Annotated in this window: 51 protein-coding genes (2 of these 51 running past the window's edge); 17 read left to right on the forward strand and 34 right to left on the reverse strand. The window is 43.5% G+C overall.

Translation table 11 applies throughout. From position 1 onward, the window contains the following. From Q3A68_RS02260 to Q3A68_RS02270, 3 genes are all read left to right on the forward strand, one after another. Positions 1 to 1,021, forward strand: partial view of a 2-isopropylmalate synthase gene (locus Q3A68_RS02260; protein WP_302899386.1) — the 3' portion only. Its footprint begins 146 nt before the window's first position; the window shows 1,021 of its 1,167 coding nt (coding positions 147–1,167); its start codon lies beyond the left edge, outside the window; its stop codon occupies positions 1,019 to 1,021. A gap of 125 nt (positions 1,022 to 1,146) precedes the next feature. Beyond that, positions 1,147 to 2,400, forward strand: coding sequence for a threonine ammonia-lyase IlvA (gene ilvA, locus Q3A68_RS02265; RefSeq protein WP_302899387.1), 1,254 nt, complete (start codon positions 1,147 to 1,149; stop codon positions 2,398 to 2,400). A 136-nt stretch (positions 2,401 to 2,536) separates the two neighbouring features. Further along, entirely contained in the window at positions 2,537 to 2,872 is a 336-nt protein-coding gene (locus Q3A68_RS02270) for an RNA recognition motif domain-containing protein (RefSeq protein ID WP_302899388.1), read from the forward strand. Positions 2,873 to 2,944: 72 nt separating this feature from the next. Here Q3A68_RS02270 and Q3A68_RS02275 read toward each other — a convergent pair whose 3' ends face one another. From Q3A68_RS02275 to Q3A68_RS02295, 5 genes are all read right to left on the reverse strand, one after another. Then, entirely contained in the window at positions 2,945 to 3,910 is a 966-nt protein-coding gene (locus tag Q3A68_RS02275; RefSeq protein WP_302899389.1) for a C1 family peptidase, read from the reverse strand. Between the two features lie 208 nt (positions 3,911 to 4,118). Next, on the reverse strand, positions 4,119 to 5,114 hold the full coding sequence (locus Q3A68_RS02280) for an ABC transporter ATP-binding protein (RefSeq protein WP_302899390.1): 996 nt from the start codon (positions 5,112 to 5,114) through the stop codon (positions 4,119 to 4,121). A gap of 100 nt (positions 5,115 to 5,214) precedes the next feature. Continuing rightward, positions 5,215 to 6,021, reverse strand: a complete 807-nt coding sequence (locus tag Q3A68_RS02285) for a PorT family protein (RefSeq protein ID WP_302899391.1) — start codon at positions 6,019 to 6,021, stop codon at positions 5,215 to 5,217. A gap of 29 nt (positions 6,022 to 6,050) precedes the next feature. Beyond that, positions 6,051 to 6,851, reverse strand: coding sequence for a hypothetical protein (locus Q3A68_RS02290; RefSeq protein WP_302899392.1), 801 nt, complete (start codon positions 6,849 to 6,851; stop codon positions 6,051 to 6,053). Beyond that, positions 6,823 to 7,392, reverse strand: coding sequence for an RNA polymerase sigma factor (locus Q3A68_RS02295; RefSeq protein ID WP_302899465.1), 570 nt, complete (start codon positions 7,390 to 7,392; stop codon positions 6,823 to 6,825). Before Q3A68_RS02295 ends, Q3A68_RS02290 begins: the two co-directional genes overlap by 29 nt. Positions 7,393 to 7,469: 77 nt before the next feature. Here Q3A68_RS02295 and Q3A68_RS02300 point away from each other — a divergent pair, with 77 nt between their 5' ends. Together Q3A68_RS02300 and Q3A68_RS02305 are read left to right on the forward strand one after the other, a co-directional pair. Beyond that, complete coding sequence (locus Q3A68_RS02300; protein WP_302899393.1) at positions 7,470 to 8,741, forward strand: metal-dependent hydrolase family protein; 1,272 nt, start codon at positions 7,470 to 7,472, stop codon at positions 8,739 to 8,741. A gap of 47 nt (positions 8,742 to 8,788) precedes the next feature. Next, positions 8,789 to 10,972 carry an alpha-galactosidase gene (locus tag Q3A68_RS02305; protein WP_302899394.1) on the forward strand — a complete coding sequence of 728 codons (2,184 nt, stop codon included), beginning with the start codon at positions 8,789 to 8,791 and terminating at the stop codon, positions 10,970 to 10,972. Positions 10,973 to 11,141: 169 nt separating this feature from the next. Here the strand turns inward: Q3A68_RS02305 and hemJ are convergent, their stop codons facing one another. The 7 genes from hemJ to hemB all read right to left on the reverse strand — a co-directional run bounded on the left by hemJ (position 11,142) and on the right by hemB (position 17,427). Continuing rightward, positions 11,142 to 11,678: a protoporphyrinogen oxidase HemJ gene (hemJ, locus tag Q3A68_RS02310; RefSeq protein WP_302899395.1), complete on the reverse strand. Its 537-nt coding sequence runs from the start codon at positions 11,676 to 11,678 to the stop codon at positions 11,142 to 11,144. 4 nt (positions 11,679 to 11,682) lie between these two features. Continuing rightward, the gene (gene hemE / locus Q3A68_RS02315; protein ID WP_302899396.1) at positions 11,683 to 12,708 is read right to left on the reverse strand and encodes a uroporphyrinogen decarboxylase; all 1,026 of its coding nucleotides are present in this window, start codon (positions 12,706 to 12,708) and stop codon (positions 11,683 to 11,685) included. Between the two features lie 43 nt (positions 12,709 to 12,751). After that, entirely contained in the window at positions 12,752 to 13,273 is a 522-nt protein-coding gene (locus tag Q3A68_RS02320; RefSeq protein WP_302899397.1) for a tetratricopeptide repeat protein, read from the reverse strand. Further along, entirely contained in the window at positions 13,273 to 13,974 is a 702-nt protein-coding gene (locus tag Q3A68_RS02325) for a response regulator transcription factor (RefSeq protein ID WP_302899398.1), read from the reverse strand. Before Q3A68_RS02325 ends, Q3A68_RS02320 begins: the two co-directional genes overlap by 1 nt. 133 nt (positions 13,975 to 14,107) lie before the next feature. Then, positions 14,108 to 14,977, reverse strand: coding sequence for a sensor histidine kinase (locus Q3A68_RS02330; RefSeq protein ID WP_302899399.1), 870 nt, complete (start codon positions 14,975 to 14,977; stop codon positions 14,108 to 14,110). An 8-nt stretch (positions 14,978 to 14,985) separates the two neighbouring features. Beyond that, the gene (gene hemL / locus Q3A68_RS02335; RefSeq protein ID WP_302899400.1) at positions 14,986 to 16,359 is read right to left on the reverse strand and encodes a glutamate-1-semialdehyde 2,1-aminomutase; all 1,374 of its coding nucleotides are present in this window, start codon (positions 16,357 to 16,359) and stop codon (positions 14,986 to 14,988) included. Positions 16,360 to 16,455: 96 nt separating this feature from the next. Next, a complete protein-coding gene (gene hemB, locus Q3A68_RS02340; protein ID WP_302899401.1) occupies positions 16,456 to 17,427 on the reverse strand; it encodes a porphobilinogen synthase in 972 nt (323 codons plus the stop codon). Between the two features lie 210 nt (positions 17,428 to 17,637). Here hemB and Q3A68_RS02345 point away from each other — a divergent pair, with 210 nt between their 5' ends. After that, positions 17,638 to 18,594, forward strand: coding sequence for a DNRLRE domain-containing protein (locus Q3A68_RS02345; RefSeq protein WP_302899402.1), 957 nt, complete (start codon positions 17,638 to 17,640; stop codon positions 18,592 to 18,594). Positions 18,595 to 18,608: 14 nt separating this feature from the next. On the opposite strand, the gene hemC is transcribed toward Q3A68_RS02345, so the two are convergent. Beyond that, positions 18,609 to 20,186, reverse strand: a complete 1,578-nt coding sequence (gene hemC / locus Q3A68_RS02350; RefSeq protein WP_302899403.1) for a hydroxymethylbilane synthase — start codon at positions 20,184 to 20,186, stop codon at positions 18,609 to 18,611. A gap of 187 nt (positions 20,187 to 20,373) precedes the next feature. After that, positions 20,374 to 21,597: a glutamyl-tRNA reductase gene (hemA, locus tag Q3A68_RS02355; RefSeq protein ID WP_302899404.1), complete on the reverse strand. Its 1,224-nt coding sequence runs from the start codon at positions 21,595 to 21,597 to the stop codon at positions 20,374 to 20,376. Between the two features lie 336 nt (positions 21,598 to 21,933). Here hemA and Q3A68_RS02360 point away from each other — a divergent pair, with 336 nt between their 5' ends. Together Q3A68_RS02360 and Q3A68_RS02365 are read left to right on the forward strand one after the other, a co-directional pair. Next, on the forward strand, positions 21,934 to 22,386 hold the full coding sequence (locus Q3A68_RS02360) for an RDD family protein (protein WP_302899405.1): 453 nt from the start codon (positions 21,934 to 21,936) through the stop codon (positions 22,384 to 22,386). A gap of 73 nt (positions 22,387 to 22,459) precedes the next feature. Then, positions 22,460 to 23,482: an MBL fold metallo-hydrolase gene (locus tag Q3A68_RS02365; protein ID WP_302899406.1), complete on the forward strand. Its 1,023-nt coding sequence runs from the start codon at positions 22,460 to 22,462 to the stop codon at positions 23,480 to 23,482. Between the two features lie 23 nt (positions 23,483 to 23,505). On the opposite strand, the gene ispG is transcribed toward Q3A68_RS02365, so the two are convergent. Beyond that, on the reverse strand, positions 23,506 to 25,503 hold the full coding sequence (ispG, locus tag Q3A68_RS02370; protein WP_302899407.1) for a (E)-4-hydroxy-3-methylbut-2-enyl-diphosphate synthase: 1,998 nt from the start codon (positions 25,501 to 25,503) through the stop codon (positions 23,506 to 23,508). A gap of 118 nt (positions 25,504 to 25,621) precedes the next feature. Here ispG and Q3A68_RS02375 point away from each other — a divergent pair, with 118 nt between their 5' ends. Further along, positions 25,622 to 26,086, forward strand: coding sequence for a hypothetical protein (locus tag Q3A68_RS02375; RefSeq protein WP_302899408.1), 465 nt, complete (start codon positions 25,622 to 25,624; stop codon positions 26,084 to 26,086). Between the two features lie 29 nt (positions 26,087 to 26,115). Here Q3A68_RS02375 and Q3A68_RS02380 read toward each other — a convergent pair whose 3' ends face one another. The 9 genes from Q3A68_RS02380 to Q3A68_RS02420 form a co-directional block, all read right to left on the reverse strand. After that, entirely contained in the window at positions 26,116 to 26,787 is a 672-nt protein-coding gene (locus Q3A68_RS02380; RefSeq protein WP_302899409.1) for an OPA3 family protein, read from the reverse strand. A gap of 34 nt (positions 26,788 to 26,821) precedes the next feature. Beyond that, positions 26,822 to 27,811 (reverse strand): phosphotransferase, encoded by a 990-nt coding sequence (locus Q3A68_RS02385; RefSeq protein WP_302899410.1) that lies wholly within the window; start codon positions 27,809 to 27,811, stop codon positions 26,822 to 26,824. A gap of 79 nt (positions 27,812 to 27,890) precedes the next feature. After that, a complete protein-coding gene (locus Q3A68_RS02390; protein WP_302899411.1) occupies positions 27,891 to 29,222 on the reverse strand; it encodes a TldD/PmbA family protein in 1,332 nt (443 codons plus the stop codon). Positions 29,223 to 29,224: 2 nt separating this feature from the next. After that, a complete protein-coding gene (locus tag Q3A68_RS02395) occupies positions 29,225 to 30,865 on the reverse strand; it encodes a TldD/PmbA family protein (protein ID WP_302899412.1) in 1,641 nt (546 codons plus the stop codon). 23 nt (positions 30,866 to 30,888) lie between these two features. Further along, positions 30,889 to 32,658 (reverse strand): hypothetical protein, encoded by a 1,770-nt coding sequence (locus Q3A68_RS02400; RefSeq protein ID WP_302899413.1) that lies wholly within the window; start codon positions 32,656 to 32,658, stop codon positions 30,889 to 30,891. Next, positions 32,655 to 34,775: a DUF4175 family protein gene (locus Q3A68_RS02405; RefSeq protein ID WP_302899414.1), complete on the reverse strand. Its 2,121-nt coding sequence runs from the start codon at positions 34,773 to 34,775 to the stop codon at positions 32,655 to 32,657. Before Q3A68_RS02405 ends, Q3A68_RS02400 begins: the two co-directional genes overlap by 4 nt. Then, complete coding sequence (locus tag Q3A68_RS02410; protein ID WP_302899415.1) at positions 34,768 to 36,252, reverse strand: BatA domain-containing protein; 1,485 nt, start codon at positions 36,250 to 36,252, stop codon at positions 34,768 to 34,770. The genes Q3A68_RS02405 and Q3A68_RS02410 overlap by 8 nt, the downstream gene beginning before the upstream one ends. Before the next feature lie 38 nt (positions 36,253 to 36,290). Beyond that, a complete protein-coding gene (locus Q3A68_RS02415) occupies positions 36,291 to 37,175 on the reverse strand; it encodes a DUF58 domain-containing protein (protein WP_302899416.1) in 885 nt (294 codons plus the stop codon). A 63-nt stretch (positions 37,176 to 37,238) separates the two neighbouring features. Next, positions 37,239 to 38,234: an AAA family ATPase gene (locus Q3A68_RS02420; RefSeq protein WP_302899417.1), complete on the reverse strand. Its 996-nt coding sequence runs from the start codon at positions 38,232 to 38,234 to the stop codon at positions 37,239 to 37,241. A 194-nt stretch (positions 38,235 to 38,428) separates the two neighbouring features. On the opposite strand from Q3A68_RS02420, the gene Q3A68_RS02425 reads away from it, so the two are divergent. From Q3A68_RS02425 to Q3A68_RS02445, 5 genes are all read left to right on the forward strand, one after another. Then, entirely contained in the window at positions 38,429 to 39,055 is a 627-nt protein-coding gene (locus tag Q3A68_RS02425; RefSeq protein WP_302899418.1) for a DUF4159 domain-containing protein, read from the forward strand. Between the two features lie 50 nt (positions 39,056 to 39,105). Further along, positions 39,106 to 39,321, forward strand: a complete 216-nt coding sequence (locus tag Q3A68_RS02430) for a GYF domain-containing protein (RefSeq protein WP_302899419.1) — start codon at positions 39,106 to 39,108, stop codon at positions 39,319 to 39,321. A gap of 3 nt (positions 39,322 to 39,324) precedes the next feature. Beyond that, positions 39,325 to 39,732 carry an RDD family protein gene (locus Q3A68_RS02435; protein ID WP_302899420.1) on the forward strand — a complete coding sequence of 136 codons (408 nt, stop codon included), beginning with the start codon at positions 39,325 to 39,327 and terminating at the stop codon, positions 39,730 to 39,732. 109 nt (positions 39,733 to 39,841) lie between these two features. After that, the gene (locus tag Q3A68_RS02440; RefSeq protein WP_302899421.1) at positions 39,842 to 41,476 is read left to right on the forward strand and encodes a TldD/PmbA family protein; all 1,635 of its coding nucleotides are present in this window, start codon (positions 39,842 to 39,844) and stop codon (positions 41,474 to 41,476) included. A gap of 5 nt (positions 41,477 to 41,481) precedes the next feature. Further along, positions 41,482 to 42,819 (forward strand): TldD/PmbA family protein, encoded by a 1,338-nt coding sequence (locus Q3A68_RS02445; protein ID WP_302899422.1) that lies wholly within the window; start codon positions 41,482 to 41,484, stop codon positions 42,817 to 42,819. A gap of 77 nt (positions 42,820 to 42,896) precedes the next feature. Here the strand turns inward: Q3A68_RS02445 and Q3A68_RS02450 are convergent, their stop codons facing one another. From Q3A68_RS02450 to Q3A68_RS02460, 3 genes are read right to left on the reverse strand one after another with little or no spacing between them, the layout of a single operon-like run. Continuing rightward, positions 42,897 to 45,560, reverse strand: coding sequence for a TonB-dependent receptor (locus tag Q3A68_RS02450; RefSeq protein ID WP_302899423.1), 2,664 nt, complete (start codon positions 45,558 to 45,560; stop codon positions 42,897 to 42,899). A gap of 11 nt (positions 45,561 to 45,571) precedes the next feature. Further along, positions 45,572 to 46,495, reverse strand: coding sequence for a GLPGLI family protein (locus Q3A68_RS02455; protein ID WP_302899424.1), 924 nt, complete (start codon positions 46,493 to 46,495; stop codon positions 45,572 to 45,574). Positions 46,496 to 46,527: 32 nt separating this feature from the next. Further along, positions 46,528 to 47,439 (reverse strand): GLPGLI family protein, encoded by a 912-nt coding sequence (locus Q3A68_RS02460; RefSeq protein ID WP_302899425.1) that lies wholly within the window; start codon positions 47,437 to 47,439, stop codon positions 46,528 to 46,530. Between the two features lie 193 nt (positions 47,440 to 47,632). Here Q3A68_RS02460 and Q3A68_RS02465 point away from each other — a divergent pair, with 193 nt between their 5' ends. Next, complete coding sequence (locus tag Q3A68_RS02465; RefSeq protein WP_302899426.1) at positions 47,633 to 48,814, forward strand: sensor histidine kinase; 1,182 nt, start codon at positions 47,633 to 47,635, stop codon at positions 48,812 to 48,814. Beyond that, positions 48,814 to 49,509, forward strand: a complete 696-nt coding sequence (locus Q3A68_RS02470; protein WP_302899427.1) for a LytR/AlgR family response regulator transcription factor — start codon at positions 48,814 to 48,816, stop codon at positions 49,507 to 49,509. Before Q3A68_RS02465 ends, Q3A68_RS02470 begins: the two co-directional genes overlap by 1 nt. A gap of 17 nt (positions 49,510 to 49,526) precedes the next feature. On the opposite strand, the gene Q3A68_RS02475 is transcribed toward Q3A68_RS02470, so the two are convergent. The 7 genes from Q3A68_RS02475 to Q3A68_RS02505 all read right to left on the reverse strand — a co-directional run bounded on the left by Q3A68_RS02475 (position 49,527) and on the right by Q3A68_RS02505 (position 56,612). Then, positions 49,527 to 50,867 carry a WD40/YVTN/BNR-like repeat-containing protein gene (locus Q3A68_RS02475; protein WP_302899428.1) on the reverse strand — a complete coding sequence of 447 codons (1,341 nt, stop codon included), beginning with the start codon at positions 50,865 to 50,867 and terminating at the stop codon, positions 49,527 to 49,529. Further along, positions 50,864 to 52,213, reverse strand: coding sequence for a WD40/YVTN/BNR-like repeat-containing protein (locus Q3A68_RS02480; RefSeq protein ID WP_302899429.1), 1,350 nt, complete (start codon positions 52,211 to 52,213; stop codon positions 50,864 to 50,866). Before Q3A68_RS02480 ends, Q3A68_RS02475 begins: the two co-directional genes overlap by 4 nt. Before the next feature lie 214 nt (positions 52,214 to 52,427). After that, entirely contained in the window at positions 52,428 to 53,033 is a 606-nt protein-coding gene (locus Q3A68_RS02485) for an RDD family protein (protein ID WP_302899430.1), read from the reverse strand. Positions 53,034 to 53,143: 110 nt separating this feature from the next. Then, entirely contained in the window at positions 53,144 to 54,133 is a 990-nt protein-coding gene (locus Q3A68_RS02490) for a toast rack family protein (RefSeq protein WP_302899431.1), read from the reverse strand. 17 nt (positions 54,134 to 54,150) lie between these two features. Then, positions 54,151 to 54,774 carry a PspC domain-containing protein gene (locus Q3A68_RS02495; RefSeq protein ID WP_302899432.1) on the reverse strand — a complete coding sequence of 208 codons (624 nt, stop codon included), beginning with the start codon at positions 54,772 to 54,774 and terminating at the stop codon, positions 54,151 to 54,153. 23 nt (positions 54,775 to 54,797) lie between these two features. Continuing rightward, positions 54,798 to 55,502 (reverse strand): SDR family NAD(P)-dependent oxidoreductase, encoded by a 705-nt coding sequence (locus Q3A68_RS02500; protein WP_302899433.1) that lies wholly within the window; start codon positions 55,500 to 55,502, stop codon positions 54,798 to 54,800. A 504-nt stretch (positions 55,503 to 56,006) separates the two neighbouring features. Then, positions 56,007 to 56,612, reverse strand: coding sequence for a hypothetical protein (locus Q3A68_RS02505; protein WP_302899434.1), 606 nt, complete (start codon positions 56,610 to 56,612; stop codon positions 56,007 to 56,009). A gap of 137 nt (positions 56,613 to 56,749) precedes the next feature. Between Q3A68_RS02505 and Q3A68_RS02510 the strand changes: the two genes are divergently transcribed. Then, a protein-coding gene (locus tag Q3A68_RS02510; protein WP_302899435.1) for a hypothetical protein crosses the window boundary here: on the forward strand, positions 56,750 to 57,671 show its 5' portion. It continues 86 nt past the right edge of the window; only the first 922 of its 1,008 coding nucleotides appear in the window; its start codon is at positions 56,750 to 56,752; its stop codon lies beyond the right edge, outside the window.

Here is a 57,671-nt window from a genome sequence, read left to right on the forward strand (position 1 = left end):
CTTCCCGATATCAAGCCCTGGTGATTTTCAGAGCGTGGTGGAGATATCCAAAGCCGTAAAAGAGCCAACCGTTTGCGCGCTTACCCGTGCCAATAAAGGTGATATTGACTCGGCTATTGCAGCATTGCAATATGCTAAACGTCCACGTATTCATACCGGCATAGGTTCATCGGACATGCATATCAAACACAAATTCAACAGCACACGCGAAGAAATTTTGGAGCGTGCTGTAGAGGCCGTAAAATATGCCAAACGCGCCGTGGAAGATATTGAGTTTTATGCCGAAGACGCTGGAAGGGCAGATATTCACTTCCTTGCGAAGATGGTCGAGTCCGTCATTGCGGCAGGTGCTACCGTCGTCAATATTCCTGACACCAACGGTTACTGCCTGCCTGATCAATACGGAAGCAAAATTCGTTTCCTCAAAGAAAATGTAAAGAATATCGACAAGGCCATCATCTCTGTTCATTGTCATAACGACCTGGGTCTTGCAACAGCTAACTCAGTTGCCGGATTACAAAACGGCGCCCGTCAGATAGAAGGCACCATCAACGGCATCGGCGAACGTGCCGGGAATACTTCGATAGAAGAAGTAGTGATGATCCTGAAAACACACCAAGGCCTCGGCCTTCACACCAATATCCAATCGCAAAAAATTTATGAGATCAGCCGCATGGTAAGCACGCAGATGCGCATGCCGGTGCAGCCTAATAAAGCCATTGTAGGCGCCAACGCCTTTGCACATAGCTCTGGGATCCACCAGGACGGCTTCCTGAAAAATCGCGAGAACTATGAGATCATCCGTCCGGAAGATGTCGGCTTCCCTAGCGCGAGTATTGTGCTGACTGCCCGCAGCGGTCGCCATGCACTGAAGTTCCATTTAGAAAGATTGGGCTATAGTCTTAATAAAGAAGAATTAGCAGGTGCTTATCACCGCTTTTTAACTTTAGCTGATAATAAATTAGACATCAGCGATGATGATTTGCACGGTCTTGTGGTAAATCATTTGGTAAAACAGTAATGATATTTTTGCAATTCCCCTCTTGAGAGGGGCAGGGGTGTGTTTCTACGCGCGACGAAGAACACGCCCCTCCTACTTCACAAAACTGCCGCACCCCCTCTTAAAGGGGAATTCGTTTTAATACCATGGATATTACCTCAACCAAATACCCCCTTGATTTCGAAGCTGCTTACGAGCGCCTTAAGGGCATAGTGAAACGAACTCCATTGGAATTTAATCAACGCCTTTCAGATCGTTATGGCTGCGAAATTTATCTCAAGCGCGAGGATCTACAGGTGGTTCGCTCCTACAAACTGCGTGGCGCCTATAATATGATCAGCCAGCTAACTGCTGAGCAACTGAGCCGGGGTGTAGTATGTGCCAGTGCGGGTAACCATGCGCAGGGGGTTGCTTTTTCGTGCCGCAGGTTGGGTACCAAGGGCGTTATCTTCATGCCGCAGATCACCCCGAAGCAAAAGGTATCGCAAACCGAGATGCATGGCGATGGCAGCGTAAAGATCATACTGACAGGCGATACATTCGATGATTGCCTGAAAGAAGCCCTGGCCTATACTGAAGCCAATGGTATGACGTTCGTCCCACCCTTTGATAATTACGAGATCATTGCAGGGCAAGGCAGTGTTGGCGTCGAGATATTAGAAGATTTGCCTGATGTAGAAGCAGTCATCATTCCTATTGGTGGCGGTGGTTTGGCTGCCGGAACAGGCACCTATCTGAAACAAAAAAAACCTGGAATACTTATAGCCGGAGTAGAGCCAGAAGGCGCGCCATCTATGCGGCGTGCGCTAGATGAAGGACAACCGGTAACATTATCTACTATCAACCGCTTTGTAGATGGTGCTGCTGTAAAACGTGTAGGCGAACTCACCTACCCTATCTGCCGTGAGGTACTGGATGACATGCTGCTGGTACCTGAAGGCAAGGTATGCACTACTATCCTCAAACTTTATAACGAGGATGCCATTGTAGTTGAACCTGCAGGTGCACTTTCTGTAGCCGTTTTAGACCTATACAAACATAAGCTGAAAAGCAAAAAAGCAGTATGCATCATCAGCGGCGGCAATAATGACATCGACCGCATGCAGGAGATCAAAGAGAAATCGCTGCTCTATGAGGGCCTGAAACATTATTTCATCGTTCGTTTTCCGCAACGACCAGGCGCTTTAAGACTTTTTGTGAATAATGTACTCGGTCCGCATGATGATATTACCCGTTTTGAGTTCATCAAAAAAACCGAAAAAGAAAGCGGCCCGGCTTTGGTTGGCATCGAATTAAAATCGGCCGATGACTACCCCGCCCTGCTGCAGCGCATGGAAGAAGAACGCTTTGATGTAATAGAATTAAATCGTGATCAAACCTTGTTTGAGTATTTAGTATAAATTTCTTAAGTTCGTTTGTGAAAAACACTTATCACTGATGCTCCCCCGCGCATCGTTGATCTAGAAAAACAACAATTCACTTATTTTAACATGGAATGCAAGCAATTGGGTTAGCTTTGCGTTGTAATAATCAGAGATGGTAAAATTATTTGTCAGCGGCTTCCCGCTGAGTATGGACGAAGTAGAATTAGCGAAAATTTTTTGCTTGCATGGCGATGTCAAAACCATAAAAATGGTACGCGACAAAAAAACACGCGTTTGCAAAGGCTATGGGTTTATAGAAGTTGGCGACCAGGCTTCGGCCGATAATATGGTGGCTATGCTAAACGGCTACCCAATCGGCGATCGTGCCCTCACCGTAAATATCCGCCCCGATGAACCTGAAGCTCCTGCAAAACCGCCGGTATACCGCAAATTGGAAAAACCAGGTGATCCGGGCTTCAGAAAAATGCGCCCGCGCAGACCCAGGTAGGTTTACTATATCTACAAAATGAAAAAGGCGCCTCTAAACTGAAGCGCCTTTCAAATTCTATTTAAATATTTTTTACAGAGTCAAGTAATAAACACCTCCTTGGGGGACAACCTTGGTGCTCATAAAAACAGAATATGGCAGATAGAAGAATCCGTTGTTGCCCCATGATGTTCCCCATGAATTCTGAACAAGAAACGCTTTCCTGTTATCGTCATACCCGATAAGCGGCACTGCATGGCCACCAAGCAGGGTTACTCCACTAGCTAATGCACCGCTACTTGTAAGTGGATTATAGGTATAATTAGTGGTATTCAAGCCTTCAAAATACTGGTAAGTGCTGGTTTTATCATATACGTTAAAACCCATCATTACCGGCACATTGTTTCTCAGCAAGTTCTTTACTGCGGCAGTATCACCTGAATTTACTAATGTATAGCTGGTTACCTTGTAGCCCAATGCATTTGAAATAGCGGCAGAGGAAGGCGGGGTTTTATAAGCTGTTGACCTGTCGCTGCTCGGGTATGCATATAATGACTCAAAACAATCGCCATATTTCTGCAGGGCCTGACCGATATTCACCATATTCGCGCCATTATCTGCGGATATTCTTTGATGCTGGATGTTTACCCTTTCCTCATAATAAATAAATGCCGGACTCAACAAAGTAGGGTACGCTCCATTTTTATAGAAGTAGCCTATCTCATAAGCCTCAGCACCACAGAAGGCAGTACAAGAGCCTATCTGGCCCTGGTCTCTCACAGCAGGATTACTCAATGTAACAACAGCAGGAGCTCCGGTAGCAAATGCACCAAACTGTTTTTTAAAGAGATCAGGCGAATACACAGGTAATGTTGAATACTCTTCCGGGCCGGTTGGGAGCAAACCATACAAGTGCTTACCATCAGCTGTTGATGGCAATGATGACTGTTGCTGATCGTTTGGTACAGGACTTACCTTTTCTGACTTGGAGCAACCGTAAAATATTAACATTACAATTGCTGATGATAACAGGATGGAGGATTTGTAAGTGATCTTCATACGCTTTGGGATTTAGTTTACAATTCAAACCACTGGTATGTGGGTGATTATAAATCAATTATAATAAAAATAAGTTATTAAAATGACAAAGATCGGACCAGAACAATCTCCCGACGGTGTTGGTAAGCAATTTAAAATTCCCCAAATGCAAGTTTAAATGCGATCAGGGCAGGAATGTCTGTTGATAATTTTTTTTAATACGAAGAAATCAATACTCCAAATAGCGGCCAATTTTTATTTTCACTTTGTTGCCTTCTATAAACTTGCCAGGATGTCCATTGAGTATGCGCAGGGTGACACCATTATTTTCCAATAGCAATTCTTCATAAAAACCTTTAAACAATACCTGTCTAACTATCCAGCGCTTGCCTGCCCAGGTATCGCGCGGTTCTACCCATTCCGGGTAAAGCATTACCCATTCTTTTTTTGCTTTGATGCCACAAACCCCGGCTTCATCAGCGTTTAGCACGTTACAGTTATTGAGCAGCCTTGCCGTATATAAGTATTGGGGGTCATTGTATATTTTCTTTGGGTGACCTGATTCGATAATCTCGCCGTCTTTTAAAACGATCAGCGTATCGGCCATAGATAATACCTCTGCGGGATCGTGGGAAACCATAATCACCGTCAGTCCGGTATCTTTTACGATCTGTCGGATATCATCCTGCAAACCATCCCGAAAAGATGTATCTACCTGGTTGAAAGGTTCATCCAGCAATAAAACCTCGGGTTGTGTCACCAATGCCCTGGCTATGGCTACCCGCTGTTTTTCGCCGCCGCTCAGGTCAGCTACACGCTTGTCGCTCAGATGCAGCATATTAAGCTGCTTTAGCACTTGTTCGGTTTTATCCATCTTAGCCCGAACATCTGTATTGGGTAGTAACACAGATACGTTGTCACGCACTTTGGCAAACAAGTTCAGGTCATCTTCTGCCTGAGTTACCATCTTCATGGCATCGTGGCCAGGTATCAATTTTTCTTCGGGCCCCCAAACATGTTCATCTTTAAACCGCACTTCTCCTGTATCCGGCGACTGTAACCCATACAGCAAACTAAGCAGTGTACTTTTACCGCTTCCACTTGCGCCAATAATTGCTGTTATTTCTCCTTGGCTTATTTCCAGACTGGTTAGCTTGAGCCCACTATCGGTAGTACCGGGATATATTTTACTGATCGAAACCGCGTGTAAAAAAGAAGTAGCCATTGAACTACAAAGATAACACGATTTCAGGATTAAAAGGATTGCTGAGACTATATCAGATCTTCCAAATCATATAAATCCCAGCAATCCTTAAATTGTGCCTTTAGAATCCAAAGGTAAATCCGAATGAGAAGTTTCTCAACCCTTTTTGATCCGGACTGTTCTCGAACATATCGTTGACATAATATTTGGCAAATACGCCCCATCCGGCATAACCCATTCGCATAAAGCCGCCATAGCGTACTTTGGCAAAGTGATAGTCGTTATCGATCTTCTGCTTGCCATTCTCTTCACTGATCTGTTTTACACGTCCATTCAGGAATATCCCGGCAATCGGCCCGAAAACAAAGTGCGCCCTGTTGCCGCGCGCGTCTTCATGCGTACGTATATCAAATGATAGAGGAATGCGCAAGTAGCTTGATCCGAAGCGATTTTTGCTGTACTGAATGCTATCGCGTCGGAAGGTTAATACGGGTTGATTAGGCAATATGGTAACGTTTTCGCGCAAACGGAACAATGTCCAGTCGAACCCACCCGACACATATACTTTAAACACATCAGTAAAGCGGTAGCCAAACTGAAATACATCAAAGCCTACATTACTCGATTTCCATGATCGGTAGCGCAGGAAATTATTTTTAGGCGACAGGGTAAAGCTGCCGTTATCTACCAATGTGGTTAACCCCAAGTCGAATCTTGAAAAGGTAAGACCTATAGAAAACCCACTGTTATGATTATAATGATGACGGTAATGGTGAGTAGTACTGGTATCACCATCTTCATGATTACTCCAGCTCCAATTATGACTGGCTGACGTATCTTTTTTAACCGAATCAGTTTTGGTATCCTGAGCATAAGCGCTGCCCGCCGCTACACATACCAGGGCAACAATAAATAGTAAACGTTTCATAATGTTTTTATCTGTTTAGATTGAATTGATTAATTATCTCTTTTTATTTTAAGCGCACCCAGGTGCACTGCTGATACTACAGACTCGTCATCGTCTGAATCCGAAAACTGTATTAGTTTGTCCTTGCGTTTATCCACCTTGGCAACTACCAGGTTCACAATATCGCCAAAGCTGCGTATTCCGTGCTTTTTTACCACTGGTTTTGCTGCTTTAGCAGGCTGATTTGTGGCTAACACCGGTTGATCCTGCAAATTGATGGCGCTGTTATCCATGGTCTTTTCTGCTGCTGCAGATGTAGCCTCGGTTAACTCTATTGGCTCCTGCTTTATAGCCTCATCTCTTCTGGTGTCTGCCGATGCCATCAAAGGCCGAACTTCAGACTTAGCAACTTCTGTTTTTGCGATCGACGGATTTGCCGATTCTTTCTGCTCAACAGCGTTTGTGTTTATTTTAGCTCGATTAGCTTTCGCTGTATTCTTAACCGGTGTCTCAACTACGGCCAATTGTTCTTGCTGTTTCTGAGCTGAATTTACAGGACCGGTATTCCCAGGTTTTATTTTTGACGGGTTCGTCTTTACAACCACATTACTATCCGGCTTATTACCTTTCACAACTCCCTTTTTAGGAATGAACAATATGCCTGCTATAAGCAGTATAAGTACACTGGCAGCAATGCTCAGCATCTGGAAAATGCCTTTTTTCTTTTTCCCGGTAAGTTCAGCGTCGATATTTTGCCATACCTCTGCTGATGGTTGCATCTCAAAATTTCCCAACTTTGAGTGGAACAGATCATCAAATTCTTTATCCTGCATATTCATACCTTTTTCCATCTGATTGTACAATTTGTTCTTTTAATATGGCGCGGGCCCTCGATAGCTGCGATTTGGAGGCGCCTTCCGATATCCCCATGATCTCGCCGATCTCCTTGTGCGAATAACCTTCTATCGCATAAAGGTTAAACACCATCCGGTATCCCGGCGGGAGCTGCTGTATCAGCGCCATCAGGTCTTTGGCATCCAGTCGTGCTACTGCAACCGCATCAACCGATGGTTCCTTACCTGTTTGCTCCAGATCAGCCACCGAAAGCATTTTATGATGTTTTCGATAATATTCAATAGAGCTGTGCACCATGATCCGTCTTACCCAGCCTTCAAAAGACCCTTCTGCGCGGTAGTCGGCAATCTTTTGAAACACCCGGATAAAACCATTTTGCAGCATATCCTCGGCCTCCATCCTGTCGTTCGCGTAACGCAGGCATACCCCCAGCATTTTTGAAGCAAACTGCTTGTAAAGCAACTCCTGCGCTTTGTGTTCGTTTGCCTTACAGCGCTTTACCAGATCTTCAATTGTGTACTTGTGCTCCAAAAACATCATTTAAAGGTAAGATGAAAACTAAAGGCAATTGGTTGCATGGAGGATAAATTATTTTTTGATAATTTGCTTACACCATGAAAAAACTGCAACTCATCTTATTACTGATCCTGGCATCAGCACGTCTTGTTTTCGCACAAACAACGGAAACTTATACATTATTGAAACCCGACCGTGTTTTTGATGGTGAACAAATGCATAATGGCTGGGTGGTGCTGGTAAAAGGCAATCGTATAGAAACAGTAGGTGATCCCGGCAATGTAAAAGCACCTGCCTCAGCAAAAGTGATCGAGCTAAAAGGTGCTACACTGATGCCAGGTTTGATCGAGGGGCATTCGCATCTATTCCTTCATCCCTATAACGAAACGCTTTGGGATGACCAGGTGCTGAAAGAAAGCCGCGCGGAGCGCACGGCACGTGCTGTAGTTCATGCCCGGAAAACGCTGATGGCCGGCTTTACCTCGGAACGCGACCTGGGAACCGAGGGCGCCGGCTATGATGATGTGGGGCTAAAGACAGCTATTGATAAAGGAATCATTCCGGGACCCCGTTTGATGGTTGCCACCCGTGCTATTGTGGCAACAGGCAGCTATGGCCCAAAAAATGTAGTGGATCAGAATACAATTGTAGAAGGCGGTGAGGAAGCAGATGGCGAGGAAGGTATCACCCATGTGGTGCGTTCGCAGATAGGGCATGGTGCTGGTGTGGTAAAAATTTATGCGGATTACGGCTGGGGATTGGATCACAAAGCAGCGCCAACTTTCACCGTGGAGGAATTAAAAAAAGCAGTAGAGGTAGCAAAAAGCAGCGGAAGAACTGTGGCTGTACACTCCACTACTTCAGAAGGCTTGCGCAGGGCCATTGAAGCAGGTGTCACCACTATTGAGCACGGTGACGGTGGCACACCTGAGCTTTTTAAACTCATGAAGGAGAAAAATATAGCCCTTTGCCCTACTCTTGCGGCAACCGAAGCCTACGCTACTTATTTTGATGGCTGGAAGAAAGGCGAACCCGATAATGCTGATATCAAACACAAAAAGTATATTTTCAGCGAAGCTATGAAGGCTGGAGTGACTATTTGCATGGGCGGTGATGTGGGCGTTTTTACCCATGGCGATAATGCCCGCGAGATGGCCCTGATGGCAGAATATGGCATGAAGCCTATCGATATTTTACGGTCGGCTACTTCGGTCAATGCGTCTGTTTTGCAGTTAAAGAATGTAGGCAATATTAAACCCGGCTACTTTGCCGACCTGGTTGCAGTTCAGGGCAATCCTGCCGAAGATATCAAAGCCGTAAAACAAGTAAAATTGGTAATGAAGGACGGCGTAATTTACAGGCAGGAATAAGCATTATTTATTTAAATTTGGCTACCACTAAATTATAAACCAACCTAATGAAACTTTTTGTATCAAAATTTGCAATTGTATGTTTGACAGTTGTAACAATCTCCCTAAACGTAAAAGCACAAACCATCCCCGTTGAAACAAAAGATCATGCACTCGTGCTACGGGTTAGCAATGACAAACACTTGGATATGGTGTATTTTGGCGGCAGGCTGGCCGATAAAAACGAGTATACCACCATCGCCAAAACTTATCGCATGGATGACAAAACTGATGAGTACAATTCGGCCTATACCCCGGCTGGTTCGCGCAACCTGCTCGAGCCTGCCATTGCGGTAACCCATGCAGACGGTAATAAGTCGCTTGATTTGGAATATGTGGATCATAAAGTGACCAAGGTCAATGATGATGTCAGCTTGTTAACCATCAACCTGAAGGATCCGGTTTATGATTTTCAGGTCACTTTAAACTACCAGACTTACTTTGATGAGAACGTAACCGAACAATGGAGCGTAATCAAACATCATGAGAAAAAAGATGTGGTATTGAACAAATATGCTTCGGCAAACCTGTACCTGCAAGCCGGTAGCTACTGGCTCAGAAATTATCATGGCGACTGGGCAAAGGAAATGCGTCCGGAGGAGGAACAATTGATGCATGGCATCAAAACGCTGGATTCTAAATTAGGCTCCCGTGCCGACCTGTTTCAACCACCGGTTTTTATGGTGTCCCTTAATAAACCTGCTTCTGAAGACGAAGGCGAAGTTTTATACGGGAACGTAGAATGGAGCGGAAACTATCGCATCGATCTGGAAGTTGACCCGGCAAATAATTTAAGACTGATTGCAGGCATTAACAATTATGCCGGCGATTATACCTTAAAACCCGGCGTAGAATTTACCACACCTAAGGTTGTTTATACGCTCTCAAACAAAGGCAAAGGCGAAGCCAGCCGTAACCTGCAAAGCTGGGCACGCAAATATAAAATCGTAGATGGAGAAGGCTCGCGATTGACCTTGCTGAATAACTGGGAGTCGACCTATTTTGATTTCAATGAGCAAAAACTTGCCGGTATCCTGAAAGATACCAAAACCTTAGCTGTCGATCTGTTCTTATTGGACGATGGCTGGTTTGGAAATAAATACCCCCGCAACGATGACCATGCTGGACTGGGTGACTGGGAAGAAAACAAGATCAAACTACCTGATGGTATTGCTTTCCTGACCAAAACTGCTAAGGAGGATGGCGTCAAATTTGGTATCTGGGTAGAGCCTGAAATGGTAAATCCTAAGAGCGAATTATATGAAAAGCACCCGGATTGGATCGTAAAACAGCCGCAGCGCCCTGAGTATTATATGCGTAACCAGTTGGTATTGGACCTAAGCAATCCAAAGGTACAAGAATATGTGTTCAGTATCGTTGACAAGCTATTTACACAAAACCCAGAACTGGCTTATATTAAATGGGATTGTAATTCGCTGATGTATAATTCATATTCGGCATATGAGAAAAACCAGGGCAACTTTTATACCGACTATGTACGGGGCTTATACCATGTATTAGATCGCCTGCGTGCTAAATATCCTAAAGTGCCGATGATGTTGTGCTCCGGCGGTGGCGGTAGGGTTGACTATGGTGCGTTGCAATACTTTACTGAATACTGGCCAAGCGATAACACCGAGCCTATCGAGCGTATATTTATCCAGTGGGAATATTCCTACTTCTATCCAGCACTGGCGAGTTCAAACCATGTAACCGATTGGGGTAAGCAGCCTATCAAATTCCGCACAGATGTAGCCATGATGGGTAAACTGGGCTTTGACATTGTAGTAGGTAAATTAAAACCTGAGGAATTGGCCTTTTGCCAGGGCGCAGTAAAAACTTACAAACAATATTCGGAAGCCATCTGGCACGGCGACCAGTTTCGTTTACAAAGTCCATGGGATAATGATGTGGCTTCTGTAATGTATGTCGATCAGGCGAAAGGCAGCGCCATTATGTTCAACTACCTGGTGAACAATCGGTATGCAACAGGCTCACACTTACCTATACTTTTAAAGGGTCTTGACCCGGATAAAAAGTATACAGTAAGTGAGTTGAACTTATTCCCTGGAACCAAATCACCTATCGCTGAAGCTACTTACAGCGGCAAATATTTAATGACCGTTGGTATTAATCCAGATGTGAGAGAATGGCGGACAAGTGTGCTATTGGGGGTAAATGAAGTGAAATAGATTACAAAATCCTGTCATTTCGACGAACAGGCAGGAATTGAGTTGGCAGGTGAGGAGAAAACTTATACAAGCGACTAGCAGGCTATGCATGGTGTATAAGATTTCTCCTCGCGCTAGTACACCACGCTGCCCTGCTCGTCGAAATGACATGTGTTTTTATTTCAAGAATTTATTTGTTCGTCCTGAAGTACTTGTAAATCTTCACTGCCGACATAATGATCATCGAGAAGACGATGATGCCAACTGTTCCGTAGATCCAACTTAACCCATCTTTTACAACAGCCAGGAAGACAATAGCAAATAAAAATATGGTAGCAATCTCATTCCAGATGCGCAGGCGGGTGGACGACCAGATAAATAAGCCATTTCTCATTTGCTTAATCTTGTTCTGGCACATAAAGTGGTAGATAAGCAATAGTACCACAAGCGTTAACTTAATATGCAGCCAGGTTTGATGTAGCCAGTCTGGAATTAGATAAAGCATAGTGATACCAGCGGCTACGGTCAGTATCATAGATGGGACCGTAATCACGTTCCATAACCGTCGCTCCATAATCACGAACTGGTTAGATAGTATTTTCTTTTCGGTGTCGGGTTTATCCTGTGCCTCTGTATGGTAAATAAACAGTCGGACAATATAAAACAACCCTGCAAACCAGCAGACTACAAAAATAATATGTATGGCAAGCACATAGTGGTACAGCATAGTTTTAATTTCTATACTCTTTTATAATGTCAACGGCATATTTCACATTATCAAATGGGATATCCGGCATGATGCCATGCCCCAGGTTAAATATATATCCGTTCTCCCCTTTCATTCTGTCGAACAAGCGCTGTATCCTTTCTTTGATCACCTTTTTATCTGCATACAAAATATGCGGGTCAAGGTTGCCCTGGACCGCAATGCCTTTTGGCAAGCGCTGCTTTATATCCAGCAGATCAACATTCCAGTCGATGGAGATCACATCAGGTTTGGCCTCGGCCATCAGCGGCGCAAAAACAGAGCTGCCCTTGCAGAACGAAATCACCGGTATATCTTTCCTGTTCAATCCTGCTATAATCTGAGTAATATATTTATGCGAAAACTCTTTATAATCATCCCATGCCAATGCCTGCGCCCAGCTGTCGAAGATCTGAACAGCGTTAACACCCGCTGCAATCTGCAGGTTCAGATAATCAATGGTTACTTTAGCAATTTTGGACAGCAGTTGATGTGCCAGTTCCGGCTCATTATGAATCAACAGTTTAGTCAGCTTAAAATCTTTTGACGACCCACCTTCCACAAGGTAGCTCATCACAGTAAACGGCGCTCCTGCAAAACCAATCAGCGGAATACTGCCATTCAAACGTTGCTGAATTACTTTGATCGCATCAGCTACATACTTTAGTTTATCGGTGACGTCGGTTTGCAAAGCGTCTATACCTGCCTGATTGCGAACCGGATTTGAAAACTTTGGCCCTATACCATTGGCAAAGCTCAGGTCACCACCCATAGCCTCAGCGGTAACCAAAATATCCGAAAATAAAATAGCTGCATCAATGCCCAACAGATTAACAGGGAGCATGGTCACATCAGCAGCAATTTCGGGAGTTTTGCACATCTCAAGAAAAGAGTATTTATTCTTGATGTCCCAATATTCTTTCATAAAACGCCCTGCCTGGCGCATCATCCATACAGGTGGGCGGTCTGTCTTCTCTGAAAATGCTGCTTTAATAAATAGTGAATCTCTCATAAAATATTGTAGAGACGCGATGCATCGCGTCTCTACCTATGTGTTAATGTTTTTTTATTTCCTGCTTTAACCGGTCTATTACCGCCAGCATTTTAGCTGTTATCTTTTCTTTATCCTTTAACGCGAGCTTTAAAAAGGTTTCAGCTTTATCGTAGTTCCCCTGCCGGATACTGATATTGGCTACATGCACCAGCGCGGCAATATGATCATTTAATGTTCGCAGAGGGTACTGCGAAGCTAACTCATAATGGCGTTCTGCTGCTTCATATTCATGCTTTTGCAGGCATACCGCCCCCATCATGTATTCATAAAAACCCCGGCGTTTTTTACTAAGTAGTTCAGGCTTTTTAATCTGCTTCAGCAGCTCTTCAGTTTTCCCGAAATCCTTCTGATGATAGTATTTAGCAGCCAGCACCAAAGTTCCCTGTCTGAAATATTCAATAATGATCATGACGATCATCAGAAAGCAAAATGCAGCAAGTTGGTATATGCGCTGGTAGGTAAATAGTACCAGCATGATAAAAAATACGCTTAATACAAATATCCGGGCCTTATTGCTGAACATTAATGCTGATCTGTAAATTTATAACCTACCCCACGAATTGAATGAAAATATACCGGGTTTTTAGGGTCAGGTTCAAAATATTTACGGAAGGTCAGGATAAAGTTATCAATGGTACGTGTTGATGGGTAAACATCATAGTTCCAAACGGTTTCCAAAATTTGCTCACGTGATACAGCATCATTCCTGCGCTCGATCAGCAGTTTCAGCAGCATAGTTTCTTTTTTGGTCAGAGGGGTGATTGAACCGTCGCCGTTCACCAGTTCGAATGAGTTAAAGTGAATGGTTTTATCGCCGATCTTGTAGCTGTTGAACTCCTTCAGCTCTTCGCCTTTCAAACCTCTTTTTACCAGATTATTTACACGCAGGATCAGTTCCTCCAGATTAAATGGTTTGGTCAGGTAGTCATCAGCGCCCTTTTTCAGACCCGATATCTTATCCTCGTTGGTATTCTTTGCAGTCAGGAACATGATCGGCACCTCAGAATTTTCCAGGCGGATAGTTTCTGCGACTACAAAGCCGTCTACTTCGGGCATCATGACGTCCAGTATCACCAGGTTAAAACGCTCTTCTTTAAATTTTTGCAGCGCTTTTTTGCCATTGTTGGCGGTTGTTACTTTATAACCTTCCAGTTCGAGGTTTAATTTTATAGCTTCTAACAGATGTTCTTCATCTTCTGCTAGTAATATTCTTTTTTTATGCATGTGATTAACGATTTATAACACTAATTTTTACGAATTAAGTTGAATTTCACGAATTTATTAATTTCAGTTATTTAGCATCTTTTGATGATTGATTTGCAAAATTCGTCCTAAGTTGGTGTAATTCGTGTCATCATTATGCAAAAACAACTTCAAAAACACTTCCGGTAGGATCGTTATCCTTTACGCTGATACTGGCCTCATGCTGATTTAGCACCTCTTTTACAATATACAAACCTAAACCTGTGCCTTTTGTATTGCGTGTTTCCTCACTGCCTACTCTATAAAAACGATCGAAAATACGTGGCTTTTCCGCATCAGCAATACCGATACCGTGATCCGCTACTTCCAGAAATATCTTGCTTTCTTTTGAATACAGTTTAACATCTACCACCTCACAAGGACCTGAATATTTGATTGCATTTTCAATCAGGTTGGTAACGACAGATGTCAATGCAAACTTATCTCCAGTAATCTCAATTTTCGGTTCTATTTCCGCATTAATCAATTGCTGAGTCAGGTCACATTTATTCAATTGTAACCGATTAACTACGTTGTCAACCAAAGCCGACAAATTGAACTGTGCCTTAGGGAAAGTGTATGACCGGTTATCGATCTTCGATGCCAGCAACATATTCTCGACCATATCATCTAAGCGCTCAATATCCAATAAGGATTTATTAATAAAATCATGCACCTGCTGTTTGGTCAGGTCGCGTTTCTGAATAGTTTGAAGCAATAATTTGATTGATGCCAGCGGCGATTTTAACTCGTGCGTTACCGACATGAGAAAGTTCTTTTTTTGCTCATGCAAGCGACGCTCTTGCTTAATGGATTTGTGCAGACTGATGGCCCCCACAACAAACACCAAAATAAACACACTCCCTTCACCTAATACCATATCTACACGGCGTGGCTGCGGTGTTAATAGCATGTATCCCCACCATACTAATTGAGCAATTGCATAGATGATCAGTGAATAAAAGATAACAAATGGTCGTTTCATGTCTGTTCTCATTTGTCTCTGAAAACGATGTCTAAACTATCAAATATAGCGCGTTTTGCTTTTTCCAGATCGGTTTTGTTATGCGCCGATGATATAAATCCTACTTCATATCCAGATGGGCCTAAATAAACTCCCCTGTTCAGCAATTCGCGGTGCATTTTTTTGAATTTCTCCATACTTGCCGGATCTATTTCATCCGCTCTGCTTATCTTTTCCTGGTCAGTAAAAGCGAACCAGAATATCGATCCGATGGTGAATACTTTAAATTTATAATTCCGTGCCGTAGCAAAACGCTGTATCGACTCGGTAAATTCCTCTGTTTTATTATTCAGGTCACGATAGAAACCCATTCTCAGCAATTCACTCAATTGTGCTATACCAGCCGCCATTGCTACCGGATTACCAGATAATGTACCTGCCTGGTATACAGAACCTACCGGCGAAATATGATCCATAATTTCAGCCGATGAGCCATAAGCGCCTACCGGCAACCCACCTCCAATGATCTTGCCATAGGTGATAATATCTGGTTGTATGCCATAATGTCCGGCTGCGCCTTCAAAACCCACTCTGAAACCTGAAATTACTTCATCAAATATCAGTAAAGTTCCGTTTTGAGTACAAATTCCGCGGAGATATTGAAGATATTCCTTATCCTGCAAAAGCAGCCCGTTATTAGCGGGAATAGGTTCGATGATCACCGCTGCGATCTGATCTTTAAATTCAGCAAAAGCCTTTTGCAGGGCTTCCTGATCATTCAGTGCAACCACAATGGTTTCATCTGCAAATGATTTAGGCACACCTGCCGATGAAGTTTCACCAAAAGTAACCAGTCCCGAACCTGCCTTTACCAGTAATGAGTCTGAATGGCCATGATAGCAGCCTTCAAATTTTAAGACCTTATCGCGTTTGGTATAACCCCGTGCTAACCTGATAGCCGACATTACAGCCTCGGTACCCGAGCTTACAAAACGCAGTTTTTTTATGAATTTGTTATGTTTCAGGATCAGTTCCGCCAGTTCATTTTCCAAAGCCGTCGGCGCACCGAAGGACATCCCCTTTTGCATCACCTCAGTCACTTTCTCGCGAACCTTAGTGTTGTTATGGCCAAGAATTAATGGCCCCCATGAACCGCAGAAATCAATAAACTGGTTACCATCTGCATCCCAAACATGGCAGCCGTCGCCTTTTTCAATAAACAGGGGCGTTCCGTATACAGACCTGAAAGCTCTTACCGGCGAGTTTACCCCACCCGGGAAATAGGTCTTGGCCTTCTCATACAACTCGGCAGATTTTTCCCTGCTGATATCCGGCTTGCCCGTAGTACTCACCGGCTCCTCACCTTCTCCTCCTGAAAATATTTTTTTTATTGAATCAAGCATTTGTTAAATTCTAATTTCTTAAAAATCTTAAACCCATTTCCTAAACTCCAAGAATTCCTTATTTAGAATTTAGAGTTTAGCATTTAGAGTTTCACTCTACAGCCATTTATTCTCCAGCACCTCTTTCGCATGATACGTCAGGATAGCTGTCGCACCTGCTCTTCTGATGCTTGTTAGTACCTCGGTAATTGCACGCTGTTCATTCAACCAGCCTTTTTGTATCGCTGCTTTTATCATGGCATATTCGCCGCTAACATTATAAGCTGCGATTGGCAATTCGGTATTATCCTTCAATAGTTTGATTACATCAAGATAGGGCAAAGCTGGTTTTACCATTAGGAAGTCAGCACCTTCAGCCTCATCCAGGTCAGCTTCGATCAATGCCTCACGCTGATTGGCCGGGTTCATCTGGTAAGTCTTTTTATCACCAAATTTTGGCGCTGAGTTCAAAGCATCGCGGAAAGGACCGTAAAATGCACTGGCATACTTTGCCGTGTACGACATGATGGAAACATTGGTAAATCCATTGTCATCCAACACATTCCGAATATATCCAACACGGCCGTCCATCATATCAGACGGGGCAACAATATCGGCTCCGGCTTGTGCATGCACCAAAGCCATTCTGCCTAACACTTCCAGAGTTTCATCATTTAGAATCTCGCCGTTCTCAACTATACCATCGTGACCGTCGCTGCTGTACGGGTCCATCGCCACATCAGTAATCACGCAGGCTTCCGGAAAATTCTTTTTTACTTCGCTAATAGCACGAACATATAAGTTGCCATCGCGATAGCTTTCAGTTGCATGTTTATCTTTTAACGACTCATCAATATTAGGAAACAAGTCGAAGGACTTCAAACCAAGCTTCAAACAACTTTCTACTTCGCGCAGCAGATTATCAATAGTATGACGATAAATGCCCGGCATTGATGCCACTTCACTTTTTTGGTTATTACCGTCGATGATAAATAAAGGGAATATCAAATTGTCGGCGCTCACATGAGTTTCCTGTACCATGCGGCGAATTGCCTCATTCTTCCTGTTTCTTCTTGGTCGTTGTAACATTTATCTGTAGTTGAACGTTCAACCCGGCGAAATTAACCCGCCCGATAGAAAAATCCAAAGTTATAGAAACGCAAACAATTAATGCGGCTCTAAAGATATTAAAGGTATTTTATGGCGCAGGGATGATTTTACAGATAAAACACCAAACAGTATAAAATTGGATATATTCAAAATATGTTTAATTCAGAATAGCCATTTATCATAATAAGTATGAAAACCAACCTGTCACTTGCCTCAATCGCGTTCCTTTGTGTATTTATAATAAGCTCGTGTAAGAAAACAAATCTCGATCCTGTTACTCCTGTCACCCCGGTTGCTGAAAAAATCGTGGCCAAGGCGGAGACCGATACAACGATAAAATTGCCACAGGATTCCTTAATATTAACAGGAAAAAGCGGCAATCCGGCTGATACCGTTGTGGGTTATTTGTGGAGCCAGATTTCAGGTCCAACAGAAGCCTCTATTAAAGATGAAAGCTCATCTGCTGCGATAGCCAGGAATCTTGTTGCGGGAAAATATATTTTCCAATTCATGATCATCGATAAAAAAGGGCTTACAGCCGTAGATTCAGTGAGCGTAACGGTTATGCCTGCGCAAATAACAACACTGGATTTATCTCCGTCTAATAACTCGAGCGAAATCAATTTAGCGCTGTTGGGTACACAGGATGCCACTAACCGCGCCTCTATAGAAGAGCCGCTTGCAGCATGGACAATAAACGGCGTTCCTTTTACTACACGAAACTTATTAAAATTTGATTTAAGCAGCATTCCTGCTAATGCAACAATTGTATCGGCGGATCTTTATATGTACTCCGATACGATACCTAAAAACGGGGACTTGATCCATGCAAATTTTGGAGCAGATAATTCATTTATAGTGCAACAGGTGGCCACACAATGGGATCCGTCAACTGTCGACTGGTTTAATCAGCCGGCGGGTTTAACAGATAACCAGGTGATCGCGCCAACTACACCGCTTCCTTTCCTGAATATGGATATTAACGTAAAGGCCATCGTAAGTTCTATGGTGAGCAATAATTCGAACTACGGGTTCAAATTGCAGCTCCAGAACGAGGTCGAGTACACCAGCAGGATATTCTGTTCAAGCAACTATGTTGACGTTTCACGGCATCCGAGACTGGTGGTTAAATATATCAAGAATTAGATTTTGGCTGGTATTTAACTTAGGCCAAACACCGCCTCAGCCAGTCCAACTTCATCGGGCGAAAAAGGCAGTGTATATTTTGTACCCATCTCGTCGAATTTTTTGCCGGTTGATTTACCTATGGCAATTACTTTCTGACCGGGTTCCAGCAAATTATTTGCAAAGTAGGCATCCACATTTGATGGGCTGGTAAAAACCAGTACTTCAGCCGAGGTACCTTCTACATCCTCCTCCAGCACTGTTTCATAAACCGGCAGATCGATAATTTTAGTATCAGCTGACAACCCTTGTTGTATACTTCTCAATGAGCCTTCGGCTCCGGGGAATACTACTTTTTTACCGGTGACCAGTTTCGCAAACTCTTCGGCAACTTCTGAGGTATCGATCCCTCCGCCAACATAACTGGTGAAATAACCTTTTAAACGCAGCATTTCTTCTGAGCCTGCGCCCACTACGCCAAATTTTACATTTTTGGGGAATTGGGGCTTTAGCTGGAAGAAGTATTCAATAGCATTTTTGCTGCTGAAAAATATCCAGTCAGCATCCTGCAAAACATGCGGCGCCAATTTGGTAATTACAGGCACGGTACGGATCAGTGAACGATCCTCTATAACAATATCATGCTTTGAAAGCGCTTTACGAAAATAGCTATGGGACGAGAGCTCGCGCGATATAAAAACAGTTTGCGGGCGTTTGCGTTTTTTATCAAACTTGGCAACTACCTTTTCAGCAAGGCCTTCAGTCGTGTTCGCTTCAAGGAATAATCTATCCGGAAATTCGTCGCCTTCATCGGCTTTAGATGTAAACACCTGGAAAGCGCCTTCATCTTTACGGCAATAGCAGCCTAAAGGCAAATGACAGCCTCCGCCGAATAATTTTAACACCGTGCGTTCAACAGCCAACTCCTCGGCCACATCCGGATGATGCAGAGCCTGAAGCACGTTATACAAATCAGTATCATTCTCCCTGATCTGTATGGCCAGCACGCCTTGTGCAGGCGCGGGCACCAATTCAACCGGGGTTAATTCCTCTACATGAAATTCACTCAGATCGATGTTCAGCCTGGTTACACCGGCCTTGGCGATCATGATGGCGTCGTATTTTTCGTCACGCAGTTTGCCGATACGAGTAGGGACGTTACCGCGCAGATCTTCTATTTCCAGGTCGGGGCGATAGGCCAGCAACTGTGCCTTGCGGCGATTGGATGATGTACCAACAATAGCACCGTATTTCAATGACATTTTTTGATGAACATCCACACAGTCCTTCAAGATCAGCAACAGTTCAGATGGGTCTTCCCTTTCTGAAACTGCTGCGATGATGAGTCCCGGAGGGTTTTCGGTTGGCAGGTCCTTGTGCGAGTGCACGGCCAAATCAATCGTACCTGCCAATAGCTCTTCTTCAAGCTCTTTGGTAAAAAAGCCTTTACCTTCCAGCTTATCAAAGCTCAAATTTAGGATACGATCGCCCTGGGTTTTGATGATCTTTAGTTCAGCAGTTACGTTATGCTCTGCCAGCCTGTCTTTTACAAAATTAGCCTGCCAAAGTGCCAATTCGCTACCGCGTGTACCAATAATCAGTTTTCTGTCCAAGTGATCGTAATAATTATTGCGCGAATTTCACGAAATAAATTGACTTTTCCACGAACTATGGAAGGATATGAAAATTGACTGACTAAGCAGAAAGGCAAAAGCAGAAAGCTAAGAGGTTTCTAAAGTGATTATACACTATGCTTTGGCGTTAAGAAATTGAAAATGCTTTTAGCTTTGAGCTCAAAAATCAACTATTGATGAGTATCTCTTTCGCCATGATCATCGGTACACTGATGTACTTCTTCTCCATATAGTTGATCACTTTTTCGAGTATCTCCCGTGAGTGTTCATCCATATTTTGAACTTCATCTGCGAAAACAGTATTCAATGCATTGTACCGGATTTCTTTGATCTTTTCGGGCACTTCGCGCATGGCTACTTCAATTCGCCGTTGCTTCATCAGGGGAACAAATTCAGCTATGTTCTGCTCGATGATCTTTTCGGCATGAACCAATTCCTGGTATCGCTCCTGCAGGTTGCTTTTGGCAACTTCATTTAATGAATGCACTTCGATAAAGTTAACCGGGAACTGAGTTAATACTTCAGGTGCAGTATCATTTGGTATTGCCAGGTCGACAATGGTCTTCTTATCAGTCTCCCCATTCAACAACGATTGATAAAGCTCCGGGGTGATGATAGGTTGTACTGCGGAAGTACAGGTAATAATTGCATCAAAACCCTTATCGTAAGTTTTCAATGCCTCGAGTTTATATGCTTCACCGCCCAGATCACCAGCAAGTTGCTGTGCTTTTGCCAGCGTACGGTTAAATACAGCAAAGTTGGTAAATTTATGTTTTTGCAAGTATTTTGAGATACACTGATTGGTCTCGCCTGCCCCGATAATTAATACACGGGCATTCGTACACAATTTAAGTTCTTTTAATTTACGGTAAGCGAGGGAAACGACAGAGATGGGGTTGCGGGAGATATTGGTATGGGTGTAAACTTCTTTGGCGGTTTTGACGACGGTATTCATCACCATTCGCAGATAGTCGCCGGTTAAGCCTGCTTCCTTGCATTGTTCGTACGCCTTTCGCATCTGTGGCAGTATCTCTTTTTCGCCAACCACAAGGCTTTCCAACGAGCACGAAGTACGCAACAAATGGTTCAAGGCTTCCTGATCCTCATAAATGGACGCACCTTTCATAAACACATCCATATGCTCGGTGCAAAGACCGATCTCCAGGGCTTCAACAAATTTTTGGGCAAAATCTCTATCCACCGTTTGATGGCAGGCCATGATAAATTCAACACGGTTGCAGGTAGCCAAATAAAATATCTCTGGAATATCAAATTGAGATTTAACCCGACGGAGTTTGTCAGACAGATTTTCCTGGCAGATCACCAACTTCCCCAACTCTTTCAGTTCAATCTGTTTGTGCGTAAAAGCAATTATTTTGAGATGCTTCAATTCCGTTTCAATTTTGACCCAACAAAAGTAATAGGATAAACCATTTTTCAATGTCAGTACTGTGTCAAACACATCAATTTAGAATGGTTATAAATAGCATCCTGCCGCGTTTAAATACCGATTTTCAATAATACGACAAACATTTACCAAACGTTGTATCGCCGCCTTATTAATTGATTCAAAGGACGATAAGTTAGCGCTTAATAAGCTATAAAATTACTTTATTGCAGATTTTTTATAACCAAAGTAAAATCAAAGCAATTCTGATACATTTTTTATATTTAGCCTGACAATGGACAGACCAACATAGCCTCCAGCCTAAACTTTTAATTGACCATGATCATTCGCAAAGTGGAACCTAAGCGCTACCTGGGGTTAAGAATAGCCGCAACGTTGATTGACTATGGAATATACTTTACCGTTATCGCGATCTATGTTATGATGTTTGGCGCCCAAGATGGTGAAGGCGTCTACACGATAAATGGTTCTCCGGCACTTTTGATAATTCTATTTTGGTTTTTGTATTTTGTGGTTTTGGAAGCTGTGAATCAGGCGACTCCAGGACATGATATTCTTGAACTTGTAGTGGTAAAAACCAAAGGAGACCGCATAGGTTTTACAGATGCTTTAAAACGAAGAATTGTAGATATAATCGACATTACATTTTACGGTATACCTGCCTTAATATGCATATGTAATACACCTAAATTCCAACGGATAGGTGATTTATGGGCAGATACCGTGGTAGTAAAACGATCAGATATTGTTGAAGCTGAAGTTGTATTTTAGTTCGAAAAATCACTTTATTGCAAACTTTTGAACTATTTATTACGTTGGTCAGGTATTATACCGATACTTGTAGATGAGTTTTGAGAGCGCCCGTAAAAAGGGCAGAAAATATCTTAACCCGGTACCTACTGATGAAGCCGGCTTTAGTAAAATGGCCCCCATATTGAGGGAATATAAGAATAATAAAGCCGAAACCGTCCCTAAAAATGCGTTAGGACCTTTCAAAACTGATACTTCTGTATATCAAAAAGAACCAAAAAACGGATTACGTATTACCTGGATAGGGCATTCGAGCCTGATTATAGAAATTGATGGCAAACGGATACTTACTGATCCTGTATGGAGTCAGCGTGCGTCATTTCTGTCATTTATGGGACCGAAACGTTTTTTTGATTCGCCTTTACCCTTATATGACCTGCCCCGGTTAGATGCTATACTCATCTCGCACGATCATTATGATCACCTGGATAAAGAAACGATCAAATACTTCGCTGACAAGCAAATCCCATTCTTTTGCTCAAAAGACGTAGGCAGGCACCTGGAGCGATGGGGTGTACTACGCAATTTCATAACCGAACTGGATTGGGGCGACAGCGCGATGATCACTAATGATTGTGTCCTGACTGCCACTCCGGCAAGACATTTTTCAGGCCGTGGAATTGTTGGCCGGAATGAAACGCTTTGGGCATCATTCGTTATAAAAACACCGCATCACAATATATTTTATGGTGCCGATTCGGGCTGGTTTCCGGGCTTTAAAGATATTGGCGATTATTTCGGACCATTCGACCTGACTATGCTGGAAATTGGCGCTTATGGCAAATACTGGCCCGATATTCACATGGGACCCGATGGTGCATCAGACGCTCACTTGGCGTTAAGAGGCAAGCTGATGATGCCAATACACTGGGGCACTTTTAATCTTGCGCTCCATGACTGGTATGAACCTATCGAGCGTTTGCTGCAATATGCAAAAACCAAGAAGATTGATCTTTTTATCCCAGAGCCTGGCAAACCGACTGAAGCTAATGGACCGTTGAATTCAGAATGGTGGGTAAAGAGCATGTCTTTAGTCGAGAGTCATCATACTCCATAGACTTTGAATTTACAACTTAAGACTCAATTAGGTTCTATCCAATTACCATCTCCGCGAATAATATTGATTAGTTCATCCAGTGCATTAGCTGAATTGATATTTTTCTTGACTGCTTCTTTGCCACGGTAAAGGGTCACTTTATCTGTTCCTGAGCCTACATAGCCATAGTCCGCATCAGCCATTTCACCCGGTCCATTTACGATACAGCCCATAATACCGATCTTCAATCCCTTTAGATGACTTGTTCTGCTACGGATCATTTGGGTGGTGATCATCAGGTCGAACAGTGTGCGCCCACAACTTGGGCACGATATATATTCGGTTTTGGATATTCTTGAGCGGGTTGCCTGCAAAATGCCAAATGCTGTCGAGGTAATTACTTTAGTCTCAATTCCGGGGGCATCGATCCAGATACCATCGCCAAAGCCGTCTACTAAAAGTGCGCCGAGATCGGTGGATGCGAATAGTTGTAAGTCTTGAGTCTTGAGTCTTGAGTCCTGAGTCTCAAAATTATAAGTTCTTTTAATAATCACGGGTATATCTAACCCCAATTCTTCCATTTTAAAAAAGAAAATGCGCTGATCAGCCATTCCATGCAAGGCATCCGTCTCCAATACAAATACCAGTGATTCATCAAAAGGCAACGAGCCAAACTCTTCTGAATCGATATCGGTAGGTTTTATTCTGACAAGGTTCAACGGCGATGAACGGTCATCAGTATTCAAATATTCCCTCAAAGTAAATACCGGGTGGCACATGGTCTTGTCAGCCAGCTTTTGCCAGGTGGAATAACTATATAATTGCTTTAAATTTCCAGGAAAAGTAAATGAAGGCAACTGGTCAGCCAAATAAACAAAATCAACCGACTGCTCGCCCATGTTGTACTTATCCAGCAAAGGTGCGTAGATATAGCCTGCATCATTTAGTACTGATGGATCTTTCAGATTAGCATGCGAGAGATCAACCACTACCCGCGGTACCATGTGACCGCCAATAAAGGCATTAGCCTCGTAGGTGTGACGTTTTTTGTATTCGTACGGATTGTGAGTGGTGAGTGGGGAGTAGTGAGTGGCGAGTTCTAATTCTTGATTTTTATTTCTTGACTCTTGGCTCCTTTTCACGTATCTGTTAACTAACGCAATCGCCACCGGTGCTTCCGCTTCAGGCTCTTCAGTAAGTGATACACGCACGGTATCGCCTAAACCATCTTCCAGCAAAGTACCTATACCTACAGCGGATTTAATACGGCCGTCTTCTCCGTCGCCGGCTTCGGTTACGCCTAAATGCAAGGGATAATTCATTCCTTCGGCAACCATCGTTTCGACAAGTAAACGATAAGCCTGAACCATTACCTGCGGATTACTTGATTTCATCGAGATCACCAGGTTGTAATAGTTCATCATCTCGCACATGCGGATAAACTCCATTGCCGACTCCACCATTCCCTGCGGGGTATCGCCATAGCGGCTCATGATCCTATCGCTCAGTGAGCCATGATTGGTTCCGATACGCATCGCAGTACCATATTCCTTGCAAACTTTTACCAATGGCGAAAACTTCTGGTAAATACGCTCCAGCTCGCCCTGGTATTCGGCATCAGTATAATCTATCTGGTCGAACTTCTTTTTATCAGCATAGTTGCCCGGATTGACGCGCACCTTTTCTACTATCCGCGCAGCTACTTCGGCAGCATTTGGGGTAAAATGTATATCAGCCACTAGAGGTGTAGTGTATCCTCTGCGGCGCAATTCTTTTTTTATGTCAGCCAGGTTTTGTGCTTCCTTGATGCTTGGCGCCGTAATGCGCACATATTCACAGCCCGCATTGATCATCCGGATAGATTGCTCTACTGTACCAATAGTATCCATCGTATCCGTGGTAGTCATACTTTGGATACGGATAGGATTATTTCCGCCAAGCGGCACATCGCCAATAGAAACCTCGCGGGTGATAAAGCGGGAATATTCGGTAAGTGAGTTACAGTAACGTCCGGGCAGCACTTTAGCGGCATCTGCATTCATGGAAGGTATTCTTTTGTTTTTTGCAAAAATACGAAAAGTATTGTTGGAAGGTTGGAAAGTTGAAATGTTGGAAGGTTAAGTATGATTAAAAAATAAAAACAATTACATTAGGCACATCATGACCGAAACCATCCAATATCCCTTTAGTAAAAATACCGCCCTATTTGGTTTGTTCCTGCCATTGGTGTTCTTTGTTATCACTTTTAATAACCTCCGGTATTCTTACGCAAATGGTTTTATTTTGAGCTGGGTGATTATTTTGTTGGCCGATCTGATCTTTCTGTTACAGTTTACCTACATTTTTATTAAACGTTTTTTACCGGCAATGAGAAACCAGGTTGCGCTTGAACTAAGTGAAGATGGCATAACCGATTATACCCGCAACATTGTGATCGAGTGGGCAGATATAAAGAATATCGATATGCAACTGGGACGTAACTTTTCTAAAATGATTATTGACCTGAAACAGGAAACTGATTACGGCACACAGATCGCCATTTCTTTGCGCTGGGTTGCCGGAAAAGATATCGAAATATGTAATACCACACAGGCTTACTTTGAGGAGATGACGAAGTTGGGTTGAGTGGCGTTTTATCGAATGTAGACTCAAAACTATTTCTCTTCATCAATCATCTTAATAGCGTCGTCATATTTGGCAATTAATGAAGGCGCCCGGTCAAAAGCCCAGCCTTTATAATTATCGCGCAGCAGCAACAGTGTTGTACGGATATTCTCGGGTTTTCTTGATTCCCAGCTTAACAGTACCGAGGCTACTTTTTCTTCCACTTTATCAATCCGTGCCTGGTTGGCATAAATGTCTGTGAGTTTCGCCACCAGCTTAAAGCTTACTTTAGTGGTAATATTGTGAGTTTTGGCTATTTCCCAGGCTACAGTGGTAAGGTCAGCGTTTACTACACCATCGGGTGCGATATACTCAAGGTGCAAAACACCGTTTGACAATATCTTCTGCTGAAGAGCGGCACTCTTCAAAGCAGAGTCAATTGCTTTCAGGACATTTTTCTGATAAGTGTATTGTTCCTGTTCCTTCTGCTTATTGTGTATCAGCTCGGTTCTGATATTGTCCAGTAACTCTTTTGTTTCCTTCTTTTCATGTAGGCTGCTAAAATACTCCGTCAGTATCAACGCCAGCAAAACGCTGAAGATGATCAGAAACGACTCGCCCAAATATTCTTTCCAGTCCCGCAGGATATAAACTTCCGGAGTGTCTTTGTGATGGGATTTCTTATGTGGAGTTTCAGGAGCCGGCTGTTGTTCTTCTTGCATAAGGTGTTGAATTTCACCTTAAAAATAATGATTCTTATTGTCCGAGATTGTTTTTATCAAAATATTTCTTTACCAGTAAGTTGATAAATCGTTTTAAATAGGTCTCACTAAGGAAGGTATTCGACCAATTATCAAACCGCTGACATTGGATTCCGAGATAAAAGAAATATAAACTCACACCCAACATAGGCAACAGCCGTTTTTCCTCGTCGGTTATCTTTGTGATCGATTCGTAGCCATCCAAAAAAGCTTCCGTTTTTAACCGACATTCATCTCCATCCTTTTCAGTACTGTTTATTTGTAAAATGTAATAGGCGATATCATAACAAAGCCAGCCGTTACCGCAAAAATCGAAATCGAATAGGGTTACTTCTCCGTTTTCGTCAATACTCAGATTGTCAAACCAGATATCGAGATGTACTGCACCCTTTCTGATCTGACTTACATCCGCTTGCTCCAATTCGCTAAGTAAATATTTCTGCGCAGATGTCATAAAAGCCATCTCATTAGTATCAGCGGATGTGAATCGTTTGAGATGCTCAAATGAATCGACTAAAATCACATCCGGTGAATACGTTACCCGGTCTAAGTGGAGGCCTAGTGTCAGCCGATGAATTTCAGCCATAATTCCACCTATCTTATAGTGGACATCAGTGGGGAAATTGAGTAGTTTTTCGCCTCTGGCAAAAGAAAACATCACACCATAACGTTTACCTTCCGGAGCAGCAAATTCCTGAATATAACTCCCATTGGCATCAGCTATTGGGTATGATACAGGTATTCCATTTTCTTTCAGCAGATTCAGCAGCCCGATCTCTTCCTCTATTTCTTTTTCAGAACGCCAGTTGAGACTATAAACTCTGAATACATATTTATCAGCGCCACTGGTAAGCAGGTATGAGTGATTGATGCCCGTTTTGAGCAAATCGCACGAAGTATGTTCATCCAGCTTATATTTATCCTGTAAAAACAGGCCAAGCTGTGTTGCTGAAAGGGTTGAATTTGTTACCGGGAAAATTTTCAAAGGGTGAATGTTTAGGCACAATATAAAAAAGACTTACGAAGTTTTGAAAACTTCGTAAGTCTCATCAAATGCAGACTGACTAAACTGCGTCAGAAAGTGAGGTAAAAGTAAACTCTTTGATCTTCATCGGTGGGATCAGGTAGCTGCGGTAGCTTTCTACACTGATGCTCCTTTCGGGCTTACCTAGTGCCTCCACATTGTTCAGCATGATCACCGGGCTCTCGTTGAATCGGAAATTCTTGATCGGAAATTTGATCTTACCATTCTCGATATAAAACAGGCCATCACGGGTTAAACCAGTCAATAATAATGATTGCGGATCTACCATGCGGATATACCATAGACGCGAAACCAAAATACCCTTTTCAGTGCTTTTGATCATATCTTCGATAGTTGCGTCGCCGCCTTCCATAATAATATTGGCAGGTCCCGGCAATGGCTTTACACCTTTTTTATCGGCCCAGTAACGGGAATAGGAGAGATTTTTCAGGACGCCTTTGTCGATCCACACGGTTTTCTCGCGCGGCAAACCATCCCCGCCCCAGGTAGCAGAAGGCAGCTCCGTGTTAAAGGGATCTGAATAGATGGTCACTTTTTCATCCACTAATTGTTCACCTAATCGCGTGCCTCCGCCTTTTTTACTCAGGAAGCTACGGCCTTCATCGGCGCTGCGCGCATCAAAGCGGAACATATTTTCCAGCATATATGTGGCGGCAACCGGCTCAAGGATTACAGTATATTTTCCGGGCTCAATAGCCTTCGCTCCTACCGAGCCTGTTGCTTTACTTGCGGCAACTTTGGTGGCTGAAAGAGTATCCAGTTTGCTTACGTCAGTAAAACCGCGTGCTGCATATCCAGAGGCTGTACCCTCTTCATTACGCGTTGTAACCGAAAAAGTAACATCGCTGCCTTTGTTGTAAGCGAATAACCCTTTCGAGTTCATGATCGCGCTAAAGCCTGAGGAATTTTCCAGAAAACCTGCTGCCGTCAGCTTTGCTTCTTTGGTAACCGACAGACTTTTGGCCACCATTTCGGCGCGGCTTTCAGGCGTTATAGCTGCGGTATTTGCGTTATAGGTAATCGACTCAGCAAATGTTTGCGGACCAAGTAGCGGCATATATTCCGGGTTAGGCGGAGCCAGTTGCGCCAGTTCTTCCGAGCGGCGAACTACGCGCTCCAAAGCAGCATCATCAAATTCATCTATGGTTGCAGTTCCGGCTTTTTTGCCGTTAACCGAGGTTACCGCAAGTCCCATCACGCTGATGTCCCCTGCTGTTGAAACCGCATTTAACGCATAACGGATGTTGCCACCTTCGCTGCCGTTCAGGCTCACTTCGCATTCTTCGGCTTTTGAATAACTGAGCACCTTCTTCAATATCGCCTGTGCTTCTTCTTTACTTAATATAGGCATGACTATCCGATCTTTCTTTTTGTGTTGATTACATTAACTCCTTTAAACAATGCGGTGGATGACCCATGAGATACCGCACTCGACTGGCTTGGCTGACCTTTTCCGTCGTTAAAAGCACCACCTAAACGGTAATCTTTTTCATCGCAAACCTGCGCGCATGAGTTCCAGAACTCACGGGTGTTGGCCTGGTATGCCACATCATTCAGCATACCAACGATTTTACCATCTTTTATCTCGTAGAATAGTTGTCCCCCAAACTGGAAGTTGTAGCGTTGCTGGTCGATAGAGAATGAGCCATCACCAATTATGTAAATCCCTTTCTCTACATTTTTGATCATATCGTCCACGCTCAGCGGCGTTTTGCCCGGCTGCAGCGACACGTTCGGCATACGCTGGAACTGTACATCCTGCCAGCTTTGTGAGTAACAGCATCCTTGTGATTCTTTTAGTCCGATGATATGCGCCTGGTCGCGGATGGCCTGGTAATTTACCAGGATGCCATCTTTTATCAGATCCCATTTTTTGCATTTTACGCCCTCATCATCATAACCCACTGCACCTAAGGAGCCTACCTGGGTTTTATCGGCTACAATGTTTACCTGCTTGCTGCCAAAATTGAAGTTCCCCGATTTCCATTTATCCAGAGTAAGGAAACTGGTTCCGGCGAAGTTAGCCTCATAACCTAATACACGGTCCAGTTCGGTCGGGTGGCCTACTGACTCGTGTATCGTCAACCATAAATGACTTGGATCCAGTACCACATCGTATTTTCCCGGATCGACTGATTTAGCTTTTATCTTTTCTCCTGCCTGTTGGGCAGCAGCTTTCATATCCTCCAGCATATCGTAACGATGCTTGTACCGGGTGGTGACGCCAGTTACTTTCTCGCTGTCAAGCGGACTCAGGTATTCATAACCCATGCCTACAGGCGAGCTTAACGAACGACGCGTTTCAAAACTTCCTTGTGCTGAATCGATCTTAGTGACATTAAATGCGGGATAGATGCGGTGAACATCCTGATCGATATAAGAGCCGTCTGTTGAAGCGAAATATTTCTGCTCATTCACCATGAACAGGTTGGAGTTAACAAAATTGGCCCCGCCCTGCATGGCAATTGAATTGGCATTCAGCAACAGGTCGACTTTCTCTTTAATAGGCACCTCGAATGCGTTTTTCTCGATCGGTGTTTTCCAGCTTACCTCTCCGTAACCTTTCTGCGGAGCAAGCTGTACCGGTGCTCCACCCACTTTGGCATTTGCTTTTGCTACCGCAACTGCTCTTTCAGCGGTTTTGGCAACGCCATCTTTCGTCACCACATTGCCTGCCGCAAACCCCCAACAACCGTTTACAATAACACGGATGCCCACACCAAACGATTCGGTATTTGCTACATTCAGCACCTTATTTTCGCGGGTAACAACAAATTGGTTCAGGTAGCGGCCGATACGGATATCAGCATAACTGGCTCCTTTTGATTTGGCGGTGTTTAAGGCAACATCGGCCAATTCTTTTTTGGCTTTTACATCGATGCCCCCATCCAGCAATTGCTGCGGGTCGATGGATTTTCCGAAAGCCTTTAGGTCGGGCAGCAACATAGCGCCCGCACCCAAGCCCGACAGATAGATAAAATCTCGTCTTCTCAAGTTAATTCTCCTTTATGATTTGTTCAGTTAATTAATTTCCCCTCTGCCCACAAATACACACACGCCACCAATAGCAGCAGATAAAAATAAATTTTCGGCACCTCAATCCGCATCTTTTCGTGTATCTGTTTTGTTACAGAGCTATTTGCCGGATAGGTTTCTGTATAATGGCGTGTTGCGGCTAGTTTTTCAGCGGCTTTTGCGGGTTCCCAATCATACCTGCCATAAACGTAATACCATTGAGGCTGTCCATTGTTTTGTTTGATACTGTGCCATCCTGTAGTTATAGGCCAATACTTATTACTCCATTCAAAAGGGACATCCGGATTTTGAACCGGAGCAATAACAGCGCTATCTGCAATGATCTTTCCCGGAATTTGACCTGATTGCAACTGCAGATCAATTGGCTCACTCACCGTTGGGAATTCTGCGACAGACCAGCTTTCTGAAACCGGAACTTTACGTGCCGCATTTTTGATCAGCAGCGACCAGAATGCGGCGTAATCATCCTTATCTCCGGCAAGCATCCAATTGTATGAATTGGCGACCGCTGTAAACACTAAATGACCGGAACCCGCCATAGATGAGCTTACCACACTGTGATTCTGCGCATCGCTCACCAACGACTGAGTAGCAGTCATTTCGCGAATAAAAGTCTGCTCAGTTTTTAGCGGAGCTGATCTATTCTTTCTTCCCCGGATACTTAAAGCAACAGGCGATAGATTTTTAACCGGCAGTTTTTCACGAGGAAAATTTGTTTGCAGCCACGATGAACCCTTTGATAGAGTGTCAGCACGAATGATAACACCTAAGCCTTTTTGAGTCACCTCTGATTTTAAGGCTCCTTCTGTTTTCAACACTGACAAGTCACCAATCACCACGTCGAATTGCTCCAACATACCTGCATTCAAGTGTTCTAATTTAACAGCCTGCATATTCGCATATTCGCTACTGAATTTGTCCTTGCTAATGGTTGATCGTACAGCTACTTCGTATCCATGCTCAGCAAGCCAGTTTTTCAAAAATTTGGTTTCAAAATCAGGGGAGGCAGACAGGATCAGAATTTTCAAGGGCTGAACCGGGTCGATCTCCACAGGCAGGTTTTCATTTTCAAGTGTATCTGTTCCGGTTATCGTCAGCAAATGATAAACAACTCTTCCTTCACTTTTGGGAACTGTGGTCAGTTCAAATTGTTTATTACTTTTAGCCGGAATAATAGCCGTATCTAGTTGCGTGCTCAATCCCCTTAAAATCAATTTTACCGTTTTTGAGCCGGTGTTGTTGTAGCTACCCTGTACCGTCAAACGCTCGCCTGATTTTAGTTTTTGATTCCAATTAACCTGGCTGATACCGCTTGGCACTGATAATGGATGAAAGACTACTGGTAAATGATTTAGTTGAGTCAGTTCTTCGTTGTTCAATCCATATCCAAATAGGTGCACTTTGCTAAATGCCGGGCTATCGGTATTAAGCTCATCTAAACGGATCAGCTTTGCCTGCGGGTAAGATTTTTGAACCGATTTATCCGTGGTAAATAGCTGGTCACGTTTATCATTGTTCAGACTGTCCGGATTAAAGCCGGGAGTTAGTAAAACCGCTGCATGATCGTCAGAAACATAAATTTCCCTGTCATAGCTTATTGGCAATATAATACAAGCAAATGCAGCAGCCGCCAATATGGAAGCGATGATCCGTAAAGCTAAATGTACTTTTTTTGGCCGGCCAACCTCCTTCCACACAGCAAAGGCAGCAAGCAAACAACAAATGATTAAAACGATGACAGTCCAGCTCATTTGTTGTCCAGGTTTTTATAGTATCCGGAAGAAAGGCCCATATCGACCGCATTTTGTGAAGCCGATGGAAGCAACTTACCGACAGGTAATAGTCTATGTATAGCCTTCTCAACAGTGCTAATGTCAGTCTTTTTTGCCCTTCCTGTAGAAATAATTTTACGTAAGGCACTCACAGCAGCCAGGTAAAGCTCGGGTTGTGCCGATGCCCTTTCGCTCAATTGCTGATTGGCCAGTTGCAGTGTATGGATATACACATTACTGCTAATCTTTTCATATCGCAAGGATTCCAAAACACCAACAGCATTTTTCAATGCGCGATATTCATCGCTGCCTGGTTTTACTATTTGATGATCTGTCGGCTGAATAATTTTGCTTAAATCACCCGTTAATCGTTTCTCCATCTTTAATGGCGCAGGATTATAAGCAGTTTTAGCCACATACACTCGCGATTTTTGCTGCAAGTCTTTCAGCAATCGTAAAGCCTTATACTCAAATGGTAAGGCCGCTTCAGGTTTATATAAACGGAGTTGTAATTCGGCCTTCCACATTTCAGTTAGAGTCGCCTTTAATTGCGCTTTTACCCCAGGATCAAAAAACTGCGCGTCTTCAGCGTTGTCGTGTTTATCGGAATATTTATCCAGCACTACAGCCGCATTACCAAAGTTCTTTGGATCAGATACCGCATCATTCTGTTCCTCTTTGGGGTTGATGTCTGATTCAGCTTCTTCACCCAAAAACTTACCGTAACGCAAGCGCAATATCTTTTGGTCATTACCCAGATCATTGCTTCGGGTATTAAAAGCCTCCTTGCTGGTGCTATCCTTGTCGCGCAGCAATTTTTCTGAGTCAAGTATGATCTGCCGCTCACTCCTGAAAAACTCAGGTTTTACACTCACACCGCCGATCAGCCCATCCATACTTAACAATTGTGCGGTATCCTGCAGGGAAACAACGTACACGTCACTTCGGCTCAGCTGGTTGTAGTTATCCTGTGCCTGAACATAAAAATAAAGTTCATCGCCGGGTTGCATACCGAGCGGGGGAAGACTGATCATTTTTTGAAGATCATAGTGTGGGTTCTGGCCGCTAAAAGAGGCTCCGAAATCGATTTTTTGCTCCTTAAATTTCACCGCTTCGCCACTTCCTTTGGCAAGGGTTGTGTAGATAAAAGCATTCCTGATGCCATAATCATCATCCAAAGCGGCATTGATGGTTACGCGCGGCACTTCGCCCGCATCGATATAGGTATATTGCTGCGGCGTTTTAATATGGATAACCGGGGGATTATCTTTTATGGCTTGTAATTGATAAAGATCGGACAATTTACCATCGATACTTACCTGGTAAAACCCTGATTTAGTAATCCGTCTTTGCCCTTCATAATCATAACCTGCAGCTTTTCTCAACGACAATTTATCTCCATTATTAAAGATCAGTTCAACCGTTTTAGCCTGAACATTCAAGCTCAATCTCCAGGCAGTCATGCTGCCCTCTTCAGCTTCTATGGTAAATTTATCCTGTTCGCGCCAAGCTTTGCGGGTATAGGCGGGCGGTGAAATTTTTATAGTGACTGCATTCACCTGCGGCAACACCTTTTCGACAATATTATTTTTCAATGATCTGACTATAGAAGTGTTTTGTTTGAGTTTCCCAATCCTCCAATCATTGTGCAACCAGGTAATTTCCCAACAAAAAATCGGCATCACCAGGAAAAATAAAATACCTAAGCGAAGACGGTAAGCAAACTGTTTTTGAGTCAATGGCACAGACTCCAAAATGTCTTCAACGTGCGCCAATTGCATTTTTTCGAGGGGGTTTAAAGTCGATGACTCTTTCAGCACCAACCCACTACTCTCTTCCAGGTCGGGGTATTTCAGATCCAAAAAAGTAATAATCGGCCTTGTACCAACTTCCCACCATCGGCTTAGTAACAGGCCAAAACCATAGATCAGCAGAAAGATCAGCACGCCCCAAATCCATGACAGGGCGTAAAGTGTATAGCCAAAACTCCAAATCAAGGCGGCCAGGGCAGCTGCAAAAAAAGCATCGGCCAGCAACTGGTACACAATATACCTTTGCCTTAACTGGTCAACCTTATTTTTCCCGTCCTCAGCCATTTTGAACCAGTGGTTTGAATTTAGTTTTATGCGCCAGCCATCGCTCTGCAAATAAAATCAGCGCCATCAACAACCATATATATCGCGACAGATCGATATGATTCGTTGCCGCTCCGATCGAAACCGGACGCTCATTGGTAATCGTCGGCATTATCTGCTGATCACTCAAAATCCGTTTATCGTATTTAGCATCCGGCTCTGTTATGGCACCGATGATCAGCTTTAACAACATTTTCGGGAACTCGTCATTCCAAACCAGGTCGCTCCATGCCGGGTCAAAACGGTTATAAAAATGATATAAGTTTTTACCCGGTTGTTTTTCCAAACTCAAAACCGGATCGCCAAAACCATCTTTCCATAAGGTAAACCCGTTATCCTTCGCAGCGATTATCTTATACAAAGCAATTTTTTGATCTGACGTTTTAGCTTCTATCGATGAGTTACTACGGCTGATTTTACCATTTTGATAAGTAAATAAGTTGTCATAGAGCAATTGTTTGCTAATCGGCCTAATGGACAACCAGAACAACCAATTTTGTTGCGACGGTATCTGACTCTCATCGGCATATTGCTTTACAACCGCTTTGTGCTTAGTAAACTGAATAATGGATTGTAAAGCCGCTTTTAAATATCCTGCATCGGGGCTGCCTTTATCTGCATAAATCGAAAGTCGCCAGGTGGAAGTATCAACAGGCAGTAACTCATTTGAACTTTTTAGTCCAATGGATAGCCTCCCATTTTCGGAATGCACTGTAAAATTAGTTGACTGATCGCCTGAATGGATCGAATAACTTTTATAAGATGTACCAGACGGGTTACTGCCGCCTTCTATTACTTCGACATCGCCATCGTTCGTCAGCCATGCTTTTGCGATCCACCTGCTTGTTGAATCAGCAGGTGCATAAGTTTGCCAATGAAGATTTAAAGATATCTGCGGTCTTTCTCCTGTAAAATGAGTTGCACTATTCGATGTAAAAACATAAACAGGCAGTAATGACAGAATTTGTCCGTTCAACTGCTGCATCAGGCTCCAATAAGAAGCGTTGACATTAGAATAATGCCCTGCATCGGTCAAAACTTTATTAAAATCAGCTTTGACAAAACCCTTATTAAGATAGTGAAATTCAAACCCCGCTTTGATAAGCGAATCGATCTTTGGTTTGAATTTCTGATACACCTCTTTCACGCTTTCTTTTGGGATCAGTATCCAGCCCTTTGTTTTGGATGAAGCGTTATTTGGTCTCAAAAGAGGCATTGCCAAAACGAAGACTAATAAAATCAGCAACACCGAGCGCAAAATCAACAACAACACGTCGCTCAATCGTAAACTCAGACTTCTTTTTTGCGATGCTGCTGTTACCAGCGCAATACTGCCGACTTTCAGCGTTTTTCCTTTCCGAAGGTTCCAAAGGTGTATTGCTACGGGGATGCTTATCGCCGCCAATGCAAAAAACCATATGGGGTGGAGGAAAATCATTTTGTAAGTAGTGAGTGGTCAGTTGGTGGTGTTAAGTGTTACACATAACCCTTGTTTCTTTGTATCAAAAAGTCTCTTAAAGCTTCATCCAATGGCTGATTGGTGCTGATCATTCTGTAAAATATCCGTTTACCGAGCAGTTGCATTCTGAGGGCGGAAAGATGTTTCTCCAATGCTTCTTTATATTCATCGGTCACCTGTTTTGTGTTAATGGCAATTGTTTCGCCGGTTTCGAGATCTTCCAAAGCGCCGTAGCCTTCAAAGTTAAAATCGATCTCATTTTGTCCCATCAGATGAAAAACAATGATCTCGTGTTTTAGTGCTGATAATGAATCCAGCAACCTGCTGATCTCACCATCAGCCTGATACATATCGGTAATAAATATCAGCAACTCCTTTCGCCCTGACCCGGCAAACAGCTCTTTATAATGAACAGGTTGTGTAAACCTACCGGCAGGTTGTATCTGATCCAGTTGATAAAACAACCGCTGCAAATGCTGCGGGTCCGCTTTAGACGCCAGCGAAAACAGTTGTCCGTCGGCCAAAGTATATAATCCCACCGAATCGCCCTGCGAATTAGCTAAGTGAGCAAGCGAGGCTGCCAGGTACCGTGCATAATCTATTTTCTTGATGCCATTGCTATCCTTATGATTCATTGAGGCACTGGCATCAATCAAAAACCGGACAGATATACTCGTTTCAACTTCCGACTCACGGATATAATACCGATCGGACCGCGCGTACATTTTCCAGTCAAGCCAACGTAAGTCATCTCCCGGCTGATAACTGCGGTATTGGCTAAATTCCAGTCCCGGACCCTTCACCGTGCTCTTATTTAAGCCGATCATAAAGCCATCAACAACGGTTTTCGCCAGTAAAGGCAAATTCTTAATCGTCATCAATACTTTTGGGTCAAGCTGCATGATTTTGATTTCGGATTTTCAATTTCGAATTTATTTAACGCCTGCCGCCCTGCATCAACCGCATTAAATCGGGCTCATCCGCTCTATTACCTGCAGTAATTCGGCCGTTACCATATCTGTCGTAATATTTTCCGCTTCGGCTTTAAAGTTCAACAATATACGATGGCGCAAAACCGGGGCCGCCATGGTTTGCAGGTCTTCCATTGTCACCGAGTACCTGCCTTTTAGTAGAGCTCTTGCTTTTGCTGTAAGTATCAGTGCCTGTCCGGCCCGGGGGCCGGCCCCCCACCTCACCCATTCTTTTATATAATCTACTTCAGTTGTATCTGGTCGTGTAGCACGAATTAGTTGGCTTACATATTTTATCAGATCTTCGCTGATATTTACCTGTCGTACCAAAGCCTGTGCCTGCAAAATTTCACCGGCAGAGATCACTGTTTTCACATCCGCTTTTTGCGTCCCCGTTGTGCGGTTCAGCACTTCAAATTCTTCTTCTGCCGTAGGATAACCGATTTTCACCAATAACAGGAAACGGTCTAATTGCGCTTCCGGCAACGGATAGGTACCTGCCTGTTCAATCGGGTTCTGGGTAGCCAGGATAAAGAAAGGCCTGTAGAGCGGGTAAGTTTGCCCGCCGTAGGTCACCTCAAACTCCTGCATGGCCTCCAGCAATGCCGACTGGGTTTTGGGTGGCGTTCTGTTGATCTCGTCAGCCAGGATAATATTGGCAAACAATGGCCCTTTATTGAACTTAAAGAAACGTTTGCCCGTGGTATGGTCTTCCTCCAAAACTTCTGTACCGATAATATCCGTTGGCATCAGGTCGGGTGTAAACTGTATGCGCCTGAACGACAAATGCAGCGCCTGCGACATCGTTTTCACGATCAGCGTTTTTGCCAGTCCGGGTACACCCTCCAGCAGGCAATGTCCCCCTGCCAGAAAAGCTACCAGCAATTCCTCCAGTATATGATCCTGCCCTACAATCACCTTCTGTATCTCCTGCTTCAGCAAAGGGAGTTTGGCAAGTAATGTTTTTATATCTTTTTCCGTTAGCTCCAAGGTTATTTGTTATTTAGCAATGGGTTTGAAACCCATCGCTCTGATAATTTTGTTAAGTAACACAAGATATTACCCTTTTGGCTAAATACCATGCGTTTTTATCAAAAATCAAACAAAGTATCCAAAACTTTACAGCCCTCACAAACAAAAGTGAGTTTCGCATAAAATTTTGTACCACTTTTAAATTTTCAATAATGTCGTTCGGATCGAAGTTTACTTTCATGCGTTTTAGTTATCACTCGGGCGACTGGGATACCGATCAGCGCATGCCGTCAAACCTTCTTAATTCTTTATTGGAGTATACTACCATCCCGTTCGATCCGCATGAAAAGGTAATACCACTAGGCAGTAACGATATTTTCTCCTATCCCTTTGCCTACATCAGCGGGCATAAACTGGTCCAGTTTGATACGCAGGAACGCACGAACTTCAAAAAATACGTTCAAAACGGCGGTTTTGTTTTTGCCGATGACTGTAACCATGATATTGATGGGCTCTTTGCTAAATCGTTCGAGGCACAGATGACAGCCATTTTCGGGCCAGCAGCGTTGAAGAAGATTCCGAACGGCCACAAAATATACCACTCTTTTTTCAGTTTCGACAAAGGGCCGCCAACTACCTCCTTTGAACTGAATGGTTGGGGCGACGACCTGGTGCACGATTACCTGAAAGCTATTGAAATCAATGGGCGGATAGCTGTTTTATACAGTAACAAGGATTATGGCTGCGAATGGGATTATGATTACCGCAACAAGCGTTTTCTTGCTGAGGACAATACCAAATTTGGTGTTAATATCATTATGTACGCGCTGAACTCATAGCCTTTTTTATTTGGCTCGTAAATTGCTAACTTTCCGGAAACCATTTCACAATGCTAAACACCTATTACCTTATCGAGAATGGGCAACAAATCGGTCCGTTTTCACATCATGAATTAATGGATCGCGGCATCACTGCCGAAGATCTGGTACTTTCACCTATCACTAACCAATGGGAAAGTGCGGCTGCCATGTTTGAATTTGCAGACTATTTTGAATCACAGGGTGTTTATTACCCAACCCGTACAATACTTGCCAATTTCTGGTAGCGGTTGCTGGCATATATTATCGACTATATTATATACTACATGTCCATTATCTTAATCGGAGCCATTTTGGGACTTATTGCAGGATATATTCATGCTCATTGGTTTGACTCCAGCTCCGACTATGACACAAACCTTGGTTTGACATTGTTATGTGTGCTGATCTTCTTTTTTTATCATGCCTCATTCGAATCAAGTCATTTGCAAGGAAGTATCGGTAAGATTATTTGTAAGCTTAGAGTTGTTGATGCGGCAGGCGAACGGATTTCATTCGGTACAGCTTTAGGCCGGAATTTTGGCAAAATATTGTCTGGCCTTTTTTGCTGGATAGGTTTTCTCATGGTTTTGTGGAACGATAACAGGCAGGCGTGGCACGATCAGCTTGCTAAAACTTTCATTATCAGGAAACCCTAAGCTTATCACCCTAATGGGGTGATTTTTTGATAAAGAACTGATTTTATTTTCATTAGCCCTTCCTATTCTTAAAGCCTCTTTCTATCTTTAGTAACTAATAATTACTGACTTGAAAAGAAAAGACTTCCTTTACCTTACGGGCATGGGCTTTGGTGCCACTATGCTCAGCCGGATACCGGTCTTTGGTTCACCCATCCAGCACAACGGGATACTCAACGGGGCCGATACAGCACTCAAAAAGAAAATGGCCGATGTTGCATTAAATGCGGCCCGGTCAAAAGGCGCTACTTATACAGACGTGCGCATTGGCAGGTATCTCAACCAATATGTAGTTACCCGCGAAAATAAAGTAGAAAACCTGGTAGACACTGAATCATTCGGCATGGGCATCCGCGTGATAGCCAACGGTTGTTGGGGCTTTGCCGCTACGGACAAACTGGACGATGACAGCATTGCAAAAGCTGCAGCAATGGCTGTTGCCATTGCCAAAGAGAACTCGCGTATCCAAACTGAGCCCGTGCAATTAGCCCCTCAAAAAGGTTATGGAGAAGTAAGCTGGAAAACGCCGATTGAAAAGAATGGCTTCGAGGTACCGATGAAGGAGAAAACCGACCTGCTGCTGTCTGTAAATGATGCCGCAATGAAAGGTGGTGCCAACTACGTCAACTCTATCATCTTCCTGGTGAATGAGCAGAAATATTTTGCGTCAACCGAAGGCTCTTATATTGATCAGGATATACACCGTATCTGGCCGATATTCGCCATCACAAAAATTGATGATAAAACGGGCAATTTTGAGACCCGACAATCGCTAAGCGCACCACGAGGCATGGGATATGAATATCTTGAGCCCCGTGAAAGCGATAAGATACATGGTGTAACCACCCGTTACCGCGACCGCTATGATATGCTGGAAGATGCCAAAGCGGGCGCTCCGCAGGCGGCCGAAAAGATAAAAGCAAAATCGGTTGAAGCGGGTAAATATGACCTGGTGCTCGACCCAAGCCACTTATGGCTGACAATCCACGAATCTGTGGGCCACCCTTCAGAGCTTGACCGTGTACTGGGTTACGAAGCCAACTTTGCAGGAACCAGCTTCCTGACACTGGATAAATGGAAATCGGGCAAATTCAATTTCGGCAGCAAGAATGTAAATATTGTCGCTGATAAAACTCAGCCCGGCTCATTGGGTGCTGTAGGGTATGATGATGAGGGTGTTGAGTCAAAAAAATGGGATATTATTAAAGATGGTATCCTGGTAAACTACCAGGCCATCCGCGACCAGGCCCATATCATCGGACTGAAAGAATCACAGGGGTGCTGTTATGCCGATAGCTGGAGCGATGTACAATTCCAGCGCATGCCGAACATATCGCTGCAGCCAGGCAAGGCACCGTTATCGCCAGACGATATGATCAAAAATGTAGAGAAAGGCATCTACATAGTTGGCGACAGTTCCTTTTCTATCGATCAGCAGCGCTACAACTTCCAGTTCAGCGGTCAGCTTTATTATGAGATCAAGAACGGAAAGATCGTCGGCATGCTGAATGATGTGGCTTATCAATCCAATACACAGGAGTTCTGGAACTCATGCGCTGCGGTCTGCGACAAAAATGACTATCGCCTCGGCGGATCATTCTTTGATGGTAAGGGTCAGCCGGAACAGGTGAGCGCCGTATCGCACGGTTCATCAACCGCATTATTTAAAGGAGTTAATGTAATCAATACAAAAAGAAAAATCTAAGATATATGGCTGTTTTAACCGAAGAAGAATGCCGCACGCTGTTAAAAAAAGCGCTTAGCTATTCAAAAGCCGATGAATGTGAAGTAAACATAAGCGGCTCGGACGGCGGGAATTTGCGCTATGCACGAAACACCGTTTCTACCAGCGGCTCCATTAGCCAAACCAGTATGGTAGTTTCCTCTGCCTACGGCAAAAAACTGGGCATTGTCACCACCAACGAGTATACCGATGCGGCCATTGAGAAGGCGGTGCGTCAATCAGAAGAGCTGGCCAATTTTGCACCAGAAAACCCCGAGTTTGTATCCTTCCTTGGACCGCAAAACTACGCGCCACGCTCAAAAGCTTTCGACCAGGCCACAGCCGATATTACGCCAAAGTTCCGTACCGATAAAGTGAGTGAAACCCTGCAGATAGCAAAGGATAATAAGCTGATCGCCGCCGGATATCTGCAAAACAGTGCAAGTTTTTCGGCAATGATGAACTCGCATGGTTTGTTTGCCTACAATACTTCAACCGATGCCAGTTTTTCCATAACTCTCCGCAGCGAGGATGGGACAGGTTCAGGTTACTCAACCAAAGACTTTAACGAAGTCAGCAAGCTGGATACCCTGGCTTTTACCAAAATAGCAGCACAAAAATCAGTGGCGTCCAAAGGCGCCAAGGCAATAGAGCCGGGAAAATATACCGTTATACTGGAGCCTGCCGCTGGCATTGTACTTTTAGAGCAGCTTTATGGTGGATTGGATGCACGCAGCGCCGACGAAGGCCGTAGTTTCCTGAGCAAACCGGGTGGCAAAACCAAGCTGGGCGAAAAACTGGTGGATGAACGCGTAAATATTTATTCGGATCCATCCAATCCGGAGTTACCCACTTCAAGCTGGACGGGCGATGGTCGTCCACAGGAAAAAGTTAGCTGGTTTGAAAAAGGTGTACTTAAAAACCTGCAATATTCCCGCTATTGGGCGCAAAAACAAGGCGTGAAGGCTGTGCCACCACCCGATAGTATTATTATGGATGGGACCAACACCACGCTGGAAGAACTGATAAAAGGAACTGAGAAAGGCATATTGGTGACCCGTATGTGGTATATCCGCCCGGTTGATCCGCAGACATTGCTTTTCACAGGTTTAACCCGCGACGGTACGTTTTATATTGAAAATGGGCAGATCAAGTTCCCGATAAAAAATATGCGTTTCAACGAAAGTCCGGTGATTATGCTGAACAACCTGGATGCTTTAGGCAAACCGGAACGCGCGGTAAGCGGCGAATCATTCTCGAGTGCATTAATACCACCGATGCGCATAAAGGAATTTACCTTTACTTCGTTATCGGACGCGGTTTAAGGACAGTTTTAGGTTGATTGGGTTAGATTAAGTTCTAACTCAATCAACCATTCAACTTAATCAACCTAATCAACCACTCACAAATTAAACATCACTTTTACCAATATTATTCTTCCTGGCAGGGTGTATGATCCGGATGTGAGGGTATTTGCCGACAGGTACAGCGCGTTATAGGTTTTCACATTCAGAAAATTTACAGCGCTTAATTCAAAATCAGTTTTCCAGGATTTGATCCTGAATTTTGCCGAGGCGTCTGCAAAAAAGTATTTCAAATCTGCGTTTCCCTGCTGGCGTGTAAAATAATGCTCGCCGGCTACTTTGAACTGCAACTCATCCGTAGGAACATAGTTTACAGAAGCCTGTTGCTGCAACTGGTTGATGTGAAAAGCAGATGCTTCCGCTACTGAATGACTGTCGGTCTGGATACCCGTAGCCTTATAGCTTAAATTGACCTTGCCGCTAACCTTGGTTTCGGCGCCCAGGCTCAGGCTTTCTGTCTCCGTATTAAAAGGCAGCAGCGCATCATTCTGTATCTGCACCGAGCGGTTACTTTGCCATTGGATGCCCCCGCTGAAAGTGGTAGCCAGTGCAAACGAATACTTGCTGACCGAACCGCTAAGCGTCCAGGAGTCTGTACTATTAGCATAAGGTAACATGACGCGCTGCTGTATATTGTTGGTTATGACACTCGACGCAATATTGTTGGCGTGGGTATGACTAAAAAGCGCATTAACATTGAAAAAAAACAAAGTGAGCGCCTTGCGGTAATTGAATCCTGCCCCGGCTTGCTGACTTTGCTGCAAGGTCAGCTCGGGACTATTGGCATATAAGGTGCGGTAATCTTTCAAGATATCTCCCTGGTAAATATCTTCGATCGTGCCTACCTGGTTCCGGTAGCTGTACATCAGGTTCAGGTAATTCTCCATGCCGACCTGGTATTTCATTCTGAACTGCGGATTGAAATACAGGCGGGTCAGGCTCCTATTCAGTGTATAGGTCGTATCGGAATAATTGATCTGCTGCAAAGTAAGCGGCAGGGTAAGATTGGCTTTGAGCTTATCCCCGGGAATATCATAGGCCAACTCGGTGTAAACCTTCTTCTTCATCCAGTTAAGGTGATTAACCGCGCTGTCTGATTCCAGATTGAAATTATTATTGTTCTGAACAACGCTCAGGTTCGATGTCAGCATTTGCGACTGCACACTAAAACCAGTTCTGAAACTTTGCGTAACAACATTCCCCGGTATTTTGAATGAAAAATAGTTATTGGTGTACCAGGTTGGCACATTAACGCTTTGGACCAGTTGCGAATAAGGGGTACCGTAGTTAAATAATGAGTCGTTGTAATTTGGCTGAATAGTTCGGGTCTCGGGTTCGGAAGTATGGCTGAAATAAGAATAAGCCTGAATGACATAGTTAGACTTCAGCGATTTGATCAGGTTAAACTCATTAGAGAAATTAAATACATTATCCCGGAAATTCTGTCTCACCATATTCCCATTGGTATTAAGCGCCGAATTCCATGTCGAACGGTTATCATCTATTAAAAGTGCGTCATTCAAGTAATACTTGTCCCGGTTCACATTTAGCGTAAATCCAGCATGGAATATATCCGGCCTGTATTGGCTGTGTTGTGTTTCCGTATAATGAACCGAATCACCCGGCAGAAAAACAGTGGTTCGCTGGCTGTAATCCTGCTTTTGGGTATCGTGCAGATAGTAAGCATTTACGCGCAATTGAACGCCCTTTTTCAGGTTGACGAGGTTGTTCAGGTTTAAAATACCGGCCTTGTTAAACAGGTACCGGCTCTCGGCTAAAGCAGGTGTATTAACGGCGCCCAGGGAAAGTACTGTCGCAGGCACATTATTATCAATACGCTGCATATAATCGTTATAATTGTGAGATAACAGGTCCTGCTGCAAATCGTAGCCGATATTATTGCCGTTCAGGTAATTGATAGCTTTGTATTTATCCTTGAACATCATCGCGTTCAGCTCAACGTCGTAATTACCGGGCAAACCCGCACCAATGCTTTCCTGTCCCACCATCTGCAGTTTGGCGCCTTTTTTAATGCTCAGATTCAAGGCCACATCATCGCTCATTACCTTATTTTGCAACGCTTTAATAGGCTGATCATTCTGGATCACCTGCACCTTATCAACCACGCCCTGCGGGATGGTATTGGTGGCAATGTTGTATTTATCGTCCAGCAGATTATCACCGCCGATATACACCGTACTGATCGGCTTGTTGTTATAGCTGATCGTCCCGTCGGCAGCTACAGTTATACCGGGAAGTTTTTTGATGACTTCACCAATTGTCCTGTCCTGCGGGTTGCTAAAATCCGATACTTTGTAGCTGATCGTATCACCATTTACCCGCAGTACAGGCCGGCTGCTTTTGATCACAACAGCCTGCAACTGGTTGACCGAAGCCTGCAACACAAAGTCAACAGGCGTATTGACAGTAATGCTTTTGACCTGGTTTTGATAACCCATACTACGAACTTCCACTGCAAGACTATCCGGGTTTTGTCCTTGCGGGAGTGGCAGGCTGTAAGCTCCGTTCTCAGCCGTTGTAGTGTAAGCCACAATAGCCTTACTTGTTTTGCTTTTCAGGTTGACCGTAGCAAACGGAACGGATTTGCCCGTGCTGTCTTTAACCATCCCGTGAATGTTTCCCTGGGCAAAACAAAGAGCAGACGACAGCAGGCCGCATAACAGCAATATCAAAAACCGCATAATATGCATGATTACTTTTCCGATAACTCGATTGGATTATTGATAACCGGCTGAGGACCCACCTTTATGTTTATATGTATTGGGTCTGAACCAGCCGGCCGGTTAGCGTTACGCGCTGCCATCATAGATTGAACAAAAGCGTCGGGGTCTTTGCGCAATGCGGCTTGCAACTTGACAAACTCTTTGTCTGTGGTTTTGATGCCGTCTTTAGGCAGTTGTATGATATTGGGATCGCCGCTACTGCCTCCACCTACGATTATCATCCTGGGCCCCGGGCCGTCGGTCTTCGGCTCTGATAGCTGGTCATTTGTTTTTGGTGTAAAAACCACTTTTTCAACGCCATCGAACATAAACTGCACATCCTCTTTGGCATCATAGGCCTGCACGATGACACCGGGCAAACCGTTGAACTTCCACGGACCAACGTGCAGCGGCATATCGGGGCAAAACCAGGCTGTATAATCCCTTCCTTTAAAATGCGTCGTCGCCTTTTGGCAATGTAAGCCGCCGAACGTCGCGGTATCACTGCTTATTTTCCAATCCATAGCCGGGAGGACATCATCTATCAAATAGGTATCCATGATAAGTGGCTCTTTCCTGGCCAGCTTTTTTTCGTTGGGGAATTCGTAATATTCGGAAGGTGACCCTCTCCTGTTTCTGCGAATGTTAACGTGGCCGTCAGGCGAACTGGCCAATGCAATCTCCATTTGCTTTTTAGCTTCGGCTTGCTCGAGCACATTATCATAACTTCTATAAGCACTTGACCTCTTGCCTACATACAGTGCCATGTTTTCGGTATAGGGATGATCCCGGTTGGTGGTATCACGCACGTGGGTGAATTTGTAATGTACCAGCACCTGTGCTGTGTCGGTTTGTGCGCAAGCACTTGCCGCAATAGCTATCAGTATTGTACTTATTATTAATTGCTTTTTCATAATAACGGGTTATTTAAGTCTTATGATCTGGTTTATTTCTTTTCAGGTAGTTCTATCGGGTTAACATTTTTCGCAGGGCCACCCGGGGCCCCTTTGGTAATGACGTGATCGCCTTGCTCACTTGCGCCATTGGCTACTGCCAGGCCTTGCGCAAGTGCATTAGGGTTCTTCTGCATGCCCGCTTTCAGCTTATCGTATTCGTTTTGCGTGGCTTTGATCGCCCTGACCGGTGGCGCTATGATATTGGGGTTATCATCCAAACCCCTTAAAATCGGGGGAATATCCTTTTCAGCTACATCGGCACCGACTATGGGCTTTACTTCCGCAAAAATTGCCTTTTCTACACCATCAAACTGAAATATCACTTCATTTTTCGTATCACGGGCGTCTACGATCACGCCGGGCAAACCGTTTAATTTCCACGGGCCGGTATGCAGCGGCAGATCAGGGCAAAACCATACGATGTAATCCCGGCCTTTAAAATGACCCGCAGCTTTCTGACAATGCAGACCGCCGAAGATTGTCGTGTCACCGCTTATTTTCCAGTCGATGACAGGCATTGGGCCTGCTATCAGGTATTCGGTGACAAACACATAATCCTTCATTAACAATTTTTGCGCATTCGGATACTGGTAATATTGGGGACGCAAACCTGCGCCACTCCTGTTGATCTCCATATGCCCATCCGGGCTATTAGCCGCCGCCTTGATATACGCTTTTCTGAACTGCTCATCGGCCATCAGCCCGTCGTAGCTCTTATAAACGCTCGCGGTTTTGCCTACCAGTAACACCATGTTCTCCGTATAGGGATGTGCCCGGTCTGCCGTGTCCCTTACCTGGGTAAACTTATAATGCACTCGCACCCGCACCGTATCAGGTTTTTGGGCTTCAGCCGTAATACATATCGCCAGTAACGCGCCGATCAGCAGTAATTGCTTATTCATAATGCATGATATTTTAAGCAATACTATTTTTTGTGCTTCAACCAATAAAAACTTTGGTACGAACACTGTTGTAACATCTGCGAAATGGAGATATTTGTTATTCGGGATTTCAAAAAGCAACGGTTTATACCGTTATTGAGTAGTTTAGTAACATTAATTTTTAAGCCATTCCCGGTGTTTTATTTTTGAGGGTATGATTAAGATCAGGAAGAAAGACTGGATAGAGGTCGTGCTTCACGTCGCGTTCTGGGTGGGCGTTTTTTATACGCTGCTATCGCTCACAGAAACGCATGTAACCATACGCGTTGACCACGCCGTAGGAGCCATAAAAAAAGATCCTGTTGTGATAAAGGACGTTCGGCATACTTTGTCAGCACACCTGTTTATCACCCTTGGTTTCCTTGTCCTGTTATTCTATGGCAATATCTTTTTGTTATTTAAAAAGGCGCTACAATTCAAAAATATACTGATCAGGGTGGCTATACCTGTGGCTTATTTCGCTGCCATCTTCACGACGAATCATTACTTTGATCAGCAACTGTCAGTAGTAAAAAGCGACCAGCCCTTTATACAAACATTTCAACTCGACCAGAAAAAAGGAACGCCGCCAGCCCTTCCAGTTGTAAAACGCAATCTCGAGCTACGGACCGACGCTTTGGTATTTGCCAGGGAGGGTTTATCCAACACCATATTGTTTATTTTCATTATCGTGTTCGGCCTTTCAATAGCTTATTTCTTTTTGAAGGAATGGGCAAGGGTAGAAAAGATGCGTTCGGTGCTGCAAGCCGTACAGCTCGATACGGAAGTCAAATTTCTTAAGTCGCAGGTGAACCCGCATTTCCTGTTCAATACGCTGAATAACCTGTTTTCGATGGCGCAGAAGAAAGGCAACGACGAACTCGCCGATGGTATCTCAAAGCTATCCGGCATGATGCGCTACATGATCTATGAAAGCAATGAGGAAAATGTCCCCCTGAAAAAGGAGATCGAATACCTGGAGAATTGTATCCTGCTCAACAAATTGCGCTATGCCGATGACGAAATAAAAGTGATATTCAACTATCCGAAGCAAACCGAAGGCATCTTTATCGCGCCTATGCTGTTCATCCCCTTCGTTGAAAATGCCTTTAAACACGGTGTAGCAATAGGGCAATCTTCCGAAATTGATATTTCTATTTCAGTAGAGAACAAACATCTGGCTTTTACCTGCGAAAACACGATCTACAGCGTTAAAAAAATGGAAGGTGATAAAAGCGGTATCGGTCTGGAGAATGTGAAAAGAAGGCTGGACCTGTTATACACCGGGAAGTACAAGCTATTTATAATAACCGATGAGAACAGGTATATTGTCAATCTTGGAATTACTATAGAATAATGAATTGCATAGCTATTGATGATGAGCCCAAAGCACTGGAAGTAATAGAACGGTACTGCCAAAAGAGCGACCTTGTTAATCTGAAAGCTACTTTTCGTGAACCTGTAAAAGCTATCGAGTTTTTGAACCGCGAGAAGATCGATCTCATCTTTCTGGATATCAACATGCCGGATATCAGTGGTATGCAATTGATACAAACGCTTGCTGAAAAGCCGTTGGTCATATTTACTACAGCTTACAGCAATTATGCGGTTGAGAGCTATAGCCTGAATGCTATCGACTACCTGTTGAAGCCCATCACTTTCGAACGTTTTTTAGCAGCAATTAATAAAGCTTCCAACCTGCTTTCGTTGCAAAATAAACCATTGCCAAAAGAGGATGAAGCCGAAAGTATCTTTATCAAAAGCGGTCCATATACTTACCAGGTGAGGGTTGGTGATATACTTTACCTGGAGAAAGACGGGAACTATATTACTGTGCACTTGAAGGATAAGCAAATACTGATCCGCGAGAATATGGGCGATATTTTTGACCTGATACCTGCAGCTGATTTTATACGAGTGCATAAATCTTACGTAGTGGCTATCCGGAACATCACCATGATCGAGACGCATCAGTTGGCCATAGGCCAGGCAAAAATACCTATCGGCAGTACTTATCGCGAAAGCCTGAAAAGCCGACTGGGAATCGCCTGAAACATTTTGGTTCTGGGTTAATTGTGGTAATAGAATCCTTCATCGCTACCCAATAGAAATGTGCCGTCCGGTTTTATAAAATAGTAGCTAATTCTGCCGGCAAAGCCGGTATTAATTTTTGTATAGCTATTGACTGTTCCATTGTAAATACCAGCGTTGGGACTTGTATTGACCAAGAAATAAACTTTATTATTATAAAACTGGATATTATTTACGGCCTGAGTAGATGCATTGTACTGATAATAACTTTGGTATGCCCACTGGTTAGTTTGCGGTAAAAAGTTGGCTATTGTCGCGTTGTCCGACCCTATATAAACGGTACCTTCAGGCGCTATTTCCAGATCATAAGCTGCATAGTTTACAGCCTGCCACGACGTTGGGATTAGCTGCCAGGTTTTGCCTGTGTCTCTTGATGTAAGCAAGTTAGTCCAATCGTTAAAAAGATATAAGTCACCGTTTGGATGCTGTTTGGCCAGGTAAAAGCGTTGAGAGCTATAGCCCACCAGCAACTTTTGCCAGAAACCGCCATTATCCTTCGTCAGGTAAGGGCCGTCAAAGTAGAAGCTAACCATGAGCAGGTCGTCCGTAACCAGGAACATGGTGGGTGTGCGCATATCAAGAATACCGTTGTTAATCGCTATCCAGCTTTTTTGATCCTGTGTGTAATAAACCCCGTTATTGGCGGTAAGTATATACATCCAGCCTTTACTATTAAATTGCACATCCACAACGGTTGACCCATATGGAGCGCCTGGTACTTTATACCAGTTAATGCCGCCATCTGTCGATGAATACAGACCATTGTTGGCCATATACAATGTCTTTTTATCAAAAGTGGCCATTTTGAGGTTATATGAAGGCAATCCACATCCGCAAGATCTTCCCCACCCTGTTGGTTTCGTCCCGGAAGCAACAATGGTGAGTGAATCATCAGGAGCGACGGCATTGCCTGTTCCTAAATTAAGCAAACTATCGACATACAGGTATACTTTTACTTTTTGACTAGGGTTATCACATCCTAAACGCCATTGTATTTTACCAAGACCTTTTTGCGGGTCTATCAGATTGTATGCCGGGTAATCGCCACTATAATTTTCAATTAAGCCATTGCCCTGGACCATACTGAATTTTACTGCATATTTTGTAACCGATTTACCCTTTGGTGGTGTAATCTTAATGATGATCGAATCGGCGAGGTCCTGACCATAAATACCGCTTTGCGAATTTCCACTGATCAGCGACAGCTTACCCTTGTATGCCGAATAAGGAACGGGGTTATTCCCTTTTTTGCAACCTGCCAGTATACTTATTGATAATATCAGCAGAAAACAGGTTTTTCTAAAATTGGATATGGTCATGGTTGAGTTAAATCAAAAGTGTAAATAGATGCTTGTTGCAGGCCATAAATGGTTGTTTCGTCTTTGATTACCGCTTTATTCAAACTGCCTACACCGTAATTGTCAGTGCAGCGCATGGTCCATGTCAAACCGCCATCTTTACTTTCTGCGATCTCACCTCCGCTGGTCACGATGTATCCGTGCAATGCATCAAAGAACCTGATCGCGATAATGGAGAACCCTAAGTTGGTTTTTACTACCGACCAGTTGCTACCATCTGTAGTTCGCACCAAAGTACCATACTGGCCGCCGGCAAAACCAAAATTGTTGGTGATAAAAAATAAAGCGTTTAAAGTATTATTGAGCTGAAGCGGCTGCTCATGCCAGGTTGTACCCGCGTTAGTTGTTTTTACAATCTTTCCGACATCCCCACAGGCATAAAGAGTGTCATTACCAATCGAAATGAGATCATGGAAATTATTCAGAAAACTAAATCCTTCCTGTGCCCAGGTAAGTCCGCCATCGGTTGTTTTTGCGATTTGTCCGTGCCAACCAACAGTATAAATAACCTTCCTGCTTAACATATCATAAGCAGCAGAGCTCCGGTCACCGACAAACGGCGGAGTCCAGTTTTCTTGTGCATAGGTCTTCCCTCCATCATAAGTGAACCAAACGTAATTGTTAACCAGTACCATTAAGCCGGTATCAGGTCCGGAAAATGCAAGCAACTGCATATCATTATCTGATCTGGGGGCCGGCCCCTGTGCCCAGGTTTTCCCTCCATTTGCTGTACTGACAAGTCCAGAACCTTCACCGATCGCTATGCCATGGTTAGCATCCGTAAAATGCAGATCATACAGTACATTAAGCCCCCCCTGGTTTCCGGTATAAACGCTTGTCCATTGCTTTCTGATTGTTGCACTTAGTTTTACCGAATCGAGGGTTTTGCATGCTCCATGATTGATCTCATCAATGCTGCAGCCTGCGTGGGTATAAAATGTCAGTGATGCTGTTGTAGCGGTAGTAGAAGGAGTCCATATCGCCTTTAAATAAATGACGCCATTAACGTTAGTTCTTCCTACAACAAGGAACTGATATGTCGAGCAATTTGGTCCAATATAATAGTTTAATGCCGCCGCCGCGGTATCCACCGGATTATTCATGGTTACCTTGAACACAATAGTATCCGGTAATGGCCTGCGCGAATAACCATACTGGTTATTGCCGCTAACAATTTCAATGCTTTTAGCTCCGGAATGAACTGTTACAGGCTCTATCTGAATTGGCTTAGTTTGCTCACTTTTTTTACAACCGGCTAAGCTTAGAGATAACAGCAATAAGATTTGAAGTCTATTTTTTAATGTCATATGGTTTAGCGGACCTAATTTACAGTTTTTTATTTAGAAACTGTTCCTGTCACCAAAAAAGGCGCAGTTGATTAAGCCCGGATAATACCTATATGAAAACAGGCTGGATTATGTCTTCTGACCTTACATTATTTGAAAAGTTATAAAGTTATTTACACTTCAACCTGACAATTATAATCTCAGACCATATCGATCAACCTTACAATCTTTCAACCTACAACAATCGATCTTTCATCACCAGTGTCTCCGCCATTATATCGTGCAGGCACTGTTGCTTTTTGTTAAAAAAACTAAGCAGATAACCTATGACAGTGATCAGTGAAAATATTTTAAACAGGTTTCTGCTGATTGATCTTCCTATGCTTATCCTTCTGCCTTCCAGGTCGCAAACTTTTATTTTGAGAATCTGCTTACCATAGGTCGCCTGTTTTGGTGAACATTCCATCACTATATGATAAATGATTTTAGTAACCGGCACAAGTGCGAGGATACTCAAAGCAATGATCAGCCTGGCTGATTTATCCTCAATAATATATGCAGCCAGAAAAGCAAGAACAATAAACCCGCCCCCTACAAAGAACCAATCCAAAGCAGAAGCCATCCAGCGCTGATCAAGCCCGGCAAAGTATTGTGGGGCTACTGATCTCTGGCTGAAATGGAACAGCTCCCGCAATTCGGCAATTTCATGCGCTTCCTTGTAATCCACCATGTCGGCAGTTTTCAGGAAGTCGGAAGGCTTAACGATCATACCCTTCAGTTGTTCGATACTAAAAGGGCCTTCGGGCCTGCCTTTGATTACGAGGAAGTATTCGTTTGCCATGATCATTGGTTAGAATGTCTCAAGGTCTCTATGTTACGTATAAAACAAAAAATTGTAATGTCTCCGGGTATAACCTTTCAACATTACAACTTTCAAATTGACAAAGTCAGTTAGTATCTTTTCACTTCAAAGCCCGACATGGCGCCGCTGAAGTGGATATAAAATTTATTTTTTGCTGCATCAAACCCTGGTGTTTCGTAATCGCCATCATTCTTTTTGGTAAATCCTTCAAAATCGTCTGAGGAGAATGCCGAGGATTTGGTGATACGGCATGCAGCATCTTTCGGGATAGTGAATTTAACACTTGCTGCACCCGTTGAAATATTGATATCAGTAGTAGAAAGCGGCTGACCTAGCTTTATGGCAAATGAACCTGCCCCTCCGTTTAACTTAATGCTCTTCACTTTAAATTTTGAAAGGTCGAAGTTTACATCGGTTGCACCAGCATCCAGCTTCATGTTCCATATCGGGTTAGGGTTCAATCTCATGTCAACTTTATTTCCGTTGTTATCATCGTCACTATTAAAGTTAAATCCATTTTTACCATCTCTTAATTTGAAATCAACTACGTATACTGAGTCTTCCATATGATGGTTCAAATCGTACTGACCGACAGTTTCCTGGGTAACAGCGTTGAATAGCTGGTTTGTGGTATCATTCAACACATAGCTGGTAGCTCCACCGGCAATATTAAGCTGGGCAACTTTTATAGCCTGATCGTAAGGCGCGTTAAAGGTGCTGTTGCCATGTGTTTTAACGAGCTTCCCACCGTTGTCATCGTCATCACTGTCATCGTTATCATCAGAATTATCATTGTGGTAATAAGTATGATGTTGCCACCAGCGTCCGTTAAACCTATTGTCAAAATTCCCGAATACCAGCAAAAGAAATCCTGCTACTACAACCGAAATTTTAAGAATTGTTGCCCAGGCTGAACGGTGATTCGCAAGCACCAGGTTTACACCACCAATCACTAAGAATATGGGCCAAAGGTGGATCAGGTTATACCAGTGGAAATGGATGTACCCAAAATTATGCAGCAGAAATATAGCGCCGATCATCACCAGGATCATGCCTGGTATCAGTTTATCGTTTCTCATGATCTTAAGTTTTAAGGTTATACCGTAGGTGTGTTATCGGCCGGTGGGTTTGCTTCAGAGGAAGTATCTTCTGCCGGTTTCTCTTCACTTGTACTTGTTTTACTGTTCCAGTCCGCCTGCTCCCAGGGTTTCTTGCGTTCGCCTGATATCATGATGGCACACCCCACCACGATAAGAATGACAGGCCAAAGTCTTTCAAAATCCCAGTCGGGTATAATATTAAAATCATCTAAGAGGATAGATCCGCCGATGATGATCAGTATCACACCAAACACAATAGCTACCAATGATGTGCTGTTGCGTGGCTGCACCGGGAACGGCTGACTTTGAAACGGTTGATTTTGATACGGCTGATTAGTGAATGACGTATTGGTGTAAGGATTTCCGCCAAATTGATTTTCACTATCAGCCGGGTTCTGGGGTGGCACCCTGTAATCGACATTTGGATTGATGAAAAGTGGCTTTTTAGGCAGCACGATCCAGAATATGATATATATTAAAAGGCCGCCTCCGTGAAATATAAGCGCCAGCACGAATATCACTCGTACTATGGCTACATCTATATTGAAATATTCGGCAAGGCCGGCACAAACACCAGCAATCTTTCTGTGGTATTCGTCGCGATATAGTTTCCTGTCCATTTTATTTACGTTTAAATCTGTTTTCATATTTGTCCCCCAACGGGTTTAATTATTAGTTCGTCTACATTTGCGCCCGGACTCATTTTGTAAACATTTACAATGGCCGACGCAATATCTTCTGGTAATACAAATTGATCTTTAGGTATCGTGGTACCTTCCCACGAGTTGGTTAATGTTGAGCCGGGAATAACTGCCGTAACCTTCACATTATGAGGCATCATCTCCAATCGCATCACTTTACTGAGACCCAACAGCGCAGCTTTTGTTACACTGTAGGTACCTGCGGCTGCAATAGGATCAAGCGCTGCAACTGAGCAGATAGTAAAGATGTGTCCCTGGCGGGCAGCGATCATGCTTTTACCAAAATAACGGTACAGATGATACGCCGGCATCAGGTTGGTATTCAGCTGTTTTTCAAATGCGGCATCGCTTTCATCCAGTATGCTCACGGGGTCAAACATACCCAGGTTGTTTACAATGATGCCGATAAAACCCAATTCCTGTTCGGCAGCACCGGCAAACTTTAGCAGTTGATCTTTCACACTGCCATCGGCTACTTGTGTAAATACCTTGATCTGTGGATTGACTGCCAGAAGCTCCTGTTTAAATTGGGTCAGCTCACTTTCATTACGTGAACAAACAGCCAGGTTTACACCTTCTTTCGCAAAGGCTATGGCGATTGATCGTCCCATGCCCTTCGTTGCTCCGGTTATTACTGCATTTTTCATATTGTGTTTTAGTTTCGGTTTTATCCTGCTGTTGTTGATACAAATCTACTTCTGTTCTCAGGACAAGTTATTATGGTTTTTGGGAAGTACAAACAAATTCTCGGTAAACAGGGGAAAATTGGCGGTAAACGAGGTTGAATGTAATTTGCTCCGGTAAATAAGCATAAAATCTCTTTTGTAGAATATACTCCACGAATCATGTATTTTTTGCCTGTTAATTCCAGGGAGACACCTTGTTTTTAGCACAAAAAAGGCTTTTTTTGAAACAGGAACACTTATTGCACATGATATTATAATATTGTTTAACCTTAAACTAATTTGTCATGAACTCACAGACATTAATCGGAATCGTTGTATGTATAACACCGCTGGTGTTGATCATTGCAACTTTGATTATCAGAGGTAAAAAACTGTTTGATTAATCAAGACATAAAGTATTATTCAGGCTTTGATTAATTCGCTCTACCAAGCTGCGAAGTCCTGAATAAGACCTCAAAATAAAATCTATTTTACCCTTGAAAACTTGCCTGCTATTTCCGCGAGGTAGACTGTCTGCTTCGGATCGAGAGGACATACGCCGCCAATAACCATTGAGCTGTTGACTATCTCCATCTCCCAATTAGTTTTGCCGGTTTCCATTATTACATTCCTGAATGCCTTGGTCATTGAGCGCTGAGCTTGTGATTTGTTTGCGGCTATAACATTAAACTTTTTATTAAAGGCGGGATCATCTTTAAAATACACTTCCGCTGGATTGCCCGGATTCGCTATTTTATCTGGCATCTTTTCATGTGTTACCGTAAGACGTCCAAAATTATTTCTTAAAGTAGCCGATGCCCATACCTGGAATTTGAAACGACTCTTAACAGCATCAAGATCATTAACCTTTAAAAAAATAAGGTAACAACCACTTTCCGGATGATTTATCAAAAGTGTTCCACCAATATTGTCAGGGTCAACATGTGTAAAAACATCAAAATCTCTGACATTAAAAGTACTGTCTTCGCTTACTGATACTTTAAACATTTCTTTAAGTAACCGGTAGGTAGCCTCCAAGGCTTGAACCTCATCGGCATCAACATTGTTTATATCAAAAGGTAAATCCTGCATATATGTTATGGCCAATAAAAGTATATAATAAATATTCATTCGCAAGTGTGCAGCCACTTGTGGTGCAACTTTTTGGCGCCACAATCAAACAAAACAAGGGTTAAATGGGTTGTTTAAATAACATCTATCTGCCTGCTATGTTAATACTGTTATTACAAATAATTGGCGCTATTGCTACTGCTGTTATAGCAATAATCCTGTTAAAGAAAGACTGGCGCACCAAAAACGAAGCGATAAGAAAAGAAGCAGTATTGGTTACCAAAATCATTTTTGCGGTAACAATTGTTTCCATCCTCAACCTGGCTGTTACCTCTTTTCAGTCTCAATATGAGATCGCCCAGCTTGAAAAAGATAAACGTCAACTACAGGTAACCAATGCGAATTTGAGTTTTAATATTTCAAAAATTGCCGATGCCCAACCTGCACCGAGTGTCGCTGTCAGAAGAGATACTGCTATTGAAAAAGAGGCCCAGAAACAAATTTTGGCTACAAACGACGAGGTACAAAATCGCCCAGTAGCAGTTAAAAAAGTTGAGCCTAAGAAACGCATCCCGGCAACCAGGAAACCTGAAAAACGTTCAGAACCTGTTAATGCAGTTAAAAATAATTTAGCTGTTAATAAAAGAAATATGCCTGTTAATACTATCAGGGAACCATCGAATGAGCCTAATGATGTTCCCTTGTTTCGCTTTGTTGGTACCGGCGGCAGGGTGCTTTCGGGCGTATTGGTTAGCCGTGATGCTAAGCCCATTTACAATTTATCAGTGAAGATCACCAATTACGACGACCTGATGGATTGCAGATGTTTCGTTGGAAATACGAATAGCGTTACTATCGGCGCATTAAATAGCCAGAGTACTTATTTGTTTAAGCTACCGGAATTTAACCGCAGGAGCCAAAGCGGCAGATACCTGATCACACTGCGCTATAACGACAAGCTGTATTATGAAGAAGCGATGTATGTATTTACCGATCGCAGCAATTTTTCCCAGGCACTACGCATCAAACAATACGAAGGCTCATCATTGGTACATAACACAGCAATGCGTGGCTCCAGCT

This window comes from Mucilaginibacter tolerans, from assembly GCF_030519375.1.
Lineage (GTDB): Bacteria > Bacteroidota > Bacteroidia > Sphingobacteriales > Sphingobacteriaceae > Mucilaginibacter.

Excerpts from the sequence above, each read along its gene's own strand:
- Q3A68_RS02365 (WP_302899406.1), top strand. The coding sequence starts at position 22,460 with ATGAGTTTTGAGAGCGCCCGTAAAAAGGGCAGAAAATATCTTAACCCG.
- ispG (WP_302899407.1), bottom strand. The coding sequence starts at position 25,503 with ATGAATGCAGATGCCGCTAAAGTGCTGCCCGGACGTTACTGTAACTCA.
- ilvA (WP_302899387.1), top strand. The coding sequence starts at position 1,147 with ATGGATATTACCTCAACCAAATACCCCCTTGATTTCGAAGCTGCTTAC.
- Q3A68_RS02445 (WP_302899422.1), top strand. The coding sequence starts at position 41,482 with ATGGCTGTTTTAACCGAAGAAGAATGCCGCACGCTGTTAAAAAAAGCG.
- Q3A68_RS02275 (WP_302899389.1), bottom strand. The coding sequence starts at position 3,910 with ATGAAGATCACTTACAAATCCTCCATCCTGTTATCATCAGCAATTGTA.
- hemL (WP_302899400.1), bottom strand. The coding sequence starts at position 16,359 with ATGCTTGATTCAATAAAAAAAATATTTTCAGGAGGAGAAGGTGAGGAG.
- Q3A68_RS02400 (WP_302899413.1), bottom strand. The coding sequence starts at position 32,658 with ATGAGCTGGACTGTCATCGTTTTAATCATTTGTTGTTTGCTTGCTGCC.
- Q3A68_RS02320 (WP_302899397.1), bottom strand. The coding sequence starts at position 13,273 with ATGTTCAGCAATAAGGCCCGGATATTTGTATTAAGCGTATTTTTTATC.
- Q3A68_RS02270 (WP_302899388.1), top strand. The coding sequence starts at position 2,537 with ATGGTAAAATTATTTGTCAGCGGCTTCCCGCTGAGTATGGACGAAGTA.
- Q3A68_RS02330 (WP_302899399.1), bottom strand. The coding sequence starts at position 14,977 with ATGAAACGACCATTTGTTATCTTTTATTCACTGATCATCTATGCAATT.
- Q3A68_RS02290 (WP_302899392.1), bottom strand. The coding sequence starts at position 6,851 with ATGGAAAAAGGTATGAATATGCAGGATAAAGAATTTGATGATCTGTTC.
- Q3A68_RS02345 (WP_302899402.1), top strand. The coding sequence starts at position 17,638 with ATGAAAACCAACCTGTCACTTGCCTCAATCGCGTTCCTTTGTGTATTT.
- Q3A68_RS02305 (WP_302899394.1), top strand. The coding sequence starts at position 8,789 with ATGAAACTTTTTGTATCAAAATTTGCAATTGTATGTTTGACAGTTGTA.
- hemJ (WP_302899395.1), bottom strand. The coding sequence starts at position 11,678 with ATGCTGTACCACTATGTGCTTGCCATACATATTATTTTTGTAGTCTGC.
- Q3A68_RS02465 (WP_302899426.1), top strand. The coding sequence starts at position 47,633 with ATGATTAAGATCAGGAAGAAAGACTGGATAGAGGTCGTGCTTCACGTC.
- Q3A68_RS02415 (WP_302899416.1), bottom strand. The coding sequence starts at position 37,175 with ATGCAGCTTGACCCAAAAGTATTGATGACGATTAAGAATTTGCCTTTA.
- Q3A68_RS02480 (WP_302899429.1), bottom strand. The coding sequence starts at position 52,213 with ATGACATTAAAAAATAGACTTCAAATCTTATTGCTGTTATCTCTAAGC.
- Q3A68_RS02360 (WP_302899405.1), top strand. The coding sequence starts at position 21,934 with ATGATCATTCGCAAAGTGGAACCTAAGCGCTACCTGGGGTTAAGAATA.
- Q3A68_RS02300 (WP_302899393.1), top strand. The coding sequence starts at position 7,470 with ATGAAAAAACTGCAACTCATCTTATTACTGATCCTGGCATCAGCACGT.
- Q3A68_RS02285 (WP_302899391.1), bottom strand. The coding sequence starts at position 6,021 with ATGAAACGTTTACTATTTATTGTTGCCCTGGTATGTGTAGCGGCGGGC.
- Q3A68_RS02495 (WP_302899432.1), bottom strand. The coding sequence starts at position 54,774 with ATGGACAGGAAACTATATCGCGACGAATACCACAGAAAGATTGCTGGT.
- Q3A68_RS02475 (WP_302899428.1), bottom strand. The coding sequence starts at position 50,867 with ATGACCATATCCAATTTTAGAAAAACCTGTTTTCTGCTGATATTATCA.
- Q3A68_RS02430 (WP_302899419.1), top strand. The coding sequence starts at position 39,106 with ATGCTAAACACCTATTACCTTATCGAGAATGGGCAACAAATCGGTCCG.
- Q3A68_RS02470 (WP_302899427.1), top strand. The coding sequence starts at position 48,814 with ATGAATTGCATAGCTATTGATGATGAGCCCAAAGCACTGGAAGTAATA.
- Q3A68_RS02490 (WP_302899431.1), bottom strand. The coding sequence starts at position 54,133 with ATGAGAAACGATAAACTGATACCAGGCATGATCCTGGTGATGATCGGC.
- Q3A68_RS02485 (WP_302899430.1), bottom strand. The coding sequence starts at position 53,033 with ATGGCAAACGAATACTTCCTCGTAATCAAAGGCAGGCCCGAAGGCCCT.
- Q3A68_RS02375 (WP_302899408.1), top strand. The coding sequence starts at position 25,622 with ATGACCGAAACCATCCAATATCCCTTTAGTAAAAATACCGCCCTATTT.
- Q3A68_RS02500 (WP_302899433.1), bottom strand. The coding sequence starts at position 55,502 with ATGAAAAATGCAGTAATAACCGGAGCAACGAAGGGCATGGGACGATCA.
- Q3A68_RS02450 (WP_302899423.1), bottom strand. The coding sequence starts at position 45,560 with ATGCGGTTTTTGATATTGCTGTTATGCGGCCTGCTGTCGTCTGCTCTT.
- Q3A68_RS02380 (WP_302899409.1), bottom strand. The coding sequence starts at position 26,787 with ATGCAAGAAGAACAACAGCCGGCTCCTGAAACTCCACATAAGAAATCC.
- Q3A68_RS02460 (WP_302899425.1), bottom strand. The coding sequence starts at position 47,439 with ATGAATAAGCAATTACTGCTGATCGGCGCGTTACTGGCGATATGTATT.
- Q3A68_RS02390 (WP_302899411.1), bottom strand. The coding sequence starts at position 29,222 with ATGCCTATATTAAGTAAAGAAGAAGCACAGGCGATATTGAAGAAGGTG.
- Q3A68_RS02455 (WP_302899424.1), bottom strand. The coding sequence starts at position 46,495 with ATGAAAAAGCAATTAATAATAAGTACAATACTGATAGCTATTGCGGCA.
- Q3A68_RS02505 (WP_302899434.1), bottom strand. The coding sequence starts at position 56,612 with ATGCAGGATTTACCTTTTGATATAAACAATGTTGATGCCGATGAGGTT.
- Q3A68_RS02425 (WP_302899418.1), top strand. The coding sequence starts at position 38,429 with ATGTCGTTCGGATCGAAGTTTACTTTCATGCGTTTTAGTTATCACTCG.
- hemB (WP_302899401.1), bottom strand. The coding sequence starts at position 17,427 with ATGTTACAACGACCAAGAAGAAACAGGAAGAATGAGGCAATTCGCCGC.
- Q3A68_RS02280 (WP_302899390.1), bottom strand. The coding sequence starts at position 5,114 with ATGGCTACTTCTTTTTTACACGCGGTTTCGATCAGTAAAATATATCCC.
- Q3A68_RS02295 (WP_302899465.1), bottom strand. The coding sequence starts at position 7,392 with ATGTTTTTGGAGCACAAGTACACAATTGAAGATCTGGTAAAGCGCTGT.
- hemE (WP_302899396.1), bottom strand. The coding sequence starts at position 12,708 with ATGAGAGATTCACTATTTATTAAAGCAGCATTTTCAGAGAAGACAGAC.
- Q3A68_RS02410 (WP_302899415.1), bottom strand. The coding sequence starts at position 36,252 with ATGATTTTCCTCCACCCCATATGGTTTTTTGCATTGGCGGCGATAAGC.
- Q3A68_RS02405 (WP_302899414.1), bottom strand. The coding sequence starts at position 34,775 with ATGGCTGAGGACGGGAAAAATAAGGTTGACCAGTTAAGGCAAAGGTAT.
- Q3A68_RS02325 (WP_302899398.1), bottom strand. The coding sequence starts at position 13,974 with ATGCATAAAAAAAGAATATTACTAGCAGAAGATGAAGAACATCTGTTA.